Source organism: Niveibacterium sp. 24ML, from assembly GCF_026586805.1.
Classification (GTDB): domain Bacteria; phylum Pseudomonadota; class Gammaproteobacteria; order Burkholderiales; family Rhodocyclaceae; genus Niveibacterium.
In genome coordinates this window covers 1-57,671 of record NZ_JAPFHA010000022.1, presented here as the reverse complement: position 1 = coordinate 57,671, position 57,671 = coordinate 1, and the positions used below count along the sequence as shown (strand labels likewise).

At 61.6% G+C, this 57,671-nt stretch carries 46 protein-coding genes and 1 pseudogene (1 of these 47 running past the window's edge); 28 read left to right on the top strand and 19 right to left on the bottom strand.

Going from position 1 to position 57,671, the window contains the following annotated elements:
• A protein-coding gene (locus OPU71_RS16940) for an AAA family ATPase (RefSeq protein ID WP_267729241.1) crosses the window boundary here: on the bottom strand, positions 1 to 549 show its 5' end (the start). The gene continues 1,575 nt to the left of window position 1, outside the view; only the first 549 of its 2,124 coding nucleotides appear in the window; the start codon lies at positions 547 to 549; its stop codon lies beyond the left edge, outside the window.
• Between the two features lie 158 nt (positions 550 to 707).
• Here OPU71_RS16940 and OPU71_RS16935 point away from each other — a divergent pair, with 158 nt between their 5' ends.
• The 3 genes from OPU71_RS16935 to OPU71_RS16925 all read left to right on the top strand — a co-directional run bounded on the left by OPU71_RS16935 (position 708) and on the right by OPU71_RS16925 (position 4,224).
• Complete coding sequence (locus OPU71_RS16935; protein ID WP_267729239.1) at positions 708 to 3,005, top strand: AAA family ATPase; 2,298 nt, start codon at positions 708 to 710, stop codon at positions 3,003 to 3,005.
• Between the two features lie 25 nt (positions 3,006 to 3,030).
• The gene (locus OPU71_RS16930; protein ID WP_267729238.1) at positions 3,031 to 3,393 is read left to right on the top strand and encodes a hypothetical protein; all 363 of its coding nucleotides are present in this window, start codon (positions 3,031 to 3,033) and stop codon (positions 3,391 to 3,393) included.
• Between the two features lie 90 nt (positions 3,394 to 3,483).
• Positions 3,484 to 4,224, top strand: a complete 741-nt coding sequence (locus OPU71_RS16925) for a hypothetical protein (protein WP_267729237.1) — start codon at positions 3,484 to 3,486, stop codon at positions 4,222 to 4,224.
• A 331-nt stretch (positions 4,225 to 4,555) separates the two neighbouring features.
• On the opposite strand, the gene OPU71_RS16920 is transcribed toward OPU71_RS16925, so the two are convergent.
• The 5 genes from OPU71_RS16920 to OPU71_RS16900 form a co-directional block, all read right to left on the bottom strand.
• A complete protein-coding gene (locus OPU71_RS16920) occupies positions 4,556 to 4,861 on the bottom strand; it encodes a cyclic-phosphate processing receiver domain-containing protein (protein ID WP_267729236.1) in 306 nt (101 codons plus the stop codon).
• Between the two features lie 85 nt (positions 4,862 to 4,946).
• The gene (locus OPU71_RS16915; RefSeq protein ID WP_267729235.1) at positions 4,947 to 5,747 is read right to left on the bottom strand and encodes a hypothetical protein; all 801 of its coding nucleotides are present in this window, start codon (positions 5,745 to 5,747) and stop codon (positions 4,947 to 4,949) included.
• 76 nt (positions 5,748 to 5,823) lie between these two features.
• On the bottom strand, positions 5,824 to 6,681 hold the full coding sequence (locus OPU71_RS16910) for a hypothetical protein (protein WP_267729233.1): 858 nt from the start codon (positions 6,679 to 6,681) through the stop codon (positions 5,824 to 5,826).
• A gap of 656 nt (positions 6,682 to 7,337) precedes the next feature.
• Entirely contained in the window at positions 7,338 to 10,415 is a 3,078-nt protein-coding gene (locus OPU71_RS16905; RefSeq protein WP_267729232.1) for an AAA family ATPase, read from the bottom strand.
• Complete coding sequence (locus tag OPU71_RS16900) at positions 10,415 to 11,566, bottom strand: exonuclease SbcCD subunit D (RefSeq protein WP_267729231.1); 1,152 nt, start codon at positions 11,564 to 11,566, stop codon at positions 10,415 to 10,417. Before OPU71_RS16900 ends, OPU71_RS16905 begins: the two co-directional genes overlap by 1 nt.
• Before the next feature lie 929 nt (positions 11,567 to 12,495).
• Between OPU71_RS16900 and OPU71_RS16895 the strand changes: the two genes are divergently transcribed.
• From OPU71_RS16895 to OPU71_RS16875, 5 genes are read left to right on the top strand one after another with little or no spacing between them, the layout of a single operon-like run.
• On the top strand, positions 12,496 to 15,015 hold the full coding sequence (locus OPU71_RS16895) for a type I restriction-modification system subunit M (protein ID WP_267729229.1): 2,520 nt from the start codon (positions 12,496 to 12,498) through the stop codon (positions 15,013 to 15,015).
• The gene (locus OPU71_RS16890; RefSeq protein ID WP_267729227.1) at positions 15,008 to 16,324 is read left to right on the top strand and encodes a restriction endonuclease subunit S; all 1,317 of its coding nucleotides are present in this window, start codon (positions 15,008 to 15,010) and stop codon (positions 16,322 to 16,324) included. Before OPU71_RS16895 ends, OPU71_RS16890 begins: the two co-directional genes overlap by 8 nt.
• Positions 16,321 to 17,382, top strand: coding sequence for a PDDEXK nuclease domain-containing protein (locus OPU71_RS16885; protein ID WP_267729226.1), 1,062 nt, complete (start codon positions 16,321 to 16,323; stop codon positions 17,380 to 17,382). Before OPU71_RS16890 ends, OPU71_RS16885 begins: the two co-directional genes overlap by 4 nt.
• Entirely contained in the window at positions 17,382 to 20,714 is a 3,333-nt protein-coding gene (locus OPU71_RS16880; protein WP_267729225.1) for a type I restriction endonuclease subunit R, read from the top strand. The genes OPU71_RS16885 and OPU71_RS16880 overlap by 1 nt, the downstream gene beginning before the upstream one ends.
• A complete protein-coding gene (locus OPU71_RS16875) occupies positions 20,711 to 21,493 on the top strand; it encodes a M48 family metallopeptidase (RefSeq protein WP_267729224.1) in 783 nt (260 codons plus the stop codon). The genes OPU71_RS16880 and OPU71_RS16875 overlap by 4 nt, the downstream gene beginning before the upstream one ends.
• Before the next feature lie 175 nt (positions 21,494 to 21,668).
• Here the strand turns inward: OPU71_RS16875 and OPU71_RS16870 are convergent, their stop codons facing one another.
• The 3 genes from OPU71_RS16870 to OPU71_RS16860 all read right to left on the bottom strand — a co-directional run bounded on the left by OPU71_RS16870 (position 21,669) and on the right by OPU71_RS16860 (position 23,543).
• A complete protein-coding gene (locus OPU71_RS16870; protein WP_267729222.1) occupies positions 21,669 to 22,577 on the bottom strand; it encodes a 5'-nucleotidase in 909 nt (302 codons plus the stop codon).
• Positions 22,578 to 22,683: 106 nt separating this feature from the next.
• Entirely contained in the window at positions 22,684 to 23,241 is a 558-nt protein-coding gene (locus tag OPU71_RS16865) for a hypothetical protein (RefSeq protein WP_267729221.1), read from the bottom strand.
• A gap of 47 nt (positions 23,242 to 23,288) precedes the next feature.
• Positions 23,289 to 23,543 (bottom strand): hypothetical protein, encoded by a 255-nt coding sequence (locus tag OPU71_RS16860; RefSeq protein WP_267729220.1) that lies wholly within the window; start codon positions 23,541 to 23,543, stop codon positions 23,289 to 23,291.
• Between the two features lie 106 nt (positions 23,544 to 23,649).
• Here OPU71_RS16860 and OPU71_RS16855 point away from each other — a divergent pair, with 106 nt between their 5' ends.
• The 8 genes from OPU71_RS16855 (at position 23,650) to OPU71_RS16820 (ending at position 31,855) form a co-directional block, all read left to right on the top strand.
• Positions 23,650 to 24,630: a helix-turn-helix transcriptional regulator gene (locus tag OPU71_RS16855; protein ID WP_267729219.1), complete on the top strand. Its 981-nt coding sequence runs from the start codon at positions 23,650 to 23,652 to the stop codon at positions 24,628 to 24,630.
• A 47-nt stretch (positions 24,631 to 24,677) separates the two neighbouring features.
• A complete protein-coding gene (locus OPU71_RS16850; RefSeq protein WP_267729218.1) occupies positions 24,678 to 24,995 on the top strand; it encodes a hypothetical protein in 318 nt (105 codons plus the stop codon).
• Between the two features lie 59 nt (positions 24,996 to 25,054).
• Positions 25,055 to 26,137 (top strand): hypothetical protein, encoded by a 1,083-nt coding sequence (locus OPU71_RS16845; protein ID WP_267729216.1) that lies wholly within the window; start codon positions 25,055 to 25,057, stop codon positions 26,135 to 26,137.
• Between the two features lie 1,006 nt (positions 26,138 to 27,143).
• Positions 27,144 to 27,539, top strand: coding sequence for a MerR family transcriptional regulator (locus tag OPU71_RS16840; RefSeq protein ID WP_267729215.1), 396 nt, complete (start codon positions 27,144 to 27,146; stop codon positions 27,537 to 27,539).
• Positions 27,540 to 27,556: 17 nt separating this feature from the next.
• Positions 27,557 to 29,758 (top strand): VIT and vWA domain-containing protein, encoded by a 2,202-nt coding sequence (locus OPU71_RS16835; protein WP_267729214.1) that lies wholly within the window; start codon positions 27,557 to 27,559, stop codon positions 29,756 to 29,758.
• A gap of 145 nt (positions 29,759 to 29,903) precedes the next feature.
• The gene (locus OPU71_RS16830) at positions 29,904 to 30,230 is read left to right on the top strand and encodes a hypothetical protein (protein WP_267729212.1); all 327 of its coding nucleotides are present in this window, start codon (positions 29,904 to 29,906) and stop codon (positions 30,228 to 30,230) included.
• A complete protein-coding gene (locus tag OPU71_RS16825; protein ID WP_267729211.1) occupies positions 30,227 to 30,667 on the top strand; it encodes a hypothetical protein in 441 nt (146 codons plus the stop codon). The genes OPU71_RS16830 and OPU71_RS16825 overlap by 4 nt, the downstream gene beginning before the upstream one ends.
• Positions 30,668 to 30,868: 201 nt before the next feature.
• A complete protein-coding gene (locus OPU71_RS16820) occupies positions 30,869 to 31,855 on the top strand; it encodes a GTPase domain-containing protein (protein ID WP_267729210.1) in 987 nt (328 codons plus the stop codon).
• Here OPU71_RS16820 and OPU71_RS16815 read toward each other — a convergent pair.
• Both OPU71_RS16815 and OPU71_RS16810 read right to left on the bottom strand, forming a co-directional pair.
• Positions 31,848 to 32,510 carry a hypothetical protein gene (locus OPU71_RS16815; RefSeq protein ID WP_267729209.1) on the bottom strand — a complete coding sequence of 221 codons (663 nt, stop codon included), beginning with the start codon at positions 32,508 to 32,510 and terminating at the stop codon, positions 31,848 to 31,850. The two genes, OPU71_RS16820 and OPU71_RS16815, sit on opposite strands and share 8 nt — an antisense overlap.
• A gap of 319 nt (positions 32,511 to 32,829) precedes the next feature.
• Positions 32,830 to 33,000, bottom strand: coding sequence for a hypothetical protein (locus tag OPU71_RS16810; RefSeq protein WP_267729208.1), 171 nt, complete (start codon positions 32,998 to 33,000; stop codon positions 32,830 to 32,832).
• A gap of 91 nt (positions 33,001 to 33,091) precedes the next feature.
• Here OPU71_RS16810 and OPU71_RS16805 point away from each other — a divergent pair, with 91 nt between their 5' ends.
• The gene (locus OPU71_RS16805; RefSeq protein WP_267729207.1) at positions 33,092 to 34,000 is read left to right on the top strand and encodes a helix-turn-helix transcriptional regulator; all 909 of its coding nucleotides are present in this window, start codon (positions 33,092 to 33,094) and stop codon (positions 33,998 to 34,000) included.
• A gap of 636 nt (positions 34,001 to 34,636) precedes the next feature.
• A complete protein-coding gene (locus OPU71_RS16800; RefSeq protein ID WP_267729206.1) occupies positions 34,637 to 37,156 on the top strand; it encodes a S8 family serine peptidase in 2,520 nt (839 codons plus the stop codon).
• A 207-nt stretch (positions 37,157 to 37,363) separates the two neighbouring features.
• Here the strand turns inward: OPU71_RS16800 and OPU71_RS16795 are convergent.
• Both OPU71_RS16795 and OPU71_RS16790 read right to left on the bottom strand, forming a co-directional pair.
• Positions 37,364 to 37,750, bottom strand: a pseudogene (locus tag OPU71_RS16795) (transposase); the annotation flags it as partial.
• Between the two features lie 76 nt (positions 37,751 to 37,826).
• Positions 37,827 to 38,717, bottom strand: a complete 891-nt coding sequence (locus tag OPU71_RS16790) for a hypothetical protein (protein WP_267729205.1) — start codon at positions 38,715 to 38,717, stop codon at positions 37,827 to 37,829.
• Between the two features lie 263 nt (positions 38,718 to 38,980).
• Here OPU71_RS16790 and OPU71_RS16785 point away from each other — a divergent pair, with 263 nt between their 5' ends.
• Genes OPU71_RS16785 through OPU71_RS16745 form a run of 9 tightly spaced genes read left to right on the top strand, consistent with a single transcriptional unit; the run spans position 38,981 to position 44,418 of the window.
• Entirely contained in the window at positions 38,981 to 40,072 is a 1,092-nt protein-coding gene (locus tag OPU71_RS16785) for an AAA family ATPase (RefSeq protein WP_267729204.1), read from the top strand.
• Positions 40,069 to 40,677, top strand: a complete 609-nt coding sequence (locus tag OPU71_RS16780) for a hypothetical protein (RefSeq protein WP_267729202.1) — start codon at positions 40,069 to 40,071, stop codon at positions 40,675 to 40,677. Before OPU71_RS16785 ends, OPU71_RS16780 begins: the two co-directional genes overlap by 4 nt.
• Complete coding sequence (locus OPU71_RS16775; protein WP_267729201.1) at positions 40,667 to 41,203, top strand: hypothetical protein; 537 nt, start codon at positions 40,667 to 40,669, stop codon at positions 41,201 to 41,203. The genes OPU71_RS16780 and OPU71_RS16775 overlap by 11 nt, the downstream gene beginning before the upstream one ends.
• Positions 41,200 to 41,889, top strand: a complete 690-nt coding sequence (locus tag OPU71_RS16770) for a metallophosphoesterase family protein (protein ID WP_267729199.1) — start codon at positions 41,200 to 41,202, stop codon at positions 41,887 to 41,889. Before OPU71_RS16775 ends, OPU71_RS16770 begins: the two co-directional genes overlap by 4 nt.
• A complete protein-coding gene (locus tag OPU71_RS16765) occupies positions 41,886 to 42,227 on the top strand; it encodes a hypothetical protein (protein WP_267729198.1) in 342 nt (113 codons plus the stop codon). The genes OPU71_RS16770 and OPU71_RS16765 overlap by 4 nt, the downstream gene beginning before the upstream one ends.
• Positions 42,228 to 42,270: 43 nt before the next feature.
• Entirely contained in the window at positions 42,271 to 42,723 is a 453-nt protein-coding gene (locus tag OPU71_RS16760; RefSeq protein ID WP_267729197.1) for a hypothetical protein, read from the top strand.
• Positions 42,720 to 43,481 carry a metallophosphoesterase gene (locus OPU71_RS16755; protein ID WP_267729196.1) on the top strand — a complete coding sequence of 254 codons (762 nt, stop codon included), beginning with the start codon at positions 42,720 to 42,722 and terminating at the stop codon, positions 43,479 to 43,481. Before OPU71_RS16760 ends, OPU71_RS16755 begins: the two co-directional genes overlap by 4 nt.
• Positions 43,481 to 43,924, top strand: coding sequence for an HAD domain-containing protein (locus tag OPU71_RS16750; protein WP_267729195.1), 444 nt, complete (start codon positions 43,481 to 43,483; stop codon positions 43,922 to 43,924). Before OPU71_RS16755 ends, OPU71_RS16750 begins: the two co-directional genes overlap by 1 nt.
• Positions 43,924 to 44,418, top strand: a complete 495-nt coding sequence (locus tag OPU71_RS16745) for a hypothetical protein (protein ID WP_267729193.1) — start codon at positions 43,924 to 43,926, stop codon at positions 44,416 to 44,418. The genes OPU71_RS16750 and OPU71_RS16745 overlap by 1 nt, the downstream gene beginning before the upstream one ends.
• A gap of 282 nt (positions 44,419 to 44,700) precedes the next feature.
• Here OPU71_RS16745 and OPU71_RS16740 read toward each other — a convergent pair whose 3' ends face one another.
• From OPU71_RS16740 to OPU71_RS16715, 6 genes are read right to left on the bottom strand one after another with little or no spacing between them, the layout of a single operon-like run.
• The gene (locus OPU71_RS16740; protein ID WP_267729192.1) at positions 44,701 to 48,084 is read right to left on the bottom strand and encodes a DEAD/DEAH box helicase; all 3,384 of its coding nucleotides are present in this window, start codon (positions 48,082 to 48,084) and stop codon (positions 44,701 to 44,703) included.
• Entirely contained in the window at positions 48,081 to 50,144 is a 2,064-nt protein-coding gene (locus OPU71_RS16735; RefSeq protein WP_267729190.1) for a hypothetical protein, read from the bottom strand. The genes OPU71_RS16740 and OPU71_RS16735 overlap by 4 nt, the downstream gene beginning before the upstream one ends.
• Positions 50,144 to 51,394 (bottom strand): hypothetical protein, encoded by a 1,251-nt coding sequence (locus OPU71_RS16730; RefSeq protein WP_267729188.1) that lies wholly within the window; start codon positions 51,392 to 51,394, stop codon positions 50,144 to 50,146. Before OPU71_RS16730 ends, OPU71_RS16735 begins: the two co-directional genes overlap by 1 nt.
• Complete coding sequence (locus OPU71_RS16725; protein ID WP_267729187.1) at positions 51,391 to 52,377, bottom strand: helix-turn-helix transcriptional regulator; 987 nt, start codon at positions 52,375 to 52,377, stop codon at positions 51,391 to 51,393. Before OPU71_RS16725 ends, OPU71_RS16730 begins: the two co-directional genes overlap by 4 nt.
• Positions 52,352 to 53,950, bottom strand: coding sequence for a DUF2779 domain-containing protein (locus tag OPU71_RS16720; protein ID WP_267729186.1), 1,599 nt, complete (start codon positions 53,948 to 53,950; stop codon positions 52,352 to 52,354). The genes OPU71_RS16725 and OPU71_RS16720 overlap by 26 nt, the downstream gene beginning before the upstream one ends.
• A complete protein-coding gene (locus OPU71_RS16715; RefSeq protein ID WP_267729184.1) occupies positions 53,919 to 56,159 on the bottom strand; it encodes an AAA family ATPase in 2,241 nt (746 codons plus the stop codon). Before OPU71_RS16715 ends, OPU71_RS16720 begins: the two co-directional genes overlap by 32 nt.
• Positions 56,160 to 57,087: 928 nt before the next feature.
• Here OPU71_RS16715 and OPU71_RS16710 point away from each other — a divergent pair.
• Positions 57,088 to 57,671, top strand: a 584-nt coding sequence (locus OPU71_RS16710) for an IS110 family transposase (RefSeq protein WP_267729183.1), incomplete at its 3' end; no start/stop codon positions are given.

The following is a 57,671-nucleotide window of genomic DNA, read 5'->3' as shown; positions in this document are numbered from 1 at the left end:
GATGCCCGTCGTGACGAGCGTGCTGTCTGGCGTCAGGGCCTGTTTGAAGCCATCAGCATCCAGTTGCGACAGCAAGGAAAAGACGGCGCAGAGATCCGCCGTCGTGACTTTCTGATCGGGTATCGCGTTCCCAAATTCACATAGCGCAGCGCGCAGTGCCGTGAAGGTCAGGATGAACTGTTCGTGGAGGCCAAGGCCGAGTAGTTCGCCGAGCGCCGCAACATTGCAGAACAGCGGAGCGTCGGCTGGGATAGTTTGGTCGAACATGACCGCACGCTGCGCCAGAAGCAACGCACGAAGCGCGCTGACGCACGCAGCCCGATCGTCCTTGTGCTCGCGACTGATCGCAGCGATCGCAGCCCATGACAATCCCGAGCAGGCGAAGAGGTCGACGTCGAGGATCTGGTCTTCGCGTTCATGCCAGCCAAAGTGCAACATCATGTCGATAAGCCACACGGCAATCAGCGGTTGGTAGGTCGCACTCGGCCCGATGAGGCGCCTGGTGCCTGGTTCGTGCGGGCTGCGCAAGTGTTCGATGAGTGTGGGCATGGCGACCTCCTTGACTGGTCGTCATCTTCGCTTCCAGGTGCGACAGGCGGCGTCGCAGCGGTGCGACATTGATAGTCGCAATCTGGTGATGCTCTGTGCGACAAAAGCTGTCGCAACTTGCTGGATGATCAGGGTCTTTGGATAGACCGGAGATCGTCATGAATCAGCACGCACAGCACGGCGCCCCGGGGTTCGTCGTTTGCGGCAGTGAGCCCCCCGCACAACATCCTGATCTCGTCCTGGAGTCCCTTCGCCCGATGCTGTGCGTGTGGGTGATGGACCTCGCGTTGGCGTACGTTCGTGCGGACCGTGTGGTTGATATGGTTGAAGATCCTCGCGGCGACCGAAGGGTTCGTGCCTTGTTCGGAGAGGGCATCTCGGCTTGCGTTGAGGCGCTTTTGGAGCACTCGAACGAGGATGAAGAGGACGAGCAGGAGATCTTCTCGATCGGCGCTCGTCGGAGGCGGCGGAAGTCGGGCAAAGCGCAGGTCTTGCGCCAGCACTTTCACGGGATGCGGGAAGCAGCCGTGCAGCAAGGCGTCTCCTTTGCCTCACCGATCTGGCACAACCTTGGCACGCTGACGCGCTTGCTCAACCTGACAGCCGCCGAACAGTTTGTCTTGCTGTTTGCCACCTGCATGGGTGGGATCACTCATTTCAATCGGGTTGTCAGTGCGCTGTCGATCGAAATGGATACGACCAATCTTGCGTTGGCGCTCTCGGGGCTATCGGGCTTGCCCACAGTTGAGGTTGCCGACGCGCTCAGCGCAAAGGGCTCTCTTCGCGCGACAGGATTGATCACGATGCCGGAGTCGGCGTGCGATCTCGAGAGCAAGGTCTGTATCCGCGAGGATTTGCCGGACTTGATGCTTGGCCAGACGGTCTGCGAAGAGGATCTGCTGGCGCGTTTTGTGGACAGGCTTCCTCCTGCCACGCTCAGCATTGCGCAGTTTCCGCATCTTGTTGACGACACCGAGATCGTGACCGGCCTCATCAAGCAGGCTCGGGCGACCGGCCGGGCCGGCACGAACATTCTCTTGTATGGCCCGCCCGGCGTCGGCAAGACCGAATACGCTGTCGCGCTCTCACATGCACTCTCACTTAGCGCGTTCGAGGTGAAGTACGCCGATCAGGATGGCGATCCCATCGGTGGCATGGGTCGCTTGCGCGCTTATAACCTTGGACAGCGCTTGCTCAGCCGAAATCGCGACGCAGTGCTGATCTTCGACGAGGTCGAGGATGTGTTCGAGAACAACCCGCTGGCAAGCCTGTTTGCTGGCGCGCGTGTCGAGTCCCGCGGCAAGGCCTGGATCAACCGCTCGCTCGAGAACAACGCTATCCCTGCGATCTGGATCACCAACGAGCTGGACGGTATCGATCCCGCGTATCTGCGACGCTTTGACTACACAGTGAAGTTCGCGGTGCCGCCGTTCTCGGTGCGCAAACACATCGTCGCACACCACCTGTCCGCGTGGCTCGACGCCTCCGACGACACGCTGCTCTCTGCAATCGCCGCACGGGACCACACAACACCAGCGCAACTCCAGAACGCTGCGCAAGTTGCGCAAAGCCTCGTCGGACAGCCTTCTGATCCGGCAGGAGCCGAGTACGGTCGCAACCTGATTCTGCGCGCCCTCGATCGGTCGGCCGCCCTGCTTGGGCAACCGAAGCCCTCATGGGCGTCGGGGCGCACGACGGCCTTTGATCTCGCTTACGTCAATGCTGACGTCGACGTATCGCACCTGGTGGCTGCACTGGCGCGCCGGCCCTGCGGACGCTTCTGCTTCTACGGGGCGCCGGGAACCGGAAAGAGCGAGTTTGGCCGTTATCTCGCGGAGGTGATTGATCGCCCTGTTATCGTGAAACGCGGTTCGGACTTGCTTTCTAAATGGCTCGGCGATACCGAGAGCCGCATCGCTGACATGTTCGAGCAGGCCAGCCAGCAAGGCGCCGTGCTCATCCTGGACGAGGCGGATTCGTTCCTAAGGTCGCGCGAGCATGCCGAGCACTCTTGGGAAGTCAGCCAGGTCAATGAACTGCTGACACAGATGGAGGCCTTTGAAGGCATCTTCATCTGTACCACCAATCTGGCTGAGCATCTCGACCCGGCATCCCTTCGCCGCTTCGACTGGAAGGTGCGTTTTTCACCGCTCACCAGCCATCAGCGTTGGGCGCTGTTCGCGCAGGAGTTCATTCGCCTCGGTGGCACCTTCGATGCTGCGCAAGGCGTTGAACACGGGGTGTTCAGGCTCGAGGGCCTGACTGCCGGCGACATCGCCACGGTGGTACGCCAATACCGCTTGCTCGACGTCACGCCCACCGCCAACGAACTCATCGCTCGCCTTGATAGTGAGATCTCCCTCAGGGAGCGCGGACGCGCTGCGAACCCACGATCAACCGAGAAACCGCACGCCCACGATCAAACTCGCCAGGAGGCACGCAATGAATACGCCTAAGAAACTCGACCCGAAGTTGCGTGAAATGCTGGTCAATATCGCCAAGACCGGACCGAACCACCTCGACGCCCGCGCCGAAGCCGTCAATGAGCACAACACCGACCTGCGCGAGATGTACGAGCGCCTGATCGAAGAACCTGCGAGTGCGTTCAAGCCGGGGATGCTGGTGCGCTGGAAACCCGGCCTGCGCAACAAGCGCTGGCCGCAATACAACGAAGCGGCGGTCGTCGTCGAAGTTTTGTCAGGGCCGATTCTGGACGACACCAAGGACGCCGGTTTCACCTATTTCCGTGAGCCACTTGACGTGATCCTAGGCGTGCGCGACCCGGATCACGATTTCCTGCTGTTCCATTTTGATTCGAGGCGCTTTGAAGCGACTAAGGACTGAGTTTGCTGTTGGGCAATGTGGTGGTGCCAGGAGCGCTGGCATCATTGCAAGCGTCCGTTGCTTGTCTATCCAACAATCAAGAGGCCTTTCATGCCAATGCTGATCGAATACCTCGACTCGCTTGCACTTCGTCTCGGGCGTTCGGTGCTGTTTCTCGGACAAATGCCGGGCACGCATGACGAATCGGACTTTGACCATTGGATTCGCTCGAGTTCGGCAAAACAAATCGTGCGTTGGCTCGATGCGGAGGGCATTGGCCACGGTGTGTGTGGAACGACATCGAATTCTGGCTGGATCGAAGGTGGCCCCAAATACCTGTATGTCGACATCCCGTTCGAGATCGAAGACCCGCAGTACCGGAGGCTGTCGGATTTTCTGCAGGACGACCCCGAGGGCAAGACCCGCTGGCCTGATACCGGTTTCTACGTGTATCCATTGGAAGACGCGCGCAAGATCGAGCAGGAGCGCCGCGAAGAGATGCTCAGGTACGTGCCATCGCGCGAGAGGCCCTCGGCGGCGGCTACGTGCATGTGGCTGGATACGCCCATCGGCGTGCTTCACCATGAACTCAAATCCGATCGTGTTGGGGACCGAAGGATGTTCTGGGCATTGGCGCAGGAAATGTGGCCGGAACTGGCTCCGTTCGAATACAGGGATGTCATGTCGGGACTAATCGTCCCCAATTGGAAATCTGACGGGCAGGGGTGGGTTGTCTACTACGATCTCTATGGAAGTAAGTTCTCGGATTACCCCGAGGAAAAGAAACGCATGATTCGGGAATGGTTCCACTTGCCTGCGGGCACGATATTCGAACTAGGCGGGGACTGGTGATGGCGCTCTGATGACGTTCGCGCGGTCTCGCTACATTGCATTACAAACCCTTCACGGTACATCGATCTCACTCTGATTCGACGTCAATGGCAACGGCGTGGCGGTCCAGATCGTATTCCTCAAGATCCCGCGTCGATCTCGTTGATCGTCTTTGTTGTGAAACAAGACCAGCGACCGATATCGAGAATCGCTGAGATCGTCCACGCCAGATTGGTTCAGCGGGCGCCAGGATTCTGACCTTGCGTCCTTGTGCTGCGCCGACCGTCATCGGCGCAGCACTGCGATCTGAAACCTCTTCAAAGACTGGTACACAGCTGCTTCCGATGTCTATCTATTGACGGAGGCGCGCTTCGGTGAGGCGTTCTATGGCACGAACGCCGGCAACCATTCGCTCGCGAGCGGAAGGATTCGCCGAATGGATAGTGATCTTCGGCGGCACAAAACCCCTCAGAACGATCGCTTCTTCGATCCAGAGAATCACATCGTATCCAGTCCCCCGGTCATCGTCGCCGAGATCATGGTCGAGGCTGATTTCTTCGACGCCACCGGCTTCGAGAAGCGCGATGGTTTCGTCCGGCCAATAGGTGCGTATCCAGCCTTCAGGGGTCTGCCGCTCGTCGTCGAGAAATATTCGCATGGTTTGTGCATGCCTCGTCAATCTAGGCAAACTCCTTTTGAGAATCGCTCGCTGGTCGTTTGGCTTCTAACGAGATACGGTGGATTCACGCTTTGCTGCGTTTCACAAAATCACTCGGAGCCATGAAACGGAATCTCTTGCCGTTCTTTGGTCGAACAGCAACGACGAGTGAGTCCTTCAGTTCCTTTCGTCCCGTGTTGTCTTCGCCCATTTCCCAGTTCAGATCGAAAGGGCGTGTGGCCTCAGAGAATAGATCTCCAATGCCCTCTTCGGACTCAATGTAAGAATGATCCTTATATGCCAAGCACTCAAGTAACGCAGTTTCGAGCAGAAGGCTCCCGAGCCAATCGACCGATGTTCTGTAGCCATAGAACCAGTTGATTCGGCCTTCAAAGAGCTTTGCGATGGCTTCGTCATTTCCGCCAAACGTGCAGCTACTGACGATAACGCCCTCAAGTCGTTTGTCATTGATCCCCTGTTCTCTGATCTTGCTCAGTAGCGTCATTCCGGACGCGCCCCCAACCTTCTTTTGAGTGCCATGGGCTGCGACGTAGAGAACGATTCGCTCCTCACTCACGGTGAGGGCACGCTCGAGCGCTTTGGAAAACGACGATGAATCGTAGAAGTTGAAGCGATACGACTTGATGTTTTCGCACAGCCTCTCAATACCTTCAAAGAACGGTGCAGATGAGGCTTGACTTGGGTTTGCGTCAAGATCCCACCATAGATCTTCAAGGATTATCAATGCGACGCGAGATGATTTCTCGTCCAGTTCTGTGTTGGCGTTCTTCGCCAAGCGCCGAAGCGCTCGCGAATGTGGCTCACCGTTCGCGTACTTGACGAATTCGTCGTATGCAAGTTCGCTGACTTCTAACCGCTTTGTCATCGTTGGAATCCTATGTGGGATGATTCAAGAAATCTAGTTTCAGTTCTCTGCACTTGTTTTGACTTTCAATGGGTCATCACTGATTATCCTGAAAGATCCGAACACATTCTTCCATCGTTGCATTGTGCAGATCTAGCACCGGCTGAATGCTAATCGTACCGTCTGACTCAGCCGTTTGATAGCCACCAGCCAAATTCCAGACCAGCGGAATTCCCTGAATCTTTGCGAAATCGAACACACGTGCGTCGCGATAACGCATCTCGGCGCTGCTCAAGAATCCCCCGAGCGGATCGTTCTCGTGCTGATCTGCTCCGGCCTGGTAGATGATGAGGTCGCAGGCGCTCAGTGCCTCAAGTAGCTGCGGCAAAGTAGCGAGAAATGCTTGCTTTTCCCTTGGATAGTTTGCGAGGCCGGTGATGTGCGTAATCTGCGCATCCAGATTTAATCGCCTGACAATATCTTCCGTTCCATCGCCGCGGTGCTGGTCAAAGTCAAGAATCCCAATTTTCTGAACATTGGACTTTGTGAGCAGCGACTGGGCTGCGATCATGAGGCCATTGAAGGTGCAGAAGCCCCAGCAGTAATCGTAGCCGGCATGGTGAAATCCGGATGTGGGTGAGACAGCAATGCCGCGGCTCAGCGCGTGGCGAGCAGCGTTGAGCAAAGACCCGGTGGTCCAATACAACGAGTCCAGAAATCGCACATCGTCCGTTTCCATTCCGTTGGGCACCTGCATTGTCAAAATGTCTTGTACGAAGGCGGGCGAGTGCGCGCGGCACAAATCTACAATCGTTGCGGGGGCATAACCGTGAAGTTCGATCGGATACCGCGCGAGCCATTCGCGCACAACGTCGCGCGGCTTACCAGCCGAAGGGCTCTCGACGGGAACGTCAGACACCAAGCGCGGATCGAAGAAAACTGGGATGCGGTTCATTACGTCTTTTAGTGCGGTATTGCGCCCAATCGCTGAGCGCTAGATACACCAATCTTACGATCTCGTACGACAGATTGTGTCGCAGACGGATCGGAATATTCGCGGGGGCTTATCCCATATCGCACCGCTCATTGAGTGATTGCAAACGCGCCAGGTCCAACGTGTGGAGTGTGTGATTCCCTCTGGGAAAGTTGGCCAAGGGACCCGCGTGGGCGACTATTTGTATGTTGTGTGCATACGTTGACGCCGGTTGGCCGCTGCGCTGGCGTAGTTGCCCGGCGCGCTTAACGATTGACGGATTTCTCACGCGCAGCGCGACGCGAGGAGGACGTTCCGTCATTGGCACTCGCGTGATCGGCGAGAGGCAATCGACGACACTTTTGCCTGCTACCGACTGAATCGTCCCAAGCGGTCGCCCGCATTCGTGGTCCGATACTCCTGCAGGGCGATCCAACCTGCGTTGGCGGCAGCAGCGACCGGACAGCTGATGTTCGCCAGTTCACCGCACCACCATCGGATGTCTTCGAACGCTGCCTGAGAGCGCTCAAGTACTTCGAATCAGGCGTTGAACAGCGGAGGCAACCCCTTGAGTCCTGAATGGGTTCAAATGAATGGTCCCTGTTGTGTTTGTGCGCTCTGTGTGGATGGGGGTGAGCCTAAACCGCTGCGCTCCCCACCCGGGCATGACTTCCGGCAGCGCCGAAAGTCACCTCGATGCCAGCGTCGATCTGCCGTTTGAGCTCATCGACGTGAGAAATGATGCCGACCATTCGCCCCTGCTGCTTGAGGTCGATCAGAGCCTTCATCGCCATGTCGAGCGATTCCGGATCCAGACTGCCAAAGCCCTCATCGATGAACAGGGTATCGAGCTGGATACCGCCGGCGTAGGCTTGCACTACGTCAGATAGCCCGAGCGCAAGGGAGAGTGCCGCCATGAAGCCCTCGCCACCGGACAGGGTGCTGGCCGGTCGGGCACGACCGGTGTAGTCGTCGAACACCTCAAGATCCAGCCCGGATGCGCGACGCGCATCGGCCACGTCGTCGCGCCGTTGCAGGGTGTAACGGCCACGGCTCATCGCGCGCAAGCGCAGCGACGCTTGCCGCAGTACATCGTCGAGCAAGGCGGCGAGCACGAAGCGTTGGAAGGTGAGCTTCTTGCTGTTCTCGCCGTTGGCGATGCCGGAGAGGTGGCCCATCACCTTGTAACGCGCTTCGATTGCGCCCAGTTCCTTCCTGAGGCGTTCGAGCGATTCCTGGGTCTTGCGGTCGTACTCAATGTGCTGTTTGAGGCGGTTCAGTCGCCCGATCAGTTCCTCGACCTCACTTGCCGCATGTGCCTGAGTGGCCTTGGTGCCGACAAGATCCGGGGGAGCTTTCCCCTCAACCGTGCCCTCCGCGCGCGAGAGCCTTTCCCGGGCCGCGGCGAAGGCGTCATCGTGCGTCCGCAATTCCTTCTGGATCAGCTCGATTTGATTGGGGGGCAGGGCAGCGGCCAGCAGCGCGTTCTCATCGGCAAACCCGTGCGCTTGCAGTGCTTCATCAAAGGCATCTCGTGCTTTTTCGGCGCGCAGATCAGCAGCGGTTTGTGCCGTCTGAAGTGCGCCGAGCTTTGACTGCGCCGCCACGAGCGTCTGCGCGGCGGTTTGATGTGCGGCGCGCGCATCCTCGAACAGCCTCAGCAGGCCGTCCGAGCGATCTCGGGCTGCTTTGATGCTAGCTTCGAGTGCGGCGAGCGTGCGCTGGTTTTCCGGCACGTTCGCGCTTAGTAGCGCCAGTTGCGCCTCGGCTGCGGCCTGTGCGCGCGCGCTGGCCTCCGAATCCTGCCGTGCTTGCTCTACTTGGGCCTGCAGGGTGGCAAGTTGCGCATCCGTGTGTTTGAGCGCCTGCTGCATCTCCGTCAGCGTCGTGGCCGCCACCTGCGCAGAAGTGCGCTCGGCTTCCAGCGCACGCAGCACTCTAGCGGCTTCTTCGGAGTGCGGAAGGTCCGACGGGAGCGATTCTTTCAGCGTCGACACCCGGGATTCCTGTGCCGCGAGCTCGCTCTGCGCTGTTTGAAGTGCGCGACGCGCCTCTTCAAATTTGGCCTCGGCTGCTTGCCGCGCCTCGTTCGCAGTCTTGATCTGCCCTTCAGTCGGCAAGTCTACGTTCCGTTCCGCTGGCTGCGGATGTGAGTGACTGCCGCAGACCGGGCAGGGGCTGCCGTCTTCAAGATGCTGTGCGAGTACGCCAGCCTGACCCTTGCGCCAGCGCTCCTCTAACGAGGAAACCGTTTCACGGCAAACCTTCAGCTCCGCCTGTACTGCGTCGCAGAGAGACTGTTGACGATTCGCTTCCGCCTGGCTCTTTTCAAGCGCCAGGCGCGCCGCGTTGAGAGACGAGAGCGAAGTAATCAACTGCTGTTGTTGTTGAATCTTCAAGTCCAGCGGCTCGACGCTGGCCGCCATACGGCCACTGGATTCGAGCGACGCCAGGTGCGCCTTTCTCTGCTCGCTCAGGGCGTCGAGGTCTCGCTGGTGTTTGGCCTGCGCTGCAGCCGTGCGGGTGGCCGCGTCGTTTGCCGCCGCGTGCGCTCGTCGGGCTTCGTCCAGTCTTCGGACAGCTTCGCGTAGCCCTTCGAGCCGAATGACTTCGCCCTTCGCGGCCTCACGTTCTGGCCCACGCGCTTCCTCTGTCGCCAACACTGCAGCGGCTGCATGCGCCTTGCCCTCTGCCGCATCGGTCTCCTGCGTCGCAGCGGTCGCGTCTCGTAAGGCATTCACTGCCTGCGCGGCGGCATCGGCAAGACTCATCTGGGCTGGTGCAACCCTTAGCGCACGGCCAGCGGCTTCCAACCGCTGTCGCTGGGCCTCCATCTGTGCAGCACGCTCGTTGAGCGTGGCGTGCGCCGCCAGTGCGGCATCACGTTCGCTGAACAGATTTGCCAGTGCTTCGGCGGCAGACAGGGCGGCAGCCGCCGCTTGCTCGGCCTGTCGCAACCGCGATTCCTCTTGCGCCATGTCTTTGATCTGCGCATCGCCGGCCTGGATGCGGGCGACAAGCTCGTCTTCGGACACTACCTCGGCCTGCTCAAGCAGGGTCGCGCGTCGCTCCGCTGCGGTAGTCGCCTGCTGCGCCAGCTCCCGTGCGGCAATATTGAGTCGTTCCTGCAGGCGCCGATAGGCCTCGGTCGAGAACAGCGCCTCAAGGATCTTCTCGCGATCCTTGGAGTCGGCCGTCAGCAGCTTTCGGAACTGGCCTTGCGGCAGCATGATCACCTGACGGAACTGCGCCGCTTCAAATCCCAAAAGCGTCTCGATGCGTGCGGTGACCTCAGTCGTTTTGCTGACGAGGGGCGTCCACTCAGGGCTGCTGTCAGCGGTGCCGGCTTCTGCGACATGCAGTTCCGCCTTGGCGGGCGACTTCACCAGTTGGTCCTTGCGGCCCCGTAGCGCCGCGCGTTCCTGTTCGGGCGAACGTCTCACCCGGTAACGCTTGCCGCCCAACTCGAACACGAACTCCACTTCCGTATGGGTGTCGTCCGACGCGTGATGGCTGCGCATCTCCTTGGCTGCGCGCTCGCCGCCGGATGTGTCGCCGTAAAGCGCAAAGCAGATCCCGTCGAGAATCGAGGTCTTCCCCGCGCCCGTCGGGCCGTGGATCAGGAAGAGTGCGTCGGAGGGCAGCCGAGTGAAGTCGACGATTTCACGATTGGCGAAAGGGCCGAAGGCTTGAAGGGTCAGGCGAATCGGCTTCATCAGACGGCCTCCCGTTCTTCACCCGCTTGCGCGGCGATTTCGCCATGCAAGAGTTCAGTCGCCGAAGCATCGAGCTCAAGCCCGGTCATCTCCTGGTAGAAAGTGCTGAACAACTGCTCCATGCTGATCTTGCGGTGGTCCGCGCCGCTGGCGGCACCCGTTCCGCTCCCGGCCAGTTGCGGGCGCTCGATCGACAGGGCGTTCGGGTAGGCCGCCCGCAGTTTGCTCATCGCATCCAGAATCGCACCGGTGTCGGTAATCCGGGCCAGCACATAGTCGTCACGCCCGGGGTCGCGTTCGGCGCCGCTGACAATTTCCGCAAGCGTTCCGGTCAGGATGCGCAGATCGCGGCGCGGGCGCAGCGCGATCCGCCTGGTGCGCGCCGCGCCGTCCGCCCCAATTTCGATCAGCGACACGCTCTTTTCATGGTCAGCCTCGGCAAACGAGTACTTCAGCAGCGAGCCGGAATAGTTGATCCGCCCATCACGCATCGCCTGCGGCCGATGAAGGTGGCCGAGCGCGACGAAGTCGATCCCGTCGAACACCTCGGCGCCCACTGCGCCGGTGCCGCCTACCGACAGCGGGCGCTCGGATTCACTTGCCGTGCCACCGGTGACAAAGGCATGCGCCAGCACCACCGAGCGGCGCGATTCGTCGTGGGTCGAACGCACACGCTCAAGCTGCACCCGAAGCGCCGCATGGTGATCCGCAATGGAATCGTCGGCCAGGCAATGGCGCGATACCGAGGGCTCCGCATAGGGCAGAGGATAGAAGGCCACTTCGCCGTGCGCGTCGCGCAGCACCACCGGCGTCAGGGCCGCATCGAGCGAGCCACGCATTGTCAGGCCCGCCTGCTCCAGCAGGCGCGAGCCGAAGCCAAGGCGTTCCGGGCTGTCATGGTTGCCTGCGATGAGCAAGGTCGGCACCCCTTCGCCAATGACGAGGCGGGTCAGGGTGTCATCCAGCAGCGCGACGGCGTCCGAAGGCGGCACCGAGCGATCGTAGACGTCCCCCGAAATCAGCACCGCGTCCGGGCGTTCGGCGCGTACAAGCGCAACGAGTTCATCCAGCACATGCGCCTGGTCTTCCAGCAGCGACACGCCGTGATAAATGCGGCCAAGGTGCCAATCTGCGGTGTGGAGGATCTTCAAAACTGCACTCCTTAAGAGTTGGGGAGGAAACGCACGCCACGCGAAATCGGCGCGCTTGGCGAAGCGCTGCAGGTCATTGCGCGCCATCTCACGATCAAAGGCGGGCGTGCGGCCAGGCGGTTTTCCCGGCACTTCTGGATCGAAGCGTGATTCTGCCGTTACGGGTGGCTCGTGGAATGAGCCCGATCAGGATGCGGTGTGCTGCGGATTCCGTCCCCACGCCGACTGGGCTCTCGCGTATCAGCATTTGTGCTGCAAATTCGGGCAGCGCGTTTGCCGCCCTGCAGTTAAGGGCCTCGGTGCCTTATCCACAGCTTTGTGCACAGAGATATCCCCGTTCGCTGTGGATGCTTCTGGCCGCTGGTGCCATCACGGCGCTGGCCGTGCCGATCACCCCCACAGTGCGCCGTTGATGTCCGCGTTGTTTAGCGTGTCTGATCCGCAAAATCTTCCATCACTCCCCCCGTTACTGTGCGCGAAATAAATGGGGTACGAGTCGCGCGAAATCCGGCCCGGTTTGGCATCCCCGGCTGGCCTCTCGTGGCGGGGCCGTATCGGTGGAGGAGGGCGCCGTGGCACCCCCATGTGGCTCATCTGGCGAGCCTTGCAGGCGCGAGAATCGGTCTGCCTGTGAAGGAACCAATCAGGGCAGGGCCTTGCGGCCGTTGACGGCGCGGGCCTCGCCGTCGGTCTGGCGCGCATTCCGACCCGGGTGATGCCGATCAAGGGCCAGCTCGCGCGATTTGAAGCCTGCTGGCGCGTCGCGTACAGTGCTCCCGGCTACTGTGACGACAGCCTTTTGGCGCGCGAACGCCGCCGCATCGCACTTCTGGCCGCGTGATCGAGCCGTCGGAAGCACATCACAAATCAAACGCAGGGCCGATGCCGCTGCGCACGACAGAACAACCGCAATTGCGTGGATTCCCGAAATGCCCCTGACCCTGCCACAGCTCGAACGCCACCTCTTCAAAGCCGCCGACATCTTGCGCGGCAAGATGGATGCCTCCGAGTTCAAGGAATACATCTTCGGCATGTTGTTCCTCAAGCGCTGTTCCGACGTGTTCGAGCAGCGGCGCGAGGAAGTGGTCCTCCTCGAAATGGAAGGCGGCAAGACTGAAGCCGAGGCGCGTGCGTCGGCCGACAACACCCGCTGGTACAAGAAGGAAGGCACCTTCTGGGTGCCGCCGCAGTCGCGCTACGAAACCCTGCTCAACGATGCCCACCGCAACGTGGGCGACTGGCTGAACAAAGCGATCAGCGGGCTGGAAGAAAACAACGCCGCGCTCGATGGCGTGGTGGCGCACATCAACTTCACCAAGCAGGTGGGCCAGAGCAAGATCCCCGACATCAAGCTGCGCCAGCTCATCACGCATTTCGCCACCTACCGCCTGCGCAACGAGGATTTCGAATTCCCCGATCTGCTCGGCGCCGCCTACGAATACCTGATCGGCGAATTCGCGGATTCGGCCGGCAAGAAGGGCGGCGAGTTCTACACGCCCCGCTCGGTGGTGCGGATGATGGTGCGGCTGATCAAGCCCGCGCTCAAGCACGACATTTACGACCCCTGCTGCGGCTCCGGCGGCATGCTGATCGCCGCCAAGGAATACATCGACGAACACGGCGAAGACGGCCGCAAAGCCAACCTCTTCGGGCAAGAATTCAACGGCACCGTGTGGTCCATCGCCAAGATGAACATGCTGCTGCACGGCATCACCACCGCCAACCTGCAGAACGACGACACCCTCGCCGAACCCCGGCATGTTGAAGGCGGCGAGCTGCTGCACTTCGACCGCGTGCTCACCAATCCGCCGTTCTCGATCAACTGGGGCAACACCGAAAAGAACGCCGACGGCACGCCCGCCTGGAAGCCCAAGTTCGAGGCCGAGCGCTTCCCCTACGGCCAGGTGCCGCTGGGTGCCAAGAAGGCCGACCTGATGTTCCTGCAGCACATGCTCGCCGTTACGCGCGATGGCGGCATGGTCGCCACCGTCATGCCGCACGGCGTGCTGTTCCGCGGCGGTGAAGAAAAAGCCATCCGCGCCGGCATCATCGAATCCGACCTGCTCGAAGCCGTCATCGGCGTGGCGCCCAACCTGTTCTACGGCACCGGCATCCCCGCCTGCATTCTGGTGCTGCGCCAACAGGTGCAGAACGGCGCCCACCGCGTCAGCGGCAAGCCCGCCGAGCGCCAGGGCAAGGTGTTGTTCATCAACGCCGACCGCGAATTCTTCGAAGGCCGCGCGCAGAACCACCTGCTGCCCGAGCACATCGAAAAGATCGTCACCACCTTCGACGACTTCCGCGCCATCCCCGGCTTTTCGGCCATCGTGGATAACGCCACGCTCAAAGAGAACGGCTACAACCTCAACATCCGCCGCTACGCCGACAACGCCCCGCCGCCCGAGCCGCACGACGTGCGCGCCCACCTGGTGGGCGGCGTGCCCAAGGCCGAGGTCGACGCCAAGGCGCCCTTGTTCGCCGCCCACGGCCTCAACCCGCTCGACCTGCTCACCGCGCGCCCGAACGACCCCACGCGCAAGTACTTCGACTTCAAGCCCGCGCTCACCCAGCGCCAGGCCCTCAAGCCCGCCATCGAAGGCAACGCCGGTCTGGTGGCCAAGGAAGCGGCCATCAGCGAAGCCTTCGAGCACTGGTGGCAAGCGCACAGCCCCCGCATCACCGCGCTCGCCGGGCAGATGCAGGCGGGCAACGACGGTGCCGCCAGCCTCGTTGCGCTGCGCAATGATCTACTCGCCAGCTTCAGCCAAAGCCTGGAGGCCATCGGCCTGCTCGACCCCTTCCAGGTGCGCGGCATCGTCGCCGGCTTCTGGTACCAGACCAAGTACGACTTCCTCACCCTCATGGCGCGCGGCGCCAAGGGCGTGGCCGATGCCTGGCGCATCAGCATCGTCACCGCGCTGGAAGACAAAGCCAGCAAAGAAAGCCCGCTGGAGCACAAGCTCGTCAGATTCCTGATGAGCGATTTCGTTGACGCCATTACCGAACTCGAAGCGAAGAAGGCCGAACTCGATAGCCAGATCAAGGCCGCCACGCCGGCCGATGCCGAAGGCGAAGAGGGTGACGCCGCCGCAGAGGAAGGCGCCGACGATGAAACCGCCGTCGATGAAGCCCAGCTCAAGGCCTGGAAGAAAGACCTCGCCACCGTCAAAAAGCAACTCAAGGCCCGGCACGACAGCTTCAAGCAGCACATCGATGCGGCCGTCGGCGGCCTCACACCGCAAGCCGCGGCCGACTTGCTACTGACCATCCTGCACCACGACATGCAGGCCATCGTCGAGCGCTACATCGCCGCCCAGCGCAAGCAGATCGTGGCCGCGTTCGAGAACTGGTGGGACAAGTACCGCGTCACGCTGACCGAGATCGAGGGCAAGCGGGATGAAGCAGCGAAGGCGCTGCAGGGGTTTTTGAAGGGGCTGGGGTATGTCTGACGTGTGCGTCGAATACCCGCACGACTGGGCTTCTCGGTCGCTCGAACAGATCTCCTTCCGCATCACGAGTGGAGGGACGCCGACGTCTGGTAGTCCGAGGTATTACCGTGAGTATGGAGGCCTTCCGTTCGCCAAGACGGAGGACCTCACGCGTGCTGGCAAGAAATTCATTGACGGTTGCGAGTTGGCGATTTCCGATGCTGCTCTGAAGGAGACGGCTGCCAAGAGGTATCCGGCCGGCACCATCTTGGTATCGATGTATGGAACGATCGGACTTACAAAGATTACCGCCGTGGAGATGGCTGCGAACCAAGCGCTGTGCGCCTTGATTCCTCCCTTTGCCTGCGATTCCGACTACCTTTACCACCATCTTGACCACATTCGGGCTGAGTGGCTCAAGCACTCAGGTCAGACCACACAAGCCAACATTAGTGGGGCTGCCGTACGAGCACATGTTGTCCCGTTGCCGCATCCGGCTGAACAACGCCAGATCGCCCAAGTTCTCGACACCCTCGACACCGCCATCCACGAAACCGAGGCGATCATTGCCAAGCTCAAGGCCGTAAAGCAGGGCCTGCTGCACGATCTGCTGACGCGCGGCATCGACGCCAACGGCGAACTGCGCCCGCCCCAAGCCGAAGCCCCGCATCTCTACAAACAGTCGCCGCTGGGGTGGATTCCGAAGGAGTGGGATGTTTCCAGCGTTGGAGCTGAGTTCATTGTCGATGCTGGAATTACCCTGGGCCAGCATCGTGTGCCTCGGATCAGGCCACGTCCCTATTTGCGCGTCGCCAACGTTCACCGGGCCGCCCTAAAGCTCGACGATATTGCCTATCTCGAAGCATCCGATGCGGAGGCGACAGAAAAGTCATTGAGGCCCGGCGACCTGTTGGTGGTCGAAGGTCACGCCAGTACCGACGAAATTGGCCGCTGCGCGATGGCTGATCAAGACGTTTCTGGATTCCTATTTCAAAACCACCTGTTTCGACTGAGGCCAAGACGCCTGAACAACAACTTTTCATTGCTCTGGATGAACTCTGAATTCGTGCGGGCATATTGGAGAACAGAGGCTGCAACCAGTTCAGGGCTCAATACGATCAACCGTACGAAGCTGAACGCTGTGAGCATCGCAGTACCAATTAGAGAAGAGCAGCGCGGCATTGCGACCATAGCGGCGAATATCAATGCCCGAATGTTTGGGGAGTGTGCTACCCGTGAGAAATTGCGGCAGCAAAAAGCCGCTCTTATGGACGACCTCCTCACCGGCCGCGTCCGCGTCACACCCCTGCTGGAAGGTGCCGCGCCATGACCGAGCGCCCCGTCTCGCTGACCCCGCCCCCCAGCGGTTATGCCGACTGGCTGGCGGCGCTGAAAACCCGCATCCACAGTGCCCAGCAGCGCGCCGCGTTGGCGGTGAACCGCGAGCTGGTGGCGCTGTACTGGCAGATCGGGCGGGACATTCTGGAGCGGCAGCGCCGCGAGGGTTGGGGTGCCAAGGTGATCGAGCGGCTGGCGCAGGATTTGCGCAGCGCCTTCCCTGACATGAAGGGTTTTTCGCGCGCCAACCTGATGTACATGCGCGCCTTTGCCGAGGCCTGGCCGGATGAGGCAATTCTCCAACAGGCTGTTGGACAATTGCCCTGGGGCCATAACCTGGTGCTGCTCAGCAAGCTCAAAGCCACGCCGCAGCGTTTGCTTTACGCCCAACGGGCGGTGGCGCATGGCTGGTCGCGCGCGGTTCTGGAAATGCAGATCGAAACCCGGCAGGTGGAGCGCGAAGGCCAGGCGGTGACGAACTTTACCGAGCGCCTGCCGGCCCCGGACACCGACCTCGCGCAGCAGTCGCTCAAAGACCCGTACCTGTTCGATTTCTTGCGCCTTGGGAATGAGGCTCACGAGCGTGAGATCGAGGCTGCGCTGGTGCAGCACATCACCCAGTTCTTGCTGGAGCTCGGCGCCGGCTTTGCCTTTGTGGGCCGGCAAGTGCACCTGGAGGTGGGCGGCGATGACTTCTTCATCGACCTGCTGTTCTATCACCTGAAACTGCGCTGCTACGTGGTGATTGAACTGAAGGCCGACAAGTTCAAGCCAGAGCACCTGGGGCAACTGGGCTTCTACCTCACTGCGGTGGACCGGCAGGTGAAGAGCGCACACGACGGCCCCACCATTGGCCTGCTGCTGTGCAAGAGCAAGAACAAGGTGGTGGCCGAGTACGCGCTGGGCGACACCAGCCAGCCGATGGGCATTGCCGAATACAAGCTGCTGGAATCGCTGCCGGCCGATCTGCAAACCGGCCTGCCGAGCATTGAGCAGATTGAGCGGGAACTGGGCGCGCTGCCCGACGACGGTAGCGGAGAGGACGACTGATGGGCTGGGAACTCGACGACGTTGAAAAGCCCTTCGTGGCCCAGTTGAAGGCGCTGGGTTGGGCGCACATCGAAGGCAGCCTCGACCAGCCCGCCGTCAGCGGGCGCACCGGCTTTACCGAGGTGATCCAGGAAGCGGCCTTGCGCGCCCAACTGCGCGCGCTGAACCCCGGGCCAGACGGCGCCCCCTGGCTGGACGATGCACGGCTGGCCGAAGCGGTGGCGGCCATCACCCGCCTGGGCACGCACAAGCTGATGGAGGCCAACGAGCAGGCCACCGCCTTGCTGATTGGCGGCCTCACGGTGGAGGGCCTGCCCGGCTGGGACGGCGGGCGCGGCCAGACGATCCGATACATCGACTGGGACAACCCCGTGAACAACCGCTTCACGGTGATCAACCAGTACCGCGTGGATTGCCCGCCCGGTTTCAACAGCGCCAAGCAGTTCATCGTGCCGGATTTGGTGCTGCTGGTGAATGGCATGCCGCTGGTGGTGGTGGAGTGCAAGAGCCCGTCGATCCCCGAGCCGCTGGCCGATGCGGTGGACCAGTTGCGCCGCTACAGCAATCAGCGCAAGGCCGCCTTCGAGGTGGACGAGAACGAAGGCAACGAGGCGCTGTTCGCCACCAACCAGTTGCTGGTGGCCACCAGCTTCGACGAGGCGCGCGTGGGCTGCGTGGGGGCAGCCTTCGAGCACTACGCCCAGTGGAAAACGGTGGTGGGCCCGGATGGCACCGGCTCGGAGACCGAGGTGGCGCAGGCGCTGGGCAAAACGGCGCTTTCCGAACAGGAGCGTTTGATTGCCGGGCTGCTGGCCCCGGCGCATTTGCTGGATGTGGTGCAGCACTTCATGTTGTTCATGCAGGCGGGCGGGCAAACCATCAAGACGGTGTGCCGCTACCAGCAATACCGCGCGGTGAGCCGGGCGATTGCCCGCCTCAAGCGCGGCCAGACCCGCCTGCAGCATGGCGAGAGCGACCAGCGCGGCGGCATCATCTGGCACACCCAAGGCTCGGGCAAAAGCCTGACCATGGTGTTCCTGGTGCGCAAGATGCGCGCCGATGCACAGCTGCGGCGCTTCAAGGTGATCGTGGTCACCGACCGCAAGGACTTGCAGGGCCAGTTATCGGTGACGGCCACGCTGACCGGCGAGGTGGTGGAAGTGGCCGATAGCACCCGAGGCGTGAAGGCGCTGGCGCGGCGCAAGGGGCCGGGGCTGGTGTTCGCCACGATCCAGAAATACCGCGACCCGGACAGCGCGGGCGATGCGCCGCTGAAGTCGGACGACTTGCCGAAGGTGGAAGAACCCAAAGCCACCTACGGCAAAGGCGACAAAGCCGACGAGAAGTTCGAGGTGCTGAACGAGGACGACAGCATCCTGGTGCTGGTGGACGAGGCGCACCGCACCCAGGCGGGCGACCTGCACGCCAGCCTGCTGGCGGGCCTGCCCAACTGCGCGCGTATTGGCTTTACCGGCACGCCGATCATCATGGGTGAGAAGAAGCGCACCCACGAAATCTTCGGCGAGTTCATCGACCGCTACACGATCAAGGAAGCCGAGGCCGACGGTGCCACGGTGCCGGTGCTCTACGAGGGCCGCACGGCCACCGGCGCGATCAAGGACGGCGCCAGCCTCGACGAGCTGTTCGAGGACTTGTTCCGCCAGCACACGCCGGAGGAACTGGAGGCGATCAAGCAGAAGTACGCCACCAAGGGCCACATCTTCGACGCCCCGGCGCTGATCGCCGACAAGGCGCGCGACATGCTGCGCCACTACGTCACCAACATCCTGCCCAACGGCTACAAGGCGCAGGTGGTGGCCTACAGCCGCCTGGCGGCGACGCGCTACTTCGCGGCCCTGAAACTGGCGCGTGACGAACTGCTGGCCGAGGCGCAGGCGCTTCCGCCCGAAGACAAGGCGCTGGACGACGAGGCGCTGTGCCAGCGGCCGCCGAAGGTGCAGGCGGTGGTGCAGGCCTGGCGCTACCGCGACACGCTCTCACGCATTGAGTTTGCGCCCATCATTTCGGGCAGCAACAACGATGACCCGGGCTGGAAGCCATGGACAGACGGCGCGGCGCACGAGCAGCTGATCAAGCGCTTCAAGAAGCCCTTGTTCCATGCCAAGCCCGAGAAGACCGACCCGCTGGCCTTCCTGGTGGTGAAGTCGATGCTGCTGACCGGCTTTGACGCGCCGATCGAGGGCGTGATGTACCTCGACCGGCCGATCCGCGAAGCCGAGCTGCTGCAGGCGATTGCGCGGGTGAACCGCACCGGCTTCGGCAAGCGCTGCGGCATCGTGGTGGACTACTACGGCGTGGCGCAGCACTTGAAGGAGGCCTTGGCCGCCTATGCCGATGAGGACGTGAAAGGCGCGCTGGCCAGTCTGAAGGACGAGGTGCCGGTGCTGCGCGACCGGCACCTGCGCGTGGTGGACCTGTTTCGCAAGCAGGGCATCGATTCGCTGGACGACACCGAGGCCTGCATCGAAGCGCTGGGCAGCGAGCGGCTGCGCGCGGAATTCGCTGTGAAACTCAAGGCCTTCCTGGCGTCGCTGGATACCGTGCTGCCGCGCCCCGAGGGCCTGCCTTACTCGGGCGACGCGAAGCGGCTGGCCTACATCTACGCCCGCGCACGCAACCGCTACAAGGACACGCCGATTCTGGGCAAGGATGTTGGCGCCAAGGTGCGCAAGCGGATCGACGACCATGTGATTTCGCTGGGCATCGACCCGAAGATTCCGCCGATCCAGCTGACCGACGCCGAGTTCGAGACGCACGTGGCGCGTGCCGCAAACGACCGCGCGAAGGCATCCGAGATGGAACACGCGATTCGCTCGCACATCCGCAAACACACCGACGAAGACCCGGTGCTGTACCGCAAGCTCTCGGAGCGGCTGAACGAGATCCTGAAAACTTTGGGCGAGCAGTGGGACGAGGTGGTTGCGCAGCTGCAGAAGCTCATCGACGAGTTGCGCGCCGGGCAGGCGGCAAGTGCCGATGCGCCGGGCGACTTGCCCGAGCATTGCGCCCCGTTCCTGCGCACGGTGCTCGACGTGGCCTGTGCGGGCCAGACGCCAAGCGCCGCTGAACTCTTGCGCCTGAAGGATGTGACGGTGGAGTTGGTGGAGCTGCTGTCGCAGGAACTCAAAGGCAATCCAAGGATCTGGAGCCCGAACAAGCTGCCGGACCAGGAGAACCTGCGTGATGGCGTGCTGTTCGAGCACTTGATGCGCCTGAGGCCGCCCCTGGTGGATGCCGATCGGGCGGGGGTGCTTGCCGACAGGTTGATGGAGCAGGCGCGTGCCAATCACGACAAGCTGGTGCAGGTGTGAGCAGCGATCGCCGCGCCGCCCCAAGATCGCTGCTCACCCCCACGGCGGGGGGCTCCCATGAGCTGATGCGCGACGGGCTGAAGTTGCAGGAACTCACGGTGGACGAACTGCGCTTCAACGTGCGGCACAGCGCACGGCGCAAGACGATGCAGATCACCGTGGAGCGCGACGGCGAACTGGTCTTGTCGGCGCCGCCCGAAGTGGGCGAGGCCGCGCTGCGCACCTTTGTGCTGGAAAAACGCTTCTGGATCTACACCAAGCTGGCAGAGAAGGATCGGCTGCAGCGCGAGGTGCCGCGCAAGACCTTTGTGAGTGGCGAGGGCTTCCTGTACCTGGGGCGCAGCTATCGCTTGAAGCGATTGGATGACCAGGACGTGCCGCTGAAGCTGGCCGCGGGCCGTTTCTGCCTGCGCCTGGACGCCTTGCCCGCTGCGCGCGAGCACTTCATCCGCTGGTATGGCGAGCGCGCACGGGTATGGCTATCGGCCAGGGTGGCCGACTACCGCTCACGCATGGAGGTGGCACCGGCCGGCGTGAAGGTGCAAGACCTCGGGTTCAGGTGGGGTTCTTGCGGCAAGGGCGACTGGCTGTACTTCCACTGGAAGACGATCTTGCTGCCAGCCCGTATCGCCGAATACGTGGTGGTGCACGAGATGGCCCACCTGCACGAGCCGCACCACACCCCGGCATTCTGGCTGCGCGTCGAGCGTGCCATGCCCGACTACGCGCAGCGCCGGGCCTGGCTTGCCGAGCATGGCATTGACGTCGAAGGGCTCTGACTCCGGCGGCCGTTTCTTCTTTTGGGCGCGTCTTGATCTGCGCAATTTTCCGGCCGCTTGGCCATCTCTGCCCGATGCGCACAACGCGTCTGCGACGGAGCGGGAAGGAGGCATCAGATTGCGCGGCATGCACGAAGCTACGGCCGCGTCGGACGTACTTCAGGTGAATGCTTGATCAGGCATTCGCCTCGTTGGCGATGCCGTACAACACCTGCCCAGTCGGCCCGGCACCCACGGCGCCCTCGCAATGACCTGCCTGGTCGTCGAAGAAGAAATCCGGCTCGAACTCTTTTAGGAAGGGGCCCTTGGGCAAGCCACCGAGAAAGCAGGCTTCATCGACTTCAATGCCCCAGTGGAGCAGGGTGCGGATCGCGCGCTCATGTGCCGGGGCGCTGCGGGCGGTGACCAGTGCGGTGCGGATACGCACCGTGTCGTCGACGTCCCGTGATTGCAGCGCGTGCAACGCCGCGAGGAAGGGCTTGAAGGGGCCGGGCGGCAAGGGCTCGTGAATGCGGATGAGTTCGTGCTCGACGAAGCGTTCAAGACTCTCGCCCTTGAACACCCGTTCTGCCTGATCGCTGAACAGCACGGCATCACCGTCGAATGCGATGCGGATTTCGTCCGGATTGCGGGCTGCATCGGCTGCGGACGCGGGGTAGACCTGCGCCGCCGGGTGCCCAGCCAGCAAGGCGGCCCGCACGTCCTGCGGATTGGCCGAGAGAAACAGCGACGCGTTGAGCGGCGCCAGGTACCGATGCGGCGAGCGCCCGCGGGTGAAGATGCCGCGCTCGATCGCAAGCCCATAGTGTTTGGCGGCGCGGAACACCCGCAAGCCACTGACCGGATCATTGCGCGAGGCGATGACCACCTCGACGGGCTGCACCGCTGCTGTGTTGAGCCGAAGAAGCTTCTGCACGAGTGGAAACGCAACGCCGATCGGTGGCGGGTTGTCCAGGCGCTCTAGTTGCAGGGCACGATAGGCCTTGTCGTTGCCCCCTTCGAAGACCGCGTTCTCCGACTCCAGATCGAAGAGCGCGCGGGACGATATGGCGACTACGAGTTTTCCGGCGAGGCTAGGGGGCATGTTCGTTACCGCGATTTCTGCGTCGATTGAAAGGCCAGCAGGGCGGGGCGCCACGCTGAAGCGCGCGCCAAAGGCGAGTTTGGGCGCTTTGCTGCTGCGCTGCGGGTCAGGGTGTCCAGTCCCACGCCAGTCTAGTCCAGTCCAGTGAGTCGATCTGCGCGAGTACCCAGGGATCCGTCGGCAGCCCGAACGTATCCTGAAACCAGACGGCGGCCAGAGACGAATAGCACTGTCCCGGATCACGGGCGAAGTCGGAGGATTCGAACACGGCAATCGTGGTGACAAAGCCCACGCGGTGCCAGCGCTCGCATGTGCCGTCGGCACGTTCCACTTCCCCGAGATACCGCTGCGGGGTGAGCAGGGCCGGCGGACCGAAGTGCGCCGGCAAGCGTTCGCGCGCACGGTGCAATGCATACGCGCCGCGCTGCTCGACTTCGTCGCAGAACTGGCCAGGGAAACCGCACAACATGCCGTCGTAGGTGCCGAACTGGATCAGGTCGGTCAGTTTGACGACCCGATCATCCGCAAGGGCACGGGTCCAGCGCGGGTGGGTCAGCGGGTGGCCGCGCGAGCGCCCGGTGTCGATGCTCGGCGCGTCTTGGCTGCAGCGTTGGGCCATTTGTTTGAACACTTCGTGTTCGGTGTCGACGGAATCGCCGTGCATGTTTGGTCTCCTGGTCGGAAAGCGCGATACGTTGGGCGGGACTGCGCCTAAAGCCCATCGAAAACCTCACGCAGGGATGCTGCGCCGGGGCGGGTGCGATCCATGAAAGCCACGATATCGGCTGGCGCGAAGCGTCCGTTCACCAACGGCAGCACTGCATCGAACGGGCGTCCGGAACTGCGTGCCCAGCGCAACAAGGCTTCCAGCGCGACGACCGCATCGCCATCTGCGTTTGCCGGATCGAGGCGTGGCCGATTGCCGGGCGTGCGCGGGCGGCAGAAGTAAGCGGGGGTCGACAGCATGAAAAGCCTCCCAAGGTTGATGGATCGCATTCTTTCGCACTGCTGGCTCATGCGGTGAGCCACTCCTGCTGCATCATCGCTGTCATCGTCAAAACGAAACCCTGACATGGACCGCACCGAACGCTTCTACAAGATCGATCGCCTGATCGCCGAACGACGGGTGGTGAGCCGGGACGAATTGTTGGCCGAGCTCGAGGTCTCGCTCGCAACGCTCAAGCGCGATCTGGAATACCTGCGCTCGCGCTTGGAAGCGCCCATAGTCTGGGACCGCGATGCTGGCGGATATCGCTACGAGACCGACGCAAGGACGCCATCGTTCGAGCTGCCCGGCATGTGGTTCTCGGCGGCGGAAATCCACGCGCTGCTGTCGATGGAGGCTTTGTTGGAATGCCTCGGTCCGGGGCTCCTGACGCCGCATGTGCAGCCCTTGCTGACAAGGCTGCGCGCGATGCTCGATCGCGAAGACATCCCGCTTGAAGTGGTGAACAAACGCATCCGTGTGATGCGTTTGAGCGGTCGTCGTTATGAGCCCCGCCACTTCACGCCGATTGCCCACGCGGTGCTCAAGCGCCAGCGCCTGGTGATCGACCATCGCCACCGCGGGCGCAACGAGCTGACGCGCCGCGAAGTCTCGCCGCAGCGGCTGACCTACTACCGCGAAAACTGGTACCTCGAAGCCTGGTGCCACCTGCGCGATGAACTGCGCAGCTTTGGGCTGGATGCGATCGAAGGGGTGTGGAGCAGTACCGAGGCCGCCAAAGACGTGTCAGAGCGCCAGTTGAAGGCGGTGCTCGACGCGGGCTACGGCATTTTCTCCGGCGAGAAAGTCGAATGGGCGGAACTGCGTTTCGCACCGGAACGCGCGCGCTGGGTGAGCAAGGAAACCTGGCACCCGGACCAGCAAGGCGCCTTCGACGACGCGGGCTACTACACCCTGCGTATTCCCTACAGCGCCCCCTTCGAACTGGCGATGGACGTGATGCGCCACCTGCCGGAAGTCGAGGTGATCGGGCCCGATTCGCTGCGAGACGAGGTCAAGACGCGCCTGGCCAAATCCCTCGAAGCGATGCTGGCGCTAAAGCGATAGCAAAGCCTCCTGGTTCGTACATCCACGAGGGCCGACCAGAGCAACACATGACGGATTCGAAGCAGCGCGAAAACCTCTACGCCGCTCCGCGCGCGGACTTGCGGGATGAGAGCCCTTCTCGACGTCTTCAATGGGTGGAATGGGGGTGCGCGATCGTGCGCGCCTTGCTGGACCTGGTGATCCTGTGCCTCATTCCGCTGCCCCTGACCATAGCGTTCCTTGTACTGACGGGCGAGTCGCTTGTGTCCTGGGCTATCCCGGTGGGTTGCGTTGCCGGCTTGGTGGCGACGATATGGCTGCGCCAGTGCTTCGTGGTGCCGAAGGCCGGCGCGCCAGTGCGAGGTCTCTGGCGTTTGCTGCGATGAGCGCGGTGCGCGCCCGTCGGGGCGCCCAATCGATCAGCGTTGAACGAATGGAGCAATCGATGAGCAAGGCGAGGCCCCTCAGGAACCCGACGCTCGCGTCGTGCTTTGAAGTGGCGGTTGAAGACCTGATCCTCTGTTCAGAAGCGCATCGCTTCAACATCGGTGCGATGCGTGGCCCTGATGGCGCCCCGGCGATCGAGATCCTGGTGAGCGCGGAACCGCTCGCGGCGTTGATCCGGGCGGCCTCGCGAGGGCTTCGGGTCTACGAACTCATGCAAACCCGGCGTGCCGGTGATCTGCACCACTACATTGAGGTTGGATGCGCAGGAGCCCCGGCGCCGTTCCGTCGCGAACTTCGAAGCGGGTTATCAGGCCGTTGGCCGGGCCTCCTCCGCGCGGATGGGTCGGGGGGCTTGCTTGTTGCGTTCGACGATGTTCTTTGGGCCGACGACCTGGACGATGCTTCGGAAGCCCAGGCGCTGTGGACCACCAGTCGCCGCGAAACCCGGTGGGATGCTTACATCGATCGCTTGCTTCAGGCCACCCGTCGCGCGCAGCGCGCGCTTGAGCAAAGTGACGATCTGCTCGTCCAGCGCGAGCTTGCGCTCATGTGTGCGGGGCGCCATGTCAGCGATCGCCTTGCGGAAATTCCCCGCGCAGGCGGGCTGGCTGCGCATGGACGCGCGCCAGCGGTACTGATGCCGGAAGATGTACGTGAACAACTGTTCGACTTCATCGAGCAGCACGGCATCCGGGAAGTCACCTGCCTTGTGCCGGATCTGCAGGCCTGGCGGGGGCTCATCGCCCTGCAAGTGCTCCGTGCAGAAGCGGAGGGTGTGCCCCCCGAACGCGCTTTGGCCCTGTACGCGCCGGACATGGGCTATCCGTGCTCGGCGGAAGCCGCAGGGGGCCATGTCCATGTGTCCTATGAGGGGTTCGTTGCCTCTGCGCTCACCGTGATTGCGGGCCGCCCCGATCGCACACCCGGCTTCGGCGGTCCGCCAGCGTCACTTGGGGCATTCATTCGCTGGTCGACGCACGAAGTGCGCTTCGTCCTGAGCAAGGAGGACCTCGGCGCGCTCGCGTTCGCTCATCGACAAGCCTTTGGCGCTTGGTGGCTGTACTCGGCGCACGACCGGTAGATCGCGTCGAGCGGCGCAGTGATCGCCGCCGCAATGAGGGCCTGCATGGCAGTTGGATTGGGCAGATCCAGTTGGCTGGAACCGACGTGAGTGCGGCGTGCCGGGTGTGCGGCTTTCTGGGCAAGAAGGGGGCTTTCCTAGTGAGGTTGTTGCCCGATTGCTTTCTTCCCCGCCCGCTCTGAATGCAGGTTTGCCAAGTTGCCATGCCGCGAGGATGCTCAACAGCATTGGAGCAAACCTTGCCGACCAGCGAGGGTGGTGTCCCTAATGAGGGCAAGTCGAGCAGTGAGGGGAGCAGGCGAGGCCGTCAGCCAAGGGCTTGACTGCATTCAGGTTTGCGTCTGTCGGATGCAAATCGAAGGAGCGATTCTTCGCCGGTCGTCGCGCTTTCGGAGTTGATACTCAACGTGTTCTCACAGCGGCACGATCCCATGCGTTGCTTGCCCCGGCGCGGCGTTCTCTGCGGCGTGTCCGGCGATCACTGATAGTTTGTTGCCGGCTCAATAAGCCGTTCTCTGTCAATGAGTTTTGCGGTGAAAGTTATCCTTCCCGCAACCTGACCGCGTCAGCCGGCCCCGGGGCAACATCTCGGGGACTCGGCGACTGCTCACTTGCCGAGTCCCTACCTATTTGGCCAAGCGCGGTGAGCTTGAAGCAGCCGCTTAACCGGGGCCCGAGCGTTGGCGGCCGCGTTGGTTGGCGCATCGTCACAACTGAAATTTTCAGCACTCCCCCCGTTACTGTCTCTAAGAGAAATGGGGAACGGTTATCGGCAATTTTCGTGCGTTTTGGCGTCTGAGTACGTGGCCAATGTAAAGGGCCCAGCAACCCGCCGTCGCCGATCATCGCACCTTGTCGCGGTGTGCTGCCCGCGCTTCGCACGACACTCTAACTTGGAAACTCCCGCAGCGGTCGTGGTGAAACGCCGCGCAGAGCCCCTCCGTGCTTGACGTTCGTGTTAGACAGTCGTAAAAGACAGTTCTAGTGCTGCAAAATAGAGGAATCGATGAAGCGACTCTCTCTTGACGAACTGGCTCAGCTGGTGAGCTTGCCGCCGCGTACCGTGCGCTACTACATCCAGCGCGGGCTGGTGAGCCGTCCGCACGGCGAACGCCGTGGCGCGTGGTACGACCAGTCTCACCTTGATCAGTTGCTGCAGATCCGCCGCTGGACCGAGGCCGGCCTCTCACTTGAGCGGATTGCCGAGTTGCTCGGCGGCGGTGCGCTTGATGTGCCCGAGGCGCCACGACGCGCGGGACAGGTCAGCGTCTGGTCGCGGGTGTACCTCGGGCCCGGGCTGGAACTGCACCTGGACCCGCACGAGGCGGGTTTGAGTCCAGAGCAGGTGAGGGCGCTGGTGGCGGCGGTGATGGAGGAGCTCGCAGCCTTGCGCCGCGAGTGAGCAACCTGGAGAAAACGATGAAACTCGCGCAACGATGCACCTTCGGATTGAATTGCGACGCGCCCGCCGCGGTGCCGCTGACCGGCGTCGCCGTAGACGCCCAATTGATTGGGCCTCTGGCGGTGGTGGAGTTGCGGCAGCGCTGGCGCCATGACGGCGATCGCCCGATCGAGGCGACTTACACCTTTCCGCTTGCCGCGGAAGCTCAGCTTATGGATCTGGCGCTGACGATCGGAGAGCGTCGCTTGAACGGCACGGTGCAGCCTCGTCGTGAGGCCGAAGCGGGCTACGAGGCGGCGATTGCTGAGGGGCAACGGGCGGCGCTGGTGATGGACGCCGGCCCGGACCTTAAGCAGATCGCGTTGGGCAATTTGCAACCGGGCGATGCCATCGAGGTTTGCCTGCGCTGGGTAGAACCCTTGCGCTGGGTCGGCAAGCAACTGCGCTGGCGCTTGCCCACGGTCGTGGCGCCGCGATACGGCAGTCCTTCCGAGGCGGGTTTCGCGCCATGGCAAGCGCCGACCACCTCGCTGCTTGCCCACTACGCGTTCGATGTCCAGGTGCGCATTTCAGGGGATCTGGCCGAGGCGAGCCTGGCGTGTCCCACGCATCCAATCACGCTGCGACGCGACGGCGGCGACATGCTCGTGAGCCTTGCTCGCGAAGCCAGTCTCGACCGCGACTTCATTCTGAATCTGGTCGCCGAGGCCGACCCGCGCGCAGAGCTATGGACGTGTCCGACTGCGACCGGCAGCGCGGCGCTGCTGAGTTTCCAGCCCAAGGCATTTGGCGGCGTCGATCTTGGCGGGCGTCATCTTGTGTTGCTGGTCGACTGTTCGGGATCGATGGGGGGTGACTCGATCCGCCAGGTAAAGGAGGGGCTGCTCAGCTTCCTCGCCCTTGCCCGCGAGCAGGATCGCGTCACGCTCATGCGATTCGGCTCTTCGGTGGCGCGAAGCAATGACGCGCCAATCGTGTTGAACCAAAGTGGCCGAGAACAACTCGCGCGCCTGGTGCGCACCACGGTCCACGCCGACCTTGGTGGCACTGAGATCCTCAAAGCATTGGATGCGGCCATCAAGGTGGCTGGCCCGGAAGGTGAAGTGCTGTTGATCACCGATGGCGAAGCGCATGTTGCGCCCCAACACATCGCGGCTGTGACAAGCGCCGGGGTACGCATCTTCACCGTAGGTGTCGGCAGCGCGGTGGCCGAAGGCCTGGTCCGCGATCTCGCGCTGCGAAGCCAAGGCGCTTGCGAGTTGGTAACCCCCAACGAATCCATGGCGGCCGTGATTGCCAGTCAGTGCCGGCGCCTGTCGCTACCGCGCATGACGGCCCATCTGGCGTGGGACACCGAGCCGCTGTGGTGCGAGGCGCCTCCTGCAGCGCTGTTTGCCGGCGACACGGTGCTCCTAGGTCTGGAGGCTACGCAGCTCACGGCACCTCGACTCGAACTTCGACATGAAGAGTGCACCCGGCAACTGGATGTCATCACGCGCTCCGTGCCCGAACCCTTTGTCGATCTGCTGCGCCGCTACACGGCTGCACGCCGCCTGCCAACGCTGCTAGACGCTGAGGCGCAAGCCTTGGCCGTGCGGGAAGGCTTGCTGTGTCGCCACACCGCAATGATCGCCATCGACACCGAAAAGACCGCGAGCGACGGCCTGCCGGCCCTGGTTGAAGTGCCGAACATGCTGGCCGCGGGATGGGGCGGCTTGGGCTCGGTGGTGGCATGCAGAAGTCTTGCCTACAGTGCGGACTTCTGCGCGGATCTCTCTGAGTCCCCGGTGATCCGGCGCGCCAAGTCGGCAGGCCGTGGGCCGGCCACAAGCGAGCCACCCGCCGAGCTGATGGCTTTCCTGCGCGCCGACGTCCGGGTAATCGGACTCGTCGAATTGCTGGAACGGATCGCACGGCATTTCGACAAGGCACCGCCGGGCTCGCTTGACGCGGCGCGCGCAGAGCTGCCTCTATCGTGGCTGATTGTGCTTGAGCACTGGGTCGACCAGGAGCAGCCGGATCTGGATGAGCAGCAGCGCTTCGCCTGCTTTGTGGTCGCCGGTTTGAAGACAGTAGGTGATGCGATCAACCTCGCGATGCGGCTGCTGCTGCGCCGAACCTTCGCCGGTCTGGTGCCAGCGGGGTGTTCGATCGATGGGCTCGAGCGCGCACTGGCTGACGAGCAGCGCCGCGTGGAAACCCTCCGAACCTCGGCGTGATCGGCGCTGAGCGTTTGCTTGGGGACACCCGGCATTCGGTTCCCGTCGAGCGAGCGGAGCGCGGAGTTTCAAGCGCAAAATAGCAGGCTCACCCGGTGAGCCTGGGCACGATCAGAATCGGCGTGTCTTGATCAAGGAGCTTGTCATGAGCCCCCCATGCAACGTGATGAACCGCGACAACCTCTACGCCGCCCCGCGCGCCGTGGTGCGGGACGACAGCCTTGCTCAAAGGCGTGGATGGGTGGAGTGGGGGGGCGCAGCGCTTCGCGCCTTGCTGGATCTCGTGATCCTGTTCCTCATGCTGCTGGCCCTGACCACAGTATTCGATTTGCTGCAGGGCGAGCCGCATGCGTCCTGGCTTGCCCCGGCGGCTTTCATTGCGGGATGGTTGGCGACGATATGGCTGCGCCAGTGCTTGGTAGCGCTGGAAGATGGGGCGCCGGTGCAAGGTCACTGGCGTGTGCTGCGATGAGCGCGGCGCAAGAACGGTTGCGGGCGTGGAAGCCGTTGCTGGATCTGCTTGCACCCGAAGAATGGCGCCGGCCCTGGAAGCTCTTGACGCTTGCGCTGGGCATGGCGTGGCTGCTCTGGGGCGCCTTGACACTCGAAATCGGTGATTGGGATGTCGGCGTGTCGCTGCTGATGGGGGGCTTCACCTACCTGTTGGCGCCGATGGCTGCACGGATCCTGATGCGACGCCAATGGCGGTGCTTACCCTTGAGCCTGCTCGCCTGGTGGTGGTGCGTCGACGGCGTGTACATGGCCTGGCATCTGTCGATGGGCAATCCGATCTACCGCGAAGCCAACGCCTACGCGTCGACCTGTCTGTTCTGGTTGTGCGGGTTCATCTGGTTGCCCCGGGCGCCTCTGTCCGCGGTCTTTCGTAATGCCCAGCGCGTTCGTTTCTGAATAGGCCTCATGAGCGACACTCGTGCCAATGCCGTGTATGTCACCGCGTCCGGCCGGAGCATTTCCGGCAGATGTATGTCTTGTTCAATCCGAGCGACTCTTGCGTTGGCTTGATCTGCGCCGGACCATGGCGGTTGTGAATGTCGTTATCCTGCCGGCTTCGGCATCATCAAAGCGTTTTGAAATTGTGACGAGGCACAAGTGACCAAAGCGAATCAGGGCAGAGAAGATGCAATCAGAGTCTTGGTGTTTGGCTCGACAGGGGTCGGAAAAACCAGTCTCTGCAATCTCTTGGCCGGCAGGAAACAGCCAAGTCATAACGGTGCGCTTGGTGTCACTTCGCAAACCCACACCTACAATCCCTTCAAACTGAGGGGCCGCCAAGTCGTCATCGTGGACACCGTGGGTTTGCACGAAAGCCAGCATGGAACGGTTCCCCCTGAGAAGGCCGCTGCGCAGATTCTGGAATTGCTGAGTCAGTCGAAGGATGGTTTCAGCCTCATCATTCACGTTGCCAAGGTCGGTCGCATCACGCAGGAGCGAGACCAGGACTACAAATTCTTTGTTGAGAAGATGTGCGACCGCAAGATTCCCGTCTTGCATGTACTGACCGGCGCGGAGAACGAAGCGCCCAAGATGCAGAGTTGGGTGGAAAGCAATCGCGAAGCTTTTGGACGTTTTGGATATGCTGAAATCATTGCCGTTTGTTGTGCATCTGGAGGTCCTCTTGAACAGCATTACGCGCCGCTTCGAAGGGCGTCACGCGCCCAAGTGACGAAGGCGATTCTGGCTCATGCGCTCCCGGTTCCGTGCTTGCTCTATGGCGACAGAAGTGGCGGATCTATTGGTGACTTGTTTGACAGGCTTTGGAACGGTTTTGTAGAGATTGCTTGTCTGCCTTCCACTTTGCGTCGAAAGGGCAACGAATCAGTCGCGGCGCTGATGCGACGTATGAACGTGCCGGATGAGGTTGTCGACCTACTGCGGAAACACGTGCCTGATCTGATCGAGGAATATGGGCCGGGGGTCATTGAGGGACTTCTGGACAAGCTTCCAGTTCCGGGCCTCGGGAAGGCTGGTCGTTTCGTCTCGGAAAAACTGATCAAGACTTGGCGTCGTAACGCCCAGGAGGGTGGCGATGCACCTGATGCCGCGACAGCTGAGTCAAAGACTGGAAAGGCTAGTTGAACGGCAGGATCCGCGCGCGTGCCAACTCCAGAAGGTCTGGCCAGTAGATCAGGATTACCCATGTCGAGATCATCGCAACGAGGACGACGATGTGGCCCAGCATCCCGCGTGCATTGAATACCCCGAAGTACTGCCCGCCAGCGAACAGCAGATTTTTCTTCTGCCGGCTGTAGTTGCGATATTCGGTTACGGCACGAATGACGATCCAGACGCCATGCCCACACGCGATTGCGAGAACGGTTGTACGGAAGATCGCAAGCAGATCGAGCTCGCCGTGCAGGGCCCGTTTGTAGACCAGAGAAAAGAAGCCGATCGCGATCGCTGCTATAACGCCGACCGTTGCATTGCGCACAGCGGTCTGTTTCTGCTCCATCGCAGCGTCCGATAGCTGGCTTCGAACTTCGTTCAGATTGTCGGTGATCAGCGCCGCGGTTTCAATCTTTGCCTTTTCGATGCGACGATCGATGGCCTCGCCGAACTTATCCGCTGCGTAGTCGATCAATTGCTCGACGTCTTGGCGGGTGAGCGACCGTTGCTTGGAAACTTCGGTTCCGATTGAGTCGATGTGCTGCTGGATTTGCTGGCTCGCGTTATCGATAGACTTTTCGACCACGACGCCGAACTGCTCGATTTCTTCTCTGAACCAATTAGCCATGCCGGCAGACTCGGAAATTGAAAGACGGGTTTGAGGCGGAGCGCGTTTATTCTGACACAAGGCATTGCGCCGTCGCGCCGCAGCGAGTTTGCCGGACACATTGGCGCCGTTGGATTGAGACGTTACGCTTCTCGGGCTGGCCGGCTGCGCGTGATTCGGGGTGCTGGTGGTGGTACCCGTGCCTGTGGTGGCTGCGCGAACTACTCCGGCCTGCCTCACCGTAGGGCGCTTCCCCTGTCAGGAGGAAGCGCGCCGTGTTGCAGCCTGACAGCTGTACGACCGCGAGGCCAATGCTCAGTGCGGTAAGCGTTGCGCGCAATTACGCTTCCTTCGGGAAGATGCGACGCAGGAGCGCCACTGCGCCGATCCCGATCAGCGCGAGCAAGGCGAGGCGCAGCGCGATCGACAGGAAAGTCACGGTGACGGACAGCGCGCCGAGTTGGGCGAAGGTCAGGCTCAGGCCTCCAAGCAGCAGGACGATCCAGAACATACGGCAACTCCTTTTTTGCGTTACGGTGAGGTCATGTTGAATCGCCGAAGCGACAGGTCGTGTCGTTTATCCCAGAGCTTGGAGACTTTTCTTGAGTACGCGTGATCACGAACGCTTTGCGTATCGGTTGTCCGAGATGCTGTTGCTGCTGAACCAGGGCGAGAGCCTTGAGCCGAAGGCATTGGCGGAGCGCTTCGGCGTTGATGTGCGGACGATTCAACGGGACTTGAATGTGCGTCTCGGCGTCTTGCAGCTTGAGAAAGTCGAAGGGCGATATCGACTTGACCCTCGATACCTCGGAAGGCTGGGTGCCCGCGAAATCCGCGAGTTTGTGGCACTGGCTGGGCTGTCCGGCCTGTTTCCCGAGGAGGCGGGTTCAATCCTGCGTGAGTTGTTCGATCTGCGCCTGCACGAAGCGCTGCTCGTCAAAGGGCATCACTACGAGGATCTGAGCGGGAAGGACGGGGAATTCAGGGCGCTGGAACGAGCAATTGTTGATCGGGCCATTCTCGCGATTGATTACCAGAGGGCCGATGACCGAAAGCGGTACTCTGCGCTCAAGCCTTACCGGCTGATGAACCAAAAGGGCATCTGGTATCTGGCGGCCGTTGATGGCGACACGCTAAAGACTTTTGCCTTTACCCGTATCCTGGCGATCGAGCGGCAGGGCGGGACGTTCGATGCGGAGCCTTCAATCATTGAGCGGCTAAAGCGGGAGGATGGGATCTGGTTCACTGAAAAGCCCATCGAATGCCTGATCGCGGTTTCGCCTGAGGTGGCACCCTTCTTTCGGCGACGAAAGCTGATCGCAAATCAAGAGATCGCGTCCGAATTGCCGGGTGGTGGTCTGAGGATTCGTGCGGTTGTCGGGCACGAAAATCAGGTGCTTCCGATCGTGCGCTACTGGATTCCCCATCTGCGAATCGAGCAACCAACAAGCCTGTGGGTCAGATTCCTGCGGGAGCTTCAAGACTTCGCCGCTTCCGAGGCGCCGCAATAGAAGCGACCCAAAATTCCGATCCGACCAGCCTGCTGTATGAGGCGAGAGGCTGAACTCTTGCTCTGCGATTCATAGTCCATCATGGGCTCCGCATTCTCCGATTCAACGCTGGGTGAGTGTGCCGAACTGTCGTTTCTCGGCCAATGTTGCGGCGATCCGCTGATTTCCATCGTGTGCCAATCCATCGAGCAGCAGCGGACACCCTACTGATCGCCCACGGCTAAGACGGCTGCGATCTTTGCGCAGAGCTTCCCAACCCTGTACGGCTGGGTTTGCCTTGCCGCGAGTCGATCACCATGTAACGGGGTGGATTGGCTCTAGGGGGGCGCAACGCAACGAAGAGCTAATGACCTTGCGTTAAGTCAGTGCGACGCCGTTCGCAAGCTCATCCAGTGAGCCTCGCGCCGTCGAGAATCTCCCCTATCGACTCACGGGTAAAGGCTCGTTCACGCCTGGACGAGTCGGCCCGTTGCTTCTAGGGAGAAGACCATGAAGAAGTCCCTGCAGCTAGGGCTAGCGCTTGTCGCTACCGTTTTGTCTGCGTGCGGAGGAGGGGGAGGTGCAAGTTCCCCCGGTACAGCGACACCCCCGCCGATACCCACACCCACGCCTTCGAGTTACACCGTATCCGGTACCGTGGTGGTCCCCTCGGGCCTCATCACCGAGGGTGACACCAACGATACGCAGTCGCCGCTGCGTGCCAACGACACCCCCGCAACCGCAGAGCCGATTCCCAACCCAGGCATCGTCGTCGGTTTTGGTTCCGCGCTGCCCACCGGTGTTGTCGGTGATCGGTTCGAGAAGACGGCCGACGAATGGGACTCGTTCAAGGTGTCGCTGGCAGCCGGGCAGATCGTGGCGTTGGAGGTGTCCAAGTGGGACGCCGTGCAACCCGGGCGCAATGACCTCGATCTGTTTCTGTTCGACAGCAACCTGAAACTCGTAGCCAGCTCCGAAGGTGTTGAGCAGTACGAGGGCTTCTACGTGCCGGCCGATGGCAATTACTTCGTCGTCGTGCGGACCATGCACGGAGCCAGCACCTATCAGTTGTTTGTCGCCAGCGCCGATCAGGTGTCGGCGCAAGCGGCAGCGATGGGCCTTAACCGTTTCGGTGATTTCGTGCCCGGAGAGGCGGTGGTGACAGTTCAGCCTGTCGCACAGGCGAAGGTGGTTGGGATGACATTGGATCGTGTCGCAGCAAACGATCGACCGATCTCAGGCGCGACGGTCGTGGCGGGTCAGGCTAATCGTGCCATGCGGGTGCAGTTTGCGCGGGCGGCGGCCAAAGCGGTGGGCGCGGAGTCGGCCGAGCGTGAGCCCTGGAGCGGCCACGTAATGAGCTCTGAGGAGTCGGTGCGAGCCGAGACGATTCGGCAGATCAAGGCGCTGCGAGCGTCCAGCGATGTGCGCTCGGCCAGCCCGAACTATCGGGTCAGCGCAAATGCCGTCCCAAACGATCCGCTCTACAAGCTGCAGTGGCACTACCCACTGATCAACCTGCCAGAAGCCTGGAACATCACCGACGGATCCCGAGGCGGTGCGCCGGTCGTCGTCGCGGTGGTCGACTCTGGGGTAGTGGTGACGCATCCGGATCTAGCAGGACAACTCGTAGCCGGTTTTGATTTCGTGAGCGACACGCGCGCGTCGCGCGATGGAGACGGCATCGACGCCGACGCTTCCGATCCAGGTGACTTGGCGCACGGCGGCAGGACATCCAGCTTCCATGGCACGCATGTCGCCGGAACGATCGTGGCGAAGACGAACAATGCGCTGGGTGTCGCGGGCGTAGCTGGTGGCGCCCGCGTCATGCCCGTGCGCGTATTGGGCGCCGGAGGGCAGGGCACCACCTATGACATCCTGCAAGGTTTTCGATTCGCCGCTGGTCTGGCAAACGATTCAGGTCGGGTACCGGCACAGCGCGCCGATATCGTAAACATGAGCCTTGGCGGCCCCGGGGCCGTCCAAGCGTTCCAGGATGCGATTACCGACGCCCGAGCCCAGGGCGTGATCGTGGTTGCCGCAGCCGGCAACGAACACTCAGACCGTCCGTCTTTCCCAGCGTCCTACAGCGGCGTGATCTCGGTGAGCGCCGTCGTGCCCGATCGTAGCTTGGCTGAATACTCGAACTTTGGTCCTCGCATCACGGTCGCCGCGCCCGGCGGGAGCCAGTACCTCGATGAAAACGCAGACGGTCGTCCGGATCAGGTGATCAGCACCGTGGGCGTGGATACCGGTGGTGCCCCAGGGTGGACCTATGAGGCGATGCCAGGAACCTCAATGGCGAGCCCACATGTCGCGGGGGTCATTGCATTGATGCGAGCAGTCAATCCGGGTTTAACGCCTGCGCAGATCGATCAACTATTGGCGACGGGCGCGATGACCGATGATATCGGGCCGAGTGGTCGGGATGATCAGTTTGGCTTCGGGTTGATCAACGCATACAAATCGGTGCTCGCGGCACAGAATCTGGTCGTGGCGACGCCCGCCGCGCCAGTGCTGTCGAGCTCCGAGAAGCTGCTCTCCTTTGGCGCCGCGCGGGTGCAGATGAGTTTCGAACTGCGCAATATTGGTGGCGGCGCGCTCTCAGTGACCTCAGTCACCAGCAACGTCCCTTGGGTTTCGGTTGCGCCTAGTTCAGTGGATGCGAACCGGCTTGGGCTGTACTCCGTAACGATCGATCGCGCGAAGCTGCCGGTCGGCGCACATCGCGCGGTGATCACGGTGACCGGGGCAACGGATGTCATTTCTGTACCGGTCAGCGTCGTTGTGTCGGCGGGCGCCTTCCCAGGTAATGCCGGCTTGATGACGGTGATGCTGGTCGATCCGCTGACCCAGAAGCGGCTGTACGGCACGGCGATGCTCTCGACGAACGGAAGCTATGCCTTCTCGATGTCAGGTATTGCGCCAGGCGCCTATGTGCTGCTTGCCGGCAATGATCCGAATGCGAGTGGTTACATCTGCGAACTCGGCGAGTTGTGCGGGGTCTGGCCGCTCAAGGCGAGTCCGCAACTCATCTCCGTGTCGAGCAACCTTACCGGGTTGAATTTTGCCGTGCTGCCGGATGACACCTCAATCTCCAAAATCTGGAGTGCCGCGGTGCAATCCACCAGCCCCTTCGAGCGAGTGATTCAAGCCGCCAGGGCGTCAATGCACTGACTGGCACAGGCTTTCGATTCCCGCGAACCTCATCTCAAATGCACTGCACCGGCCAGTGCGCCCCCGGGGCCGGGGCGCACTGGCGAAGGTCAGGCGCCCAACCTTATCCGGAGCAATCTGATACGGGGCAGGTGCCCAAACGACACGGTTGATATGCCTTTGTGCGCCGCGTACCGTGCTGGACAACCGCTGTAACGACCGCCTTCTAAGAACTTCGCAGACCCGTTTCACTGCTCGTCCCCCCGCAACGAGGGCGCGCGCGCAATCCATTCTCGCGACTTCACGACCTCCATGGCTTAACGGACAATTTCGTTCTCCATCGTTTTCTTGCCTAGCAGCCGCTGTAGTTCCCGTATTTGCTTGAGCACGTCGCCAAGCTCCGAGGCTGGAACGATTTCTTCTCCGGAGCTGTCCGCCGAGAGGCTGCCGCTCTGGTGCAGCTTTCGCCAATGGAACAGCTGGTTCGGATTGGCGCCGTGCTGGCGATGCCACCATCGAGACCGTCTTACCCGCCTCGAAACTCTCTCGCACCATGGCCAGTTTATCTTCCACTGACCATCTCCGCGGGCGCTCCGGCCCGCTCAACACTTCCATCACATCCCGCTTGGGCTCAGTCAAAACACGGTCATATGCCTACCCGATCGATGAGTGCGTGACTGTGTCCGGTGATTCAGGGGGCTGTTTCAGAAGATTCACCGCGCACCCTAATTCCCAGCATCCGGGCGGCGTGTGCCGGGTGGAAGCCACGCAGTGCAAGCTCCCGGATCAGCGCGATCCATTGATTGCGGTGTGCGGGGCGCCAGTGGGATACCGCATCGAATAGTGCGTCGAGGGTGGCTGCATCGAAGTCACGGACGCCCGCGACGCTGATGCTTTCGGCGAAATCGGGCGGAGGTCCGTTGCCTTCATCGAATTCTTCAATCCACTCGCTGTCGTCGACGTAGTCCTCGATTACGGGCGGCGATTCGGGTGCTTCCGGGATTTCAAGCAGTTCGGCGAGAACGCTCTCAGGGATCAGTGCGAGCGCTTCGTGCCGCGGTACTACAGCATCGCTTGTGAGCTTTGCGGCCTGCTCGGCAGAGAGCGTGAGTCGTTCAGTGAGATCACGCCCCAGACCCGTCGACGCGGCGTTGATCGTGGGGGGCAGTGAGGTGGAGCGCGGTCGGCACACACGCACCACTCCCGTTACCTGAAAGCGATTGTGGAGCAGGGCGAATACCTCGCCCGCACGCTCCGGGCCATCCACCTGCAGCCAGGCAATATGGCCTTCTTCCCTCGTTGCCTCCAGACCGAGAACGCGCGTAAGCGGCGCCAGATCGTCCAGCACCCACCATTGATGCATGACCTCGCGAGCGAGGGCGCCGTAGCGCCAGCCAAGCGCGTCGCACAGCGCAAGTTGTTTCGACAGGGCGAGCACGTAACCGGTATTGCCAAACCAGCGCACTAGGTTTGGGCGATGGATTCCAGCACGCCGTGCCGCTTCCGCCCGCTGGAGGCCTGTCAGCGAAACAAGGTCTTGAGCAAGGGCGCGAAGGTCGAGCGGGTCAGGGGAGGTATGCATGACGTTTAGCGGACGTGTTGACGGGTCGATTGTACTTCACTACTATGCGGCTCATAGCGACTCTTTACGGCTCTGGGCGGCTCTATCCGAATCTGGCGGCTCATCCCGATTCGATGCGACTCCGGCCGGTCCTTTTTCAGAGTGGGTTTGTGAATTCCCTGTCGCTGCTATCCGGGCGTCGAATTAGCGGACGTTTGGATTCCTGGCGCGCTGACGTGGAATGCATGTCAAGGCGCTGCGATGGCGCAAAACGGAGGTGATGGATGGAAACGACACTCGGGTTACTTCAGCGCGACATTGAGGAGTTGCGGCTTCGGTATCCGTTCTTGCCTGCGGCACAAGCACCGAACGGCGAGGGCGCTAGCGACGCATTGCTGTCCGCCCTCGAAGGCCCCTCGGTGCCGGTCTTCGACCCGGCCGACCTGGCGCTGGCGACGCCAAAGACTGCGAGTTACGACGACAAGAACGCCAATCGCCGCAAGCAAATCGCTGCGCAGCTCAAGGCACGCGGCGCGCAACGGCTGTTGGGCGCTGTTGCGGACGACGCGCTGGTGCAGCGGCTCGAACACGTCAAGACCACGCACCCGTGCTTCGTGGCCGTGATCGACGACCTCATCGTCGAGGTCGGCCTTGCGCGCCGTGGGCTTGGGGCGCTCAGCGGCTTGCCGATCCTGCTCGATGGTCCGCCTGGCGTCGGCAAGACGGATTTCTGTCTGACTCTGGCGGATGCGCTCGGTGTGCCGATGCGGGTCTTGAGCATGTCGGCCGCGCAAGCCGGTGCGCAGATTGTGGGAAGCGACGAGTACTGGGCGAACACCAAGCCGGGCGGTGTGTTTGAGGCGATCACCGAAGGTCGCTGGGCCAACCCGATCTTCGTCCTCGACGAACTGGACAAGGTTCACGGTTCAAACAGCGGCGGCGATCCGGTGGGGGCGCTCTATCAACTGTTGGAGCGACGCACCGCTTGCTGCTTTCGCGACCTCTCGGTGCCCTGGCTGCCGGTCGATGCGCGGCATGTGCTCTGGATTGCGACCTCGAACGACTTGTCGCGTATCGAAGGTGCACTACGTAGCCGTTTTCGCGTCTTTCAGATCACCCCGCCGAGCGAGGCGGAGCAGCATGCGCTGCTTCAGCGCCTCTATCGCATGGAACTGGCCGACTGCCATGCCGAGGATGTGCTGGCGCCTGAGCTGGCGCTGGCGCACCTGACGCAGCTCGGCGCTGCCTCGGCGCGCGAGGCGCGCATCGCAATGCGCCGCGCAATCGGCTGGGCGCTGCACCGGAAGGAGCGGGTCATCACCCTTGAACTGGGCGCAAGTGCGTCCGCCAAACCGCAGAGGATGGGATTCTTATGAACAGCGGCGTCTCAGCAAGACTATTGAATGGCGATGACCAGTACAACCACGTCCTTGGATTTGTCCTGCCGAACGATTACGACGTGTGCGGTGCGCTGGGAAGTTTGCACAAAGCCCTCATGCCGCCATTCCGCCTTTTGCGTGCGCAATTCACAACCGAACTGAAGCTCTTGCTGCGCGCACTGGAGAAGTTGCAGGCGGATGTGCGCGAGCACTACCTTGAGGAGCTGGCTGAGCTTGTTGCCAAACGGGTGCTGGACGAGCCGGACGAGGGCGAGCTGGAAACCTTCTTGCGCAAACGCCCGGGGTTCTGGCGCGTGACGGTGCGTCATTGGAATGAGTGCCTGTATCGGGTCGGCGCGAAGGTCGCGACCCGGCTGGCCGAGCAGGTGAGTGCAGCCCCGCCGGCGGCAGCTGAGCGTCTGGCAGCTATCCATGCATCCATCGCCGACCTGCATCTGGACGACCTGTTTTCACCCGAAGTCCTGACGGCGCTCGAAGAAGCGGGTGAGGCGGTTGAGGTGCTGGATGTGTTGGCGCTGCGTCAGCAGCTGCGCACGATCTGCGAGAACCCGGACACGAAGGACCGTGATCTTGACTTCTAGTGCTACGCGTTCCGGCGGTGTCCAGGCGCCTGCGTCCACGCGGGTGTTTCTCGACTGCGAGTTCACCCGTTTCGAGCAGCGTCAGTTGATCAGCCTGGCCCTGGTGTCGGAGGCCGGCCCTCGCTGCTATGTGGAGCTGACCGACTTCAAGCCGAGCAGTTGCAGTGACTTTGTGCGCGAGGTGGTCTTGCCGCTCTTGCGCCTGCTCCCGACCACGGCCGAAGGCCCGGCACCGTTGGTGGCCTCAGCGGTGCGCGATTGGCTCGATGCGCAGGGGGCGCTGACGCTGGTGTTCGACTACACCGGCGATCTGGAATTGCTGGATGGCTTGTTGGGTGGACGACATCCTTCGATTGAAGCCACGATCGACATCGGCCCACTCACGTCGCACCCGGCTTTTGCCGAGGCGCAAGAGCGGATCTGGCGCAGTCGCGCTCAGATGCGGCACCACGCGCTGATCGACGCGCTGGCCTTGGCCGAGGCCTGGAAGGCGCTGGGCCAAGCCTTGGGGCAGGGGGCGCCATGATCCTGCTTTGTGGCGATCCGCATGGACGCTTCGACCACATCGTGCAGGCGATCGGTCAGCATCGACCGGTGGCGGTGATCCTGCTTGGCGATATTGAGGCACCGCAGCCGCTCGAACGTTGCCTGGCGCCGATTCTGCAAGAGACGGCGGTGTGGTGGATTCCGGGTAACCACGATACGGATTCGGACGCCTCCCACGACCACTTGTGGGGCAGTGCGCTCGCCGAGCGCAATCTGCACGGGCGTGCTGTGGACGTCGCAGGGCATCGCGTGGCGGGGCTGGGTGGTGTGTTCCGGGGCCGCATCTGGGGCGCGCCGGGCGCCCCCGAACACGCCTCACCCGAGGACTACCTGCGCCGCTGCGGGGCGGGTAATCGCTGGCGCGGCGGGCTGCCGCGCACGCATCGCTCGACGATCTTCCCGTCCGACGTGCAGGCCCTGGGCAAAGCGCGTGCGGATCTGCTGGTGACGCACGAAGCGCCCAGCACCCACCCGCATGGTTTTGCAGCGTTGGATGCGCTCGCGATTCGCCTTGGCGTTCGCCATGTGTTCCACGGTCACCATCATGCGGACTACCGCGCGCGGATCGGCGACATCGAAGTGGTCGGCGTGGGCTTGCGCGGCATCGTGACCGACAAGGGCGAGCGACTTCGCGCCGGCGAATGCACGGCAAGGAACCGTTCATGACCCAACGCGGCTGGTACATCAAACACATGATGTCGTGCGCAAGCGATCTGGAAGTGAGCGTGGGCATCGACTTTCCCGGCAAGTGCGTGACCCTGACGATGGCGCACTTCGATTCCGCCCTGGTGGAACGCTTGGTTACCGTGCTCTTGCCACGCGACGGCATTGAGGTCTGGCGCGACGACAATTCGGGCTGGCACCCATTGCCGGCGACCTGGGACGTCGTGTGTGAGCTCGCAGGCGTGCGCTATCGGCTCGACGTTGTGAAGCTGTTCCAGATCAGTCCAACCGCGCCCCCAAGCTACACGCTGGTGCTGCGCCCCCCGCGCAGGCCGGCATGAATCGATTGGCTGTGTATCTGCTCACCATGTTTCAGGAGACCCCATGAGTCCCGAACTCGACGCGCGGCTTTGCGCCCGCTACCCCAAGATCTTCGCCGACCGGCATCGCTCGGTGCAGGAATCCTGCATGGGCCGGGGCATGGATTGCGACGACGGCTGGTTCAACCTGATCGATGTGCTGTGCGGTGCGCTGCAGTACGAATCCGATCACAACCAGGCCCCTCAGGTGCTTGCAGCGCAGGTGAAGGAAAAGTTCGGCACCCTGCGCTTCTATGTGCGCGGCGCGAACGACCAGCAGCGCGGCATGATCCGCATGGCAGAAGCCATGTCCGCGCGCCTCTGCGAGGTGTGTGGCAGGCCCGGTGGTGTTTTCGCAAGCGAGACCGGCTATGTGAGTACGCGCTGCGCAGCGCATGTTGAGCCGGACAGTGTGGCACGCAGCGAATTCTTGCGCCGCATGGCGGCGCAAATTCACGCATCGGGTGACACCCCATGACAATGCGGATCCAGATTCTCTCTGACCTGCACCTCGAGTTCGCGCCATGGACACCGCCGCAGGCGGACGCCGACGTACTGGTCCTTGCCGGCGACATCCACGTTGGCACCCAGGCGGCCGACTGGATCACCCTTCACCGCAATCGCTTGCCGCGCCAGATCGTGTATGTCGCCGGCAACCACGAGTTTTACCGCGGCGAGTGGGCGCAGGTGATGCGGCGACTGCGCGCCCTGCGCCTGACCGGGCTGCATTTTCTGGAAAACAGCTCGGCCGTGATTGAAGGCGTGCGATTCCTGGGGGCGACGTTGTGGACCGACGGCGCGTTACATGGCGATCCCGAGGGCGCACTGGCTTGTGGCGGGTACATGAACGACTACCGCGCCATCCGCGGTGAAGACGGCGTCCTGCTCTCGCCGTGGGACACCATGCGCTGGCACGCACGCTCACGCGATTGGCTTGATCGCAACCTGGACATGCCGTACGAGGGCCCGACGGTGGTGGTTACCCACCATGCACCGTCGCTGCAATCGATTGCGCCCCAGTACCTCGACGACCCGGTGAGCGCATTCTTCGCCAGCCGACTCGACGCGATGCTCGACGGCCGCGCGGCGCTCTGGGTGCATGGACACACGCACGCCAGCTCCGACTACCGCGTCGGCGAAACGCGCGTGATCGCCAATCCGGCGGGCTACCCCTTGACCAACGGGGGGCGTGAAAACCCGGCCTTCAACCCTGCGCTGGTCGTGGAGGTCGCGTGATGGCTGTTCTCGATTCCGATGGCGTCTTGCATCCGGTGAACACACTGGAAAAGTGCTCTCGGACCCATCTGCTCGACCCGGTGTTGGAAGCCTTTCCCGACACAGAGGTCGTGCTCTCAACGAACTGGCGCGAGGTCTTTCCGTTCGACTTGCTGCTTGAAACGCTCACACCGGGCGTGGCCGCACGGGTCGTTGGGACAACTCCCGTATTCCCGCGCGCCGCGTTGCGCGATATCCACGACCGCATGGGGCCGTTGTGTGAGTACGAGTGCCGGAGCTGGCTTGCCGAGCACCGAAGTGCCGGCGCGCCATGGGTCGCCCTTGATGACGAACGGAGTGCCTTCAGCGAAATGGCGCCGGTGGTGTGGTGCGATCCGACGGTTGGGCTGACGGCGGGGCAGATCGACGGTCTGGTCCTGGCGTTGCGTCGCCGAGACCATTGATGATTTTTCAGGAGAACGTGTTGGCTGACGAAAATGACCCACCTTTCCTGCGCGAGGCGGACCGCGCGCGTGAAATGGCCAATGACATATTCAAGGGGCGCAATCCCCTCAGCAAGAAGACCGAGGCTCGATACCGCGCTTTGTGGGACCTGATCTGCAAACGTGGCGGGATTGACGCTGTGTTGAGCGGTGGGCGTTCGCGCGGCTATTACTACCAGCTTCGTGCGGCTTTGCTGTTTCACCATGTCGAACCGATCGCGACGGCACTCGCGATATTGGAGCAGAAGCTTCGCGGCGTGTCGCCGGAGGACATCGAAATTGCTGCACGTGAAGTTATAGAGGCGGTTGAGGTCCTGCAAAGGCTCGACCCGGATTTCGCGCGGGAGCGTTACAAGGAGAAGTCGGGAAGCTTGTGGAAGGAAGAACGTGCGAAGACCTGTGGAAAGCCCCTGTCGCGCCGCAGCAAGAAGACAAGCATCCGGGGCCTGACCTAGGATCACCCCGTATTCGTTGCGCAACTGGTTCTCTAGCCATTTGAACCATCTGCATGGCTTCAGCGATAGTGTTGCCAAGTGGGACGAAAACCGCGTCAGGCAGTGCCAGAGCGTCTTGCGCGAAACCCTCAATGAGCTGCGTTAACAGGGTGGGAATGCGTCGGATGGGCGGCGGAGGTCTGAAGTGCAGCGGCAGAGCTGTCTGCCGAACTTACCAATCGAAAGGACGCTGATGACCACTAAGTTGTCGCTTTACACAGCCAGCCTGTTATGGAACGTCTGCTATGGCGTATTCGATTCAGCGGAAAGATCGATGCGGATTAGCTCAAGCACTTCAGTGGGGAGGGAAACTGCTGGCGCGGCTGAGATGTTCGTTGCTTCGTCTTCGTCAGCTCGAGTTGGGTCTGTATTGTCCGGATCGTCAAGGCGCTCATCAACGTCGGTCGAAAATTCGGGTTGTCCCAAAAGGACCTCGAACTTCTGTGCACGTGAATGGAGAGTCTTGAAGCGAAACTCGTCGTAGTCGAACGCTAGAAATGGCACGCCGATGTCCAGACGATGCTGTTGCGGGTCAACCCGATACATGCGTTCACCCAGAGAACCGACGCGATCGATGCGGCCGATTCGCTGCTCAAAGCGCGCTGGGTTCCATGGGAGGTCGTGATGGATGATCTCGTCGCAGTTCAGGTGGAGGTCGATACCTTCCGAACCAATCGCAGTGCAAACCAGAATGTCGGGTAACAGGGGCGAATTGAATGCCGCGCATCGGCTGATCCGGGTCTCCGGTTTAACGTTGCCGTGGAGTTCTGTCACGATTTCCTCATCCCGCAGGTAGACGCCCTTCCACAAGCTCTGGCGACGCGAACTGTGTTGTTGCGGCCGGCGAATGCTGCCCTGGGCGTCGCAAAGCACGTCTAGGAAGCCCTGAAGCCGATGCCAGGGTGAGCGCAAGGGATATTCGGTCGAATGAGCAATGACCTCGACGGCTGCCACCCCAAGTCGCTCTGCTCTTGCGCTACCGATGCTGGCCAGTGTGTCGAGCCGGAGGAGGACCTTGCGTAATCCCTGACCGACATCCAGCAAGAGGTGCGCGAACGCAGACAGATCGGCCGATCCCGCGTTGCTCTGAAACTGCGCGCACTCATCCTCAAGCAGTTTCCATAAGCGGGCATGCATCGCCACCGAGTCGTCGACCGAGTGCCAGATTGTCGCGCCGTTGGTGATTTCTCCCAGTGCGTCCGCCATGGGATCGGCATCGGGGCCGTCGTCCGGGTCGTCATCGAAGGACTTCAGTTCCGGATTGGACTCCAGCCGCAGATAGACTCGGAGGGCCGTTTCGGATTCTAGGATGCCTCGGAACATGTCCGTGCACAGGCTTTGCGGCGAGTTAGCAGCGAGCAACAACAAGTCGAGGATCTTGTCGCGCTGCCGACTGTTCAGGCGACCAAGTCTCTCCTCAAGGCGCTCTAAGGCTGCTGAAATCTCTTCCTGATTCGCAATGAGTTTCTCGGATCTTCTATGGGCGGCTTGCCACGAGCGGCTCCAGTAGAGCTCCACTGCGAGGTGGTCCCTGAGGATGTCGCGGCGCATGCGTTTGGTGCCATCGATGCCGATCGACTGGAAGTCTTCCGCGGCAATTCGGTTGCGCAAGGTTTGGACGATTTCGTCTTGCGTCGCCAAGCGTTCGCAGAAGATGAGCGTTTTACTGCCAGCCCGGTAATTGGCCAGCGCCCGATCGACCGTTGCCGAGACCTTGGGGTGTGTCGTCCGGCGCAACGCTGACTCAAAGAACTTGAGGTAGCGTTTGGTCGCAACGGAAACGTCGGCACCCGAAGCTAAGACTTCATTGCTCTTCCGAAACGCGCTAAAGCTCGATGCAAACCCGCTCAAGAGGTGCGCTTTTGCCTCTTTACCACTTTGCAGCGAATCCTGTCGGACACGCTGTTCGACCCGCATGCCCAAGTAGCTCAGCAGGGCGGCCGACGTATCCCCTAGGCCGGCTGTCGTGTAGAGGGCGCTGCGCGGTTGCGCGTAGTTTGGGGAACCGCTTCGCACGTAGTCGCTCCCGGCATGGACATGGCGCTTGTCGCGCGACTTCGTGTGCCGGATGACGACTTTGGACAGGTCTTCCCGCAGATACCGAATCGAGTGGTGGTAGCCGACCAATGCAGAAACAAAGGCAGCAAACTCCTCGGAGCAGGAATTGTCCGCAGCGAAGGCAGACAGGGCGGCGACGCGGCTCGCGCCATCGTGGTTCGGGTGGGCGTTGACGAAGGACTGGAGCATGCCGACGTCCGCATGGTCGAGCCGGCCCCAGGCGCCCTGGAAGCGGGCGCTGGCGGCGAGGCAGCGTGATGCGGGTCCGTCCGGCGCAATTAGTTGGCGAACGGCCTCGAGCGACTGGTCATGCTCTGCGGCGACGAATTCGAAGATCCGTCCCAACTCATCCTGGTGTAGCTGAAACGGCGTTGCCGACATCATCAGCTTGTTGGGGATTGCCTCGCGGAACACCTGCGCGAAGTCATGCGCACAGTTGCCGCCGTTCTTCCAGTTATGGACTTCATCGATGACGCTCAGGACGAAATTCGCATCCCGAAGCTTGGTTTTGACGATGCGATCAGAGAGCTCCTTGATGCATCGCCCGGGATGCTCGCCCATCAGTTCCGCGATGACTTGCTCGGCCCCGACATCGGCAATGGTTGCGTCGGCCACTGCCTCGAACCCCCAAAGGTTGGTGGAGGAGAGCTTGCCGAGCCAGTCCCCAAGGCCCTCCAATTGTTTCTTTTTGCTCGCTGGCGCGTCCGGCAATTGACAGACGAGGTTGGATTTGTTGACCGCTCGAATTACGTCCTGTCGCGTCTGCTCGCGTCGGCGCTTGAGCGCGCGCGACACGATGTATGAAGCGAATAGTTTTGATTGCGGGTTATTCGACTTGGCCCGGCGCAACTTCGACATGGCGACCACGTAGACGTTGGGCTCCATGGCATCCTGCTGCGCGCCGAAGCCGCGAAACAGTTGCTTCAGGAGGTCATACGACTGGTCCGTGACAAGATCCCCGGCCATCTGGTCGAAGCGTTCTGGTTCCAGCGACTTCTGCTCGTCCAGATAGTTGTTCAGCGCCAGCTGCGACAGGTGCGAACTGAGCGCCAGCACGTCCGGATGGAGGTCGTCGAGCCCATCGCAGATGGCCCATCTTTGGCGATGTTTGCCGCGCTTGCGGCGCGCGTCAAACCACTTCAGCACGAGGTACGCGAAACTCTTCAGCATCGTTTCGGATATTCGGGGGACGTCCACGTTCTCGTAGTCGTGCAGGTTCTGCACCAGGTCCCAGTAGCCACCTACTACAAGTGGGCGCAACCGTTTGCACCCCTTGTGCTGCAGATAGTCGCGATTGAAAGTGCGGATTTCCTGTTCCCACTTCGCACTCAGCAGATCGTTGGGAACGACCAACAGCGCCTTGCGGTTGTTGCGACTCGTTTCGAACAAGTGGGTGGCGATTGCAGCCAGCGCGGTATAGGTCTTACCCATGCCGACCTCATCGGCCAGCAGCACGCAAGCGATTCCTCTCTTATGGCGCTCGCGGATGACCGTGGCGGTGTAACGTTGCCGATTCCAGTCTTCCTGGACGCGCGGGTCGGGTGCCTGTTCGTTGAGAAGTTGTTTCATGGTGCGGACCGCAATTGACCCACGACGAACGCGTGGTAATCGGCGGCAAGGGTTTCGGATCCCTTGGCCGCGTCGAGTGCTGATCTGATCCCTGCTACGAGTTCGGTGAATTCAGTGCGTTCGGATACCGGGGTCTGTATTGCCAAGGATTTAACGAAGAGGCCCAGTTCACCCAGTTTGAAAAGGCGATCCGCCAGCTGCTGGACGGGTTCGCGCTGCAACAAGGTCGCCAGGCCCGACAGGGGGTCGATGACCTGGCTACGAATGGCACGCTGGCGGGCTGATGGGTCATCGACCTTGGTGGATTCGGCCAGGCGTCGTTCGAAGCTTCCCTCGATACTGGAGAACAAGGAGAGGTAGCGCTGCATGGCGATCACACAATTCGCCTCGCGATCGACGTCGAGCATCGCGGCCGGTGGGGCAGCACCGTTTCGGCCGTCCAGCCACTGCGTGGATTCCGGGTCCTCTCCTTCGTCGGCACCGTCGGGATTCAGGTAGAAGGCCAGCCAGTCCCAACTGGACGAGTGCATCAAGGCTTGTCGGTCGGCGATGATTTCACCGGCGTACTGGAACGGGAACCAGAAGCTTCGATCGGCCATTTGCCGATTCCGGAATTCGAGCGTGCGGCCGCCGAGCAGCGTGTTGCGGAACTGGCCGATGGGAATGTCCTGGGACACGCCATCAGCAAATGTGAGATGCAAGTCCGCCCAGTGGATGTCGTATTCCACGATCCGCTCCAGCTGCGTGCCGTGCACTATGAACCGGAAGCAGTCGGAGCTCGAGGACGGAGCGAGCACCACGTAATCGATGAATCCCGGGAACAGCGAGTCCTCGACGATCTCCTCAGGATTCGGCTTGGGAGGGGCCTCGGGCGGTAGATCAGGAAGCTCGTCGAAGTGATTGCCCGGCGTGACCGACAAGGCGCGCAAGACGACCTCGCGCAAAGTGGGAGCATTGTCGATCCGCTCGATGAAGCCCAGTTCGCGGTTGTCACCGAGCCAGGCCTTGCGCGAGAAATTCGCGCTGCCGATGTAGGCAATGCCGGCGCCATCCGCCGTCGCTAGGAGCAAGACCTTGGCGTGCAGCGAGCGATCGAGCACCAAGTCCTTGATAGAGTTGCCGCCCTGCCGTTCGATCCGTGCGCGTTCATCAGCGGAAATCGATTCCGGAATCAGGCGAAGGGCCGATTGGTCCGGTGCGAAATGCTTGCCGAAGTGGGCCCGGGAGAGATTCGCCTGATTGGCCGCGTCGGTGACGATTTCCAGGCGGGAGAGCGTCGGGAAGCGGCTGCTGATCTGCTCGGCGAGGCAATGAGGGGCGGGGTTTTCATCGAAAAAGGGGGAGACGGCAAAGAGGCTCGTCGGTGCTTGGTCCGGGAACCAGGCATTCCACCGGACAGCCAGCAAGTCGAGGCCGGAACGTTCGCCGTAGCCAGAAGCGAGCAAATGGCTGGGTACGTTGGGACGGAGCGGCGGAATCCCCCAGACGGCAGTTCTCGCATCCAAGGTTGCCAGCGCAGCGGCCAGCGCCGATTGCGATGACGCTTGCGCCTCGGTCAGGTAGTGCTGTCGAAGGAAATCGATCCACTCGACCAGGATGTGCGTGTCCGCCGACTCGGCGGACTGCCAGGTCCATTCCTGCAGGACTTCGCGATTCCGGAAGATTCCAGTGAAGGTCAGGTTGAAACTGCCGACGACCAGTCGGATCGCCCCACGGGTGACGATGCAGTAAGCCTTGCTGTGGTGGCAGGAAAACCCTGCCGTCTTGCAGGGATGTAGTTCCAGGAATTGCGGCAGGCGACTGAATGGTTTGGTCTTGCGTGCGTCGTAGAAGACCACGGGCCTGATCGTCGAGAGCAGCTTCAGCCCGGAACGGGCCAGGTCCTTTTGCTCTTCCAGAGCGCGGTGTTGCACAAGGTTCAGGAGTTGTTGCTCATCGAATTCAAAGGTGAGGACGATGATGTGCTCAATCGGATCGTCTTCCGCGAGCGCAACGGCTGCCGAGAAGATGTCGGAGAAGTTCAGGAATTCGCCGGAGGGCATCGGACGCGGATTCGCCATCAGTGGATTCCCGCGTACTGCTGCCACAGGTGGGCGCGTTCAAAATGCCAGTTGCGGTGGTAGCGCCATTGCGTGGCTGACACCAGCGTTTCGGGCGCATCGGCGACCGATTTGAAGAACTGCATGAATTTCTGGCCATCGACGCGATCCTGGACGGCGATCGCATCCCCCGTAATGAAGGGGGAGGTTCCCTTGCCTCGCTGGTGCGCCGAGTGGTGGGCAAGGACCGTCGCCACCATCGTCGGATAGTCCGTGGCGTTCTCTAGCGTGCCTGGCAGTGCCCAAAACTCGCGCGGTCCCTGCACGCGGCGGAATGCGCGCGCTGCCTCACGGACATCTTTTGTGACCTGCGATGGCAGGCTGTTGGCGGACAGGCCGATCTTTTTGATGTAGTCCAGGCGTCTGACGTACTCACATTCGAAAACAAACTGGACGAGACCTGATAGCCGTTCGAAGCGGTCGCAAAGCTCGATCCGCCGACAGAGCTCCGGGTGGGCCTTGTAATGCCCGAGCAGGCCCGGGAAGAAGCCGGGGTAAGTGTCGCCATCGCGGCCAAGGGCAAGGATGTCCTCGTGAACCGCGTTCTCCCACAGCGGCGCAATCACGGGTTCGCGGCGACAAAGATCGCGGATCAGGGTTTGCCAGGCCTTCCGTTCCGCGGGCTCGGGTTCCGCCGCCAGGCGAAAACCCCGCGCCCAATCGTCGAGTTTTTTCTCGGCAAACAAGTCGGCGCCCGCCATCCATCGGTTCGCTAGGTCAGCGAAATCAAATCCATTCCGGTGCTGCCAGGCTTCGGCGAGCGCTGAGCCGTTGGCGGACAGCCCGGCACCGTTCGGCTGAAGAATTCGCCACGTCGTGCTCGGGCTGCCGTAATGGCCCAGTGCACCGTAGTTGAGGCGGGCATACAAAGCCGGACGCTTCTTCGCGTCGTCGAGGCATAAGGATTCCTGGCCGGTGAGGGGCTCGTACTTAGTCACATTGATGACCGGGTCGCCACCATGAACGCTTAGGACCCCCCAGAGAATCTCAAGGTCGCGCACCCGACGCGGGAAATTCTTTTGGCCAAGCTTCAGCGAATTCTCCAGGAAGCTGACCGCAAACGCCAAAAAGCCTTGGTAGGCGGGATGGTTCGACAGGACGGTGAAAGGGCGAAAGAGTCCGGAAGAGACTTCACCACTGGGTTTTAGGTAACCCAGCGGGTCAACGGAGTTGCCAGCGGTCTCGGTAATGACGAAATCGGTGAATTTCATGGCGTCAGTGTGGACTTTGCCAAGCTTTGTCTCCCTCTGCGCACATGGGATACGGCATCCCCAAATCCACGCAACCACCACTCCAGCATCGCGCTGTCGACCACCATGGCCGTGATTTCCAATTTCTCGCCCTCAAGTTCAACAACTTGCTGGTCGCTGCTTAACGGCGATTCCAGCAGATGCAAGCCGGCATTGCGTTCAATGCGGAAGGTCAGCCGAACTTTCTCACCTTCACCGAAGCCAAACCGCCCGTCGTCGTCGTACTTTTTGAGGTCAAACTCCTTGGGTCTATCGAAGATCAGCGTCGACATCTCGGCCGACAATATGCGGTGCAGCGCCAGGTTTCTCTCGTTGTCGTAGCCACGGTAGCGGCAAACAAGATAGAGACGGGGCCCTTGCTGAACGAGACCCAGTGGCATGACTTCCACCCTGTTCCGCTTTCCTCCTGAATTCCGGTAATCGAGATGGAGCCAGCGGTTGCTGTACAGCGCTTCACTGACAACGTCGAAGACACCGGAAACGATCTTGGGCGGCAGCAACGGCTGGCTGGTGGCGACGACGCGTATCTTGCCGGGCCACTGCTTCTCGAGGCGGGCCGTGCTCTCCGGGCCGAGATTTCGCCGTGCCTGCGTGAAGAAACCTGCCATGGATTTCATCAGGTGAGGCGGCAGCAGGTTCTTCAGGTGTTCCTCAGCCAGTTGCAGCAGCAGTGACTCCTGCGGCGTGAGGTTGGGCACAGCCAGCGCCTTTGCCTGTTCTAGCCAGCGGTAGCCATAGGGCTTGCTGCGTTCGTCGCGCTCGATCTCGAAATGCTCGCTGAGCATTTCCAGTTGTCGCTGGATGGTGCGCAGATCGCGGTCGATGCCGGCATCCTTCAACTGGCTATGCAACTCTCCGGCAGTGACCTTGCGGCCACGCGGAATGCGACGCAACAGTTCGACCGCCAGCAAGACGGTTTCAAGTGTGTCGGAGCGTTTGGCCATGAGAGTTCACCGCTTTGCCAGTAAAGGCCGACCACAGCCGCACCATGGCGTAGGTATCGAGGGCGCAGTAGTTCAGCAACTGGCGTTCGATTTCGGCCTTGCGGGTGGCGCTGGCCTGGGGGGACAAGGCTTCGAGAAAGGACGCCATCGCCATGCCGCCATCCCGCACACCATCGAGGTCGCCATAGTTCAGATCCGGGCAGAGCGCGGGCAGCACGGCCTTGATGCTCCAACTGCCCTGCTGGCTGGGGTGATAGTAATGCTCACGGGCGACGGGCAAGAGGTCGACGACGCGCTCGTTCAAGGCGAGCAGCGCTTTGGCGAGGCGCGGAAAGCGTTCGGTGAGTTCGCGGACACGGGCGGTTTCGAAGCCGGCGTTGTAGACGAAGATGGGGCCGCGCTCGCCACAGGCGGCAAGAAGTGCTTCGGCAAAAGCCTTGGACGGGTCTTTCCCGGAAAGGTCGAGAAAGGCCTGTTGTTCGAGCTTGCCGGTACGCGACAGGCGATGCACGCTGAACTGGAAGGGAATCTGCTGGTAGGGGCGCGTGCCTTTCCAGATCGGCACAGCGAACTGGATGGTCTCGAAATCCATAAAGTAGGCCGGCAACTTGTGGCTGGCCAGCACCTTTTCCGCCGCCTGCTGATCGAAATAGGTTCGCCCGGAAAGCGTGACTTCCTTGACGCGGCGCTGCTGCTCGTTGAGCAGTGCGTCTGGGATATCGCGGAGTTCGATGACCCCGTTGCTCTTGATGTGCGCCGCCAGCTTTTTGCCAATCCGCGGCAGCCAGCTGACCGGCTGCTCGGCCTGTGGTTCCAGGCCCCGGCAATACGCCAGAAAGCCACATTCGTAAGGATCTGTACACTGACTGCCCGTGTTGATCGCCGGCGCTTTCTTCTTCGCCATGATTTGATGCGCTTCAGCAATCCAGCCACGCACTTCGTCACTGCGGCCAAAGGCTTCGTCGGTCAGATCGTTTTCCAGCAAGAGTCCGTCGTAATCGTCAGCACCGGGGTACACCCAAGCACTGTCGATATGCGCCAACGCAATGGCGCTCAGAGCTACACCGCAGGAGCGAGCAAGATAGGCCTGCACGGCGGCATCATCCCGGTGGTAATCCTTGACCGAGGTGGAGGACTTCACTTCGACCATCCGCCAAGTGCGCTTGCCACCTTGCTTAACTGGCAGCATCACGTCTGCAAAAGCCAGCGCGCCATGGGCACGGAAACCGGCCTCAAAAACAGCCTGGTTCGATTTCAGCAAGTCTTGCGTTCGGGCAAAAGCGGCCTCAAACCCCTCAGCTTGCGGATCGATCACTACACCTTTGCCTTTCGGGTCATAGAGCCGTTGGGCGATATCGCCGACCTGGTGTCCAACCGCAAAGATTGCCTGCGTGGCGAAAGAGTCTTCGCGCAATTCTGGGCGATGGATTTCCAGCCATAGGCGCTTTGGGCATTGGCGGAATGCCATGAGTTTTGATTTTGAAAGCGCCCGCACGGCGGCCTCCCTTTTATTTGCGGGCAATTTTCTCACGGGGTGGCCATTACAGAAAACCGATGGAACGCTTGGCTCCATCCTTCACCACGCATTCCGCTTCGAGGGCCGATACCAGCGCATACGCGGATTCGAGGGGGCGAAAACGATGCTGACGGAGCGCGGCCGCAAAGTCGCCCGGCGTAAGCCGCCCAAGACGCATCAGTCGGGACAGTAGGTCTGGCTGCGGCGACGGAAGACCCAACTGAACGCAGTGCCGGCGCAGCAGTTCCCACGCCTGTTCGGACCGCAGAAAATCGAATTTCACCTTCATATCGAAACGACGCAGCGCGGCCTGGTCCAGCCCGTCCATCAAATTGGTCGAAGCGATGAACACGCCAGAGAATGATTCCATCTGGGTCAGCATTTCATTGACCAGACTCACTTCCCAGCCACGCTGTGCCCCCCGGCGATCTTGCAGGAAACTATCCACTTCGTCGATCAGCAACAGCGCGCCATCCTGTGTCGCCTGGCGAAATGCCCGGGCAATGTTCTGCTCGTTCTCACCGACGTAGGGCGACATCAGGTCGGAGGCGCGCTTGACCAGGAGGGGCACATCCAGTTGCTGCGCCAGCCAGTGCCCGTAAGCCGTCTTGCCAGTTCCCGGCGGCCCGTACAGACAGAGCCTGCCGGAGCGCGCCTTGCCAAGACCATTTGCCACCCCATTCAAATCGGCATCGGCGTGAATGAAGATCGGGTCATAAACCTCAGGCAGCCGACAGGGATCGTGCCGCACAAGGGGCCGGTGCCCCTGCGCCTCTAGGGTGTTGGAGATCAAGCGCTCAAAAACAACCGCTGCCCCTGTCTGTCGGAGGTCGTCACGAATCGAGCGCACCACCGAGGTCGCCTTGGCCACGACCGCCGGGGCCAGGTTTTCCGCATCGGCAATCCGCGAGAGGGTGCCGGCATCGAGCAGATCGCCGCAGTTGTCGCGCAGGATGCGCTCACGCTGCTGCTTCGGCGGTACCGGCAGCTCGAACACCATGTCGAAGCGGCGGATGAAGGCTGGATCAAGCCCTCGAATTGAATTGGAGAGCCACAGCGTCGGCACCGCGTTTTCTTCGAGTATGCGGTTGATCCACGCCTTGCGGACCTGAGCCGTACTCTTGCGGCCAAAGAAACTATCACCATCATTGAAGACGTCCTCGACTTCATCGAACGCGATGAGCGCCAGGCGTTGTGCGAAGAAGCTTTGTGCGGCACGGAAGGCGCGCAGACGGGACTCGCCGTTGACCGGGTCGCCATCGGCATCTTCGCTGGCGACTTCAAACAATTCGCAACCTAGTTCGTCGGCCAGCGCGCGTGCCAGCTGGCTTTTCCCGGTGCCGGGCGCGCCATGCAGGAAGATGTTGACGCCGCGTCGGCCGGTAGTGGTGGCATGGCGCAGATAGGGCAGCAGGATTTCAAGCGAAGGGCTGATATGCCCGTAATCCTGCACACGCAACTGCCCGGCCCCGGCGGCAGAGACCGTGCCGCGCAGCAGGCTGATCGGGTCGGCTTCAGAGGTGACCATCAGATCGGCAAAGCCATCGGAGAGCAGGTCCAATTTGCCGCGCAGTGTGCTGGTGCCACTGCGATCAATCGAAACCAAGCCTGAGCGCGCGAGGATTCCCTGTGCGCTCAAGGAGGCCCGGATCTTCGGTTCGGGCAGGTCGAGAATGACCGACAAAACGTGAAAGACCTTGAGCGACGAAAGTTGCCCCAGCCAGTCGGCGGTGTCATCCAGAAGGCGTTCGTTCTGGATCGACACGGCGAACTCCAGAATCCGGCAGTCGGTAGGGCTCAATCCCACCAGTTCTGACAGACGACGGACGTTGCTGCACAGGAAGGCGGGCTGTGGCGCTTTGGCCCATTGCTTTTCTGCCTTCTGATGCAATTGCCGCAGTTCTCCCTGGACGGCTTTCAGATCAAAGTCATTGGGAAACGGATCGATCCAGTGGGCCAAACCAAGGATCTCGGCTAGCGCGTCGTTCCTGAAGCCGTTGGAGCGCACAAACTCGGGATGCACGCCCAGCGCGATCAGAATGCGCAGCAGCCAGAGACGGATAACGGGGTCGGTATCGACCGCATTGCCCTGATAACGAGTACGACGCCTTGCCATGATGATTCTCCTTTTGATGGGAACCATTATCCGAGCAGCTACGACATGATGTGTCGTATCATGTCCCGGCATGCAGGCCATGCATGGCGCCAAGGTCGCCATTCCTTCGTTGGAGAAATGCTCGTCGACGTTGGCCTCGAAGCGGGTCAATCGCCCCTCATGGCTAGCCCTGCAGCGGCTTCTTGCGTCCGTTCGTTATTGGACTGCAATGCCATTCCGACCAGCCACTCGCCCGGCCACGAAACGAAGGGTTCGGTGACCCATAGTTGGCCGGCAGCGTAAATTCGTCTTCGGTGATCGATGGCCCGGAGATGCTGCGGAGCCTCGATTGCTGTGACAGGCTTGAACTTCCGCTCAGGGTTGAGCGCCGTCGGGCGCGCCCCCCCGGTTTGGCGGTTGTCGTTCAGCATGAACCGAACGCTAGGATGCGGCCTCGGAGAAGGGGGCTTTGTGGAGTTGAACGAAAGCGGGCTTCAAGAGTGTTGCCGAATCCGGTCATCTGTCTTAGGTCAGTGGGAGAGGCTTTGTTCGCGTAGGCAAGGGTAAGGAATGGCAGTCATGTCATCCCATGGTCGAGTTAACGCGATAGCGAGTCACGAGCAAGTATCGATGCCGTTCCTATCCTTCAGTGGAGGAGTTGGCGACTGTTGCTATTGCATCTTCTTTCATCGATTGGGATGAAGTGGGGGTATAAATGGGGGTTCTTGCAGAGATGTTGAAAGAAAGGACTCTGAATTAATTGGGTAAAACGCCGATTAATCTGATAACAGGACATGATGAACATGCAGGTCTAGTATCATTGCTACGCTTATCGTTTGGTAACGAACCTCCTCCAAACACAAAAAATCTAAGCGGCTTTTGTCTCTTCGCGCCCCAATGTGTTCTTCGTGTAACGTTTGACGTGAGGTGCGGTCGGAGCCGCAGGCGGAGGGAACCCAAAGCGCAGCTTTGGGCCGTCCCTCTCGACGGACTATAAAGGGGACTTCCCACAGTCGCTGGTGGCATAAGCCACGCCGGCATCGAAGTGCCAAGATTGAGTTTCTGACAGTCAATCTGAAGCGCGAAAGGGGAAGTCCAAATGAATGCTACGACGATCGGTATCGACCTCGCAAAGAACACGTTCTCGGCGTGTATCGGCGACGCACACGGTCACTTCGGCAAATCCCAGACCTTCACACGCACCACGCTGCTCAGCTGGCTCAAGCGCCTGCCCGCCGGCACCGTGATCGCCATGGAAGCCTGTGGCACCGCTCACTTCTGGGGACGCACGATGCAGGCGATGGGGCTCACGCCGCGCCTGATTGCCGCCGAGTTCGTCAAACCCTTCCGCAAGAGCCTGCGTATCAAGAACGACACGCGCGATGCCGAAGCGATCCTCACGGCGCTGCATGCGCCAGGGATGCGCTTTGTCACGGTCAAAACCGAAGCGCAACAGCAGCGCCTGCTTCACCACCGCCTGCGCGAAGGCTGGAAGCAGGAACGCACCGCTTTGATCTGCCGCATCCGTGGTCTGCTCGCCGAACTGGGTATCCTGATCGATCCGGGTGCTGGCAAAGCGCGGCGCAAGCTCGCCGAGTTGGCGGGTGACCCGGCGTATCCAGCGGATCTGCGTGCGTCACTGCAATCGGTGCTCGATCATCTGCGTGCGCTCGATGCGCGCAT

Excerpts from the sequence above, each read along its gene's own strand:
- OPU71_RS16860 (WP_267729220.1), bottom strand. The coding sequence starts at position 23,543 with ATGCTGTCGACCCCCGCTTACTTCTGCCGCCCGCGCACGCCCGGCAAT.
- OPU71_RS16745 (WP_267729193.1), top strand. The coding sequence starts at position 43,924 with ATGATTTTTCAGGAGAACGTGTTGGCTGACGAAAATGACCCACCTTTC.
- OPU71_RS16880 (WP_267729225.1), top strand. The coding sequence starts at position 17,382 with ATGGGCTGGGAACTCGACGACGTTGAAAAGCCCTTCGTGGCCCAGTTG.
- OPU71_RS16930 (WP_267729238.1), top strand. The coding sequence starts at position 3,031 with ATGCTGGTCAATATCGCCAAGACCGGACCGAACCACCTCGACGCCCGC.
- OPU71_RS16920 (WP_267729236.1), bottom strand. The coding sequence starts at position 4,861 with ATGCGAATATTTCTCGACGACGAGCGGCAGACCCCTGAAGGCTGGATA.
- OPU71_RS16740 (WP_267729192.1), bottom strand. The coding sequence starts at position 48,084 with ATGAAACAACTTCTCAACGAACAGGCACCCGACCCGCGCGTCCAGGAA.
- OPU71_RS16720 (WP_267729186.1), bottom strand. The coding sequence starts at position 53,950 with ATGGAGCCAAGCGTTCCATCGGTTTTCTGTAATGGCCACCCCGTGAGA.
- OPU71_RS16850 (WP_267729218.1), top strand. The coding sequence starts at position 24,678 with ATGACGGATTCGAAGCAGCGCGAAAACCTCTACGCCGCTCCGCGCGCG.
- OPU71_RS16830 (WP_267729212.1), top strand. The coding sequence starts at position 29,904 with ATGAGCCCCCCATGCAACGTGATGAACCGCGACAACCTCTACGCCGCC.
- OPU71_RS16815 (WP_267729209.1), bottom strand. The coding sequence starts at position 32,510 with ATGGCTAATTGGTTCAGAGAAGAAATCGAGCAGTTCGGCGTCGTGGTC.
- OPU71_RS16870 (WP_267729222.1), bottom strand. The coding sequence starts at position 22,577 with ATGCCCCCTAGCCTCGCCGGAAAACTCGTAGTCGCCATATCGTCCCGC.
- OPU71_RS16905 (WP_267729232.1), bottom strand. The coding sequence starts at position 10,415 with ATGAAGCCGATTCGCCTGACCCTTCAAGCCTTCGGCCCTTTCGCCAAT.
- OPU71_RS16825 (WP_267729211.1), top strand. The coding sequence starts at position 30,227 with ATGAGCGCGGCGCAAGAACGGTTGCGGGCGTGGAAGCCGTTGCTGGAT.
- OPU71_RS16935 (WP_267729239.1), top strand. The coding sequence starts at position 708 with ATGAATCAGCACGCACAGCACGGCGCCCCGGGGTTCGTCGTTTGCGGC.
- OPU71_RS16915 (WP_267729235.1), bottom strand. The coding sequence starts at position 5,747 with ATGACAAAGCGGTTAGAAGTCAGCGAACTTGCATACGACGAATTCGTC.
- OPU71_RS16755 (WP_267729196.1), top strand. The coding sequence starts at position 42,720 with ATGACAATGCGGATCCAGATTCTCTCTGACCTGCACCTCGAGTTCGCG.
- OPU71_RS16925 (WP_267729237.1), top strand. The coding sequence starts at position 3,484 with ATGCCAATGCTGATCGAATACCTCGACTCGCTTGCACTTCGTCTCGGG.
- OPU71_RS16895 (WP_267729229.1), top strand. The coding sequence starts at position 12,496 with ATGCCCCTGACCCTGCCACAGCTCGAACGCCACCTCTTCAAAGCCGCC.
- OPU71_RS16840 (WP_267729215.1), top strand. The coding sequence starts at position 27,144 with ATGAAGCGACTCTCTCTTGACGAACTGGCTCAGCTGGTGAGCTTGCCG.
- OPU71_RS16725 (WP_267729187.1), bottom strand. The coding sequence starts at position 52,377 with ATGGCCAAACGCTCCGACACACTTGAAACCGTCTTGCTGGCGGTCGAA.
- OPU71_RS16855 (WP_267729219.1), top strand. The coding sequence starts at position 23,650 with ATGGACCGCACCGAACGCTTCTACAAGATCGATCGCCTGATCGCCGAA.
- OPU71_RS16790 (WP_267729205.1), bottom strand. The coding sequence starts at position 38,717 with ATGCATACCTCCCCTGACCCGCTCGACCTTCGCGCCCTTGCTCAAGAC.
- OPU71_RS16780 (WP_267729202.1), top strand. The coding sequence starts at position 40,069 with ATGAACAGCGGCGTCTCAGCAAGACTATTGAATGGCGATGACCAGTAC.
- OPU71_RS16785 (WP_267729204.1), top strand. The coding sequence starts at position 38,981 with ATGGAAACGACACTCGGGTTACTTCAGCGCGACATTGAGGAGTTGCGG.
- OPU71_RS16835 (WP_267729214.1), top strand. The coding sequence starts at position 27,557 with ATGAAACTCGCGCAACGATGCACCTTCGGATTGAATTGCGACGCGCCC.
- OPU71_RS16730 (WP_267729188.1), bottom strand. The coding sequence starts at position 51,394 with ATGAAATTCACCGATTTCGTCATTACCGAGACCGCTGGCAACTCCGTT.
- OPU71_RS16890 (WP_267729227.1), top strand. The coding sequence starts at position 15,008 with ATGTCTGACGTGTGCGTCGAATACCCGCACGACTGGGCTTCTCGGTCG.
- OPU71_RS16845 (WP_267729216.1), top strand. The coding sequence starts at position 25,055 with ATGAGCAAGGCGAGGCCCCTCAGGAACCCGACGCTCGCGTCGTGCTTT.
- OPU71_RS16810 (WP_267729208.1), bottom strand. The coding sequence starts at position 33,000 with ATGTTCTGGATCGTCCTGCTGCTTGGAGGCCTGAGCCTGACCTTCGCC.
- OPU71_RS16735 (WP_267729190.1), bottom strand. The coding sequence starts at position 50,144 with ATGGCGAATCCGCGTCCGATGCCCTCCGGCGAATTCCTGAACTTCTCC.
- OPU71_RS16885 (WP_267729226.1), top strand. The coding sequence starts at position 16,321 with ATGACCGAGCGCCCCGTCTCGCTGACCCCGCCCCCCAGCGGTTATGCC.
- OPU71_RS16765 (WP_267729198.1), top strand. The coding sequence starts at position 41,886 with ATGACCCAACGCGGCTGGTACATCAAACACATGATGTCGTGCGCAAGC.
- OPU71_RS16760 (WP_267729197.1), top strand. The coding sequence starts at position 42,271 with ATGAGTCCCGAACTCGACGCGCGGCTTTGCGCCCGCTACCCCAAGATC.
- OPU71_RS16750 (WP_267729195.1), top strand. The coding sequence starts at position 43,481 with ATGGCTGTTCTCGATTCCGATGGCGTCTTGCATCCGGTGAACACACTG.
- OPU71_RS16865 (WP_267729221.1), bottom strand. The coding sequence starts at position 23,241 with ATGCACGGCGATTCCGTCGACACCGAACACGAAGTGTTCAAACAAATG.
- OPU71_RS16770 (WP_267729199.1), top strand. The coding sequence starts at position 41,200 with ATGATCCTGCTTTGTGGCGATCCGCATGGACGCTTCGACCACATCGTG.
- OPU71_RS16910 (WP_267729233.1), bottom strand. The coding sequence starts at position 6,681 with ATGAACCGCATCCCAGTTTTCTTCGATCCGCGCTTGGTGTCTGACGTT.